The organism is Staphylococcus nepalensis (assembly GCF_002442935.1).
GTDB lineage: Bacteria > Bacillota > Bacilli > Staphylococcales > Staphylococcaceae > Staphylococcus > Staphylococcus nepalensis.
Map to the genome: position 1 here is coordinate 2,018,503 of NZ_CP017466.1, position 57,671 is coordinate 2,076,173.

Here is a 57,671-nt window from a genome sequence, read left to right on the forward strand (position 1 = left end):
TAGTCATACTCACATTTTTTATTTGATTAATTCTTATTTAATCTACTGGTTCTTTTTCAATTTCTATTAATAAATCTCCAGTTTCGATCGCTTCTCCATTTTGAACGGTTACTTTCTTAACCACACCATCAAATGGCGCTTGTATCGTTGTTTCCATTTTCATTGCTTCTGTGATTAATAAGGCTTGTCCACTTGTTACAGACTCCCCTTCTGAAATTTTAACTTCTGTTACTGATCCAGGCATTTGTGCGCCAATATGATTTGGATTTAATTTGTCAGCTTTAGGTTTAACACTTGCGTTTGCTTTTACATTTTCATCCTGTATGAAAATACGTCTCGCTTGACCATTCATATCGTAAAATATTGTACGAACCCCTTTTTCATCAGGTTCAGTAATTGTTTTAAGCGTAATAATCAATCGTTTACCAGTGTCTATCTCAATTTCTACGGTTTCATTTGCTCTCATACCGAAGAAGAATGTTGGTGTATCTAAAAGTGACACATTACCATATTGTTCTTGTGTCGTAATAAATTGTTCATAAACTTTTGGATATAATACATAACTAATAACGTCTTGTTCAGTGACTTCTTTTTGTTGTTTTTCTTCTAATTCTTTCCTTATTGCTTCAAAGTCGACTGGTTCTAAATACTCACCTGGTCTGTCAGTTAATGGCTGCTGTCCTTTCAAAATCACTTTTTGTAGTTCTTTATTAAATCCGTTTACTGGCTGACCAATTTCACCTTTAAAGAACGAAACAACCGACTCAGGAAAATCTAATTTATAACCATCTTTTATTACAGTTTGTTCATCTAAATCGTTTTGGACCATATACAACGCCATATCTCCAACTACTTTTGATGATGGTGTAACCTTAACGATATCCCCAAATAAGAAATTGACACGTTTATACATGTCTTTAACTTCATTAAATCGATTACCTAACCCTAAACTTTTGGCTTGTTGACGTAAATTAGAATATTGTCCGCCCGGCATTTCATGTTGATAAATCTCTGTATTTGGTGACTTAATATCACTTTCAAAATCACTATAATATTGACGTACTGTACTCCAATAATGAGATAACTCTTCCATGCCATCAATATCTGCACGCATACTTCTTCCAAATCCATTTAGTGCATAATATAACGAGTTGCCACTTGGTTGACTTGTTAGACCGCTCATTGATGCAATTGCTGTATCTATAACATCTACACCGGCATCTATAGCTTCTTTATAAGTTAAAAGACCGTTACCACTTGTATCATGTGTGTGTAAGTGAATTGGTAAATTAACTGCTGCTTTTAATTCACCGATTAATTCGTATGCTGCTTTAGGTTTTAATAAACCAGCCATATCTTTAATAGCAAGTATGTGGAAACCTTCAGATTCTAGCGTTTTCGCCATATTAACGTAGTAGTCTAATGTATATATATTAGAACGATTTGGATCCAAGAAATCACCCGTATAACAAATCGTTCCCTCTGAAATTTTTCCTGCTTCTTGGACTGCTTCGTTAGCAACTTTCATCTGGTCTACCCAGTTTAATGAATCAAAAATTCGGAATACATCTATACCTGCTTCAGCACTTTCTTTCACGAACTTTTTAATTACGTTATCTGGATAGTTTTTATACCCTACTGCATTAGAAGCCCGTAACAACATTTGGAATAAAACATTTGGAATAGACTTTCTTAATCTTTCTAATCTTTCCCATGGGTTTTCTTTCAAGAAATTATAAGCGACATCAAACGTGGCGCCGCCCCACATTTCTAATGAAAAACTATCTTTCATTACTTCCGATGTTTTAGAAGCAATATTCATCATATCTTTTGTTCTAACACGTGTTGCCAGTAAGGATTGATGTGCATCTCTAAATGTCGTATCTGTAATCAATACGTCTTCTTGTTCTTTCAACCATTGAGCAACTGCTGTAGGTCCCTTACTATCCAATAATTGTTTTGTACCTTCAAACTTATCCACTACTTTTTTAGGCACTTGTGGAATAGGTGATGTTTCATATACCGGTTTCGGTCGTTTTTCAACGTTTGGAAATCCATTAATCGATACATTACCGATATATTCTAATGTCTTTGTCCCTCTATCTAAAGTCGGTTCAATATCAAATAATTCTGGTGTACTTTCAATAAATTTGGTTGTATAATCGCCAGTTTTAAACTGTGCATTTCGCATAACGTTAATTAAAAATGGGACATTGGTTTTTACACCACGAATTCTCATTTCTTGCAATGAACGATCCATTTTTTCGTTTGCTTGTTTAAATGTCATACCGTGTGTAGATAATTTTACTAGTAAAGAATCATAATATGGCGTGATTTCGGCACCTTGGAATCCATCACCAGCATCCAGCCTCACACCAAAACCACCACTTGAACGATACGCAATAATTCTACCTGTGTCTGGCATGAAATCGTTAGTTGGATCTTCCGTGGTGATACGACATTGGATAGCATAGCCTAGTGTTTTAATATCTTTTTGTTGGGGCATACCAATTTCTGCATCAAATAACTTTTCACCGTCAGCTACAAGAATTTGAGTTTTAACTACATCTACGCCTGTTACCATTTCAGTAATCGTATGCTCAACTTGAACACGTGGGTTTACTTCAATGAAATAGAAATCTTCTCCAGAAACTAGAAATTCAACAGTACCAGCGTTAACATAGTTGATGTTTTCCATTAATTGAATCGCAGCATCACAAATACGCTCTCTTAAATCATCAGGTAAAGCGACAGAAGGTGCAACTTCAACAACCTTTTGATGACGTCTTTGTACAGAACAATCACGCTCGTATAAATGGACTATATTTCCGTGCTCATCACCAATCACTTGTACTTCAATGTGTTTTGGATTATCTATATATTTTTCAATATAAACTTCGCTATTACCAAATGATTTCTCTGCTTCGGATTTTGCACGGTGAAATGCATCTTCTAATTCATCTTCCGAACGGACAATACGCATGCCTTTACCGCCACCACCACTCGTTGCTTTGATCATCAACGGGTAACCAGCTTCATTGGCAAAAGCGACTGCATCCTCTTGGTTGTCAATCGGTCCATCTGTCCCTGGGATAACACTTAAATTAGCATTAATTGCCGTTGTTCTCGCTTTAACTTTATCTCCAAACATATCTAAATGTTCTACATGTGGACCAATAAATTTAATGCCTTCTTCCTGACACCGTTTAGCAAATGTTTCATTTTCACTTAAGAACCCATAACCAGGATGGATCGCGTCCACACCTGCGCGTTTAGCAACATCTAAAATACGTTCAATATCTAAGTATGATTCTGCTGGTCCTAAGTCATTTCCTACCAAGTAAGATTCATCTGCTTTATATCTATGTAAAGAGCCTTTGTCTTCGTTGGAATAAATTGCTACCGTTTTAATATTTAACTCAGTTGCTGCTCTAAAAATCCTTATTGCAATTTCCCCACGATTGGCTACTAGTAGTTTGTTTATTTGTTTCAAATCATGGTCCCCCTTAAATTTTGAATTTTCTAAAAAGTTTAATATAGATTTTATTATAGCAAAATACGAACTATGTATACAGTAAAACATTTTTGACACTTTTTTGTTTAGTAATAAAATTAATAATGTAATTTTCATTAATATACCATTAGTTTTAATATAATTATTCACCAAAAGCATAGTAGCTATCGGATTTAAAACACATTATATCATACCAATTACATAACATAAAGTTATCACTGACAATAACTAAACATTATCATTCATACTATATTCGCTAAGTTTTTCAAAATTAAAATGAGCAAATTGAAAAAAAGCAAACGTTTTCAACCATTTAAGGTTGAAATGTTTGCCTTTATAGCCATCTTTAATATCTACTTGAGATATCAAATTTTTTAGTCTGTTTGCGTTGTTGTTTTCTTTTATACGCGTCCACTTTAATTTGTTTAGCAGTGATTAATAATAATCCCATCGCGATACTCAAACTTATCATGGAAGATCCACCAAAACTAATAAAAGGTAATGGGACCCCTGTTAACGGGATTGTACCTGAAATACCACCTAAATTAACAAAAGTTTGACTTCCTATATAACTTGCGACCCCTACACAAACAAGTTTATAAAAATATGAACTTGTTTTACTTGCGAGTTCAAACGCTCTATAAACAATAAAGAATAACAAGCAGATTACGATAAGCCCGCCAACAAGTCCCAGTTCTTCACAAATTATTGAAAATATAAAATCTGTGTGTGGTTCAGGTAGGTAACCTAATTTCATAATACTATTACCTAAACCACGACCTAACAAGCCTCCATTACCAATTGCTATTAATGAATTAGAAATGTGATACCCTGTGCCTGATTCATTGCTAAATGGGTCTGTCAGTGTACTAAACCGAGCTGTTAAATAATTTGGGACGAGGCCAATGAGTAAAAATAAACCACCAATTAAGACCACACCTGTCGCTATGATTAATCCGTATTTTAATGATTTATGAACCCCAATACCCGCGTAAAATAAAATTGAAAAGAAAATAATTAGTATTAAAAGTGTTTGACCAACGTCGCGTTGTAAAAATACAAGTGCAATACAAATAGCAGCTAAAACAATCGGAGACAGCATCACTTTTGGCTCTTTAAATACCCTTGGTCTTTTCTTTTCTATCATATACGGTATATATATAATTATTGCGATTTTTAATAATTCTGAAGCCTGTAAGTTCATAAAGCCTAAATTAAGCCAACTTTTTGAACCATTAATATTACTTCCTACTAATAACGTGGCTAGTAGTAATAAAATAATGCCTAGCATCATCCATTTCTGAAACCTAATTGTTTCTAACAATTTAACATTCATCACGAAGGCCATAAAAAACACGAGAATGATACTCATGATTACGTACATCAACTGCCTAGTATAAAAATAAGTCCCTGATACTGAAACGCCACCAGTTAAAGATCCTTTTGTAGCTGCCACCATACTTGCACTATATACCATGACTAAGCCAATGAGACATAACAATAAATATGTAATTACTAATGGATAATCAATATATTTAGCATTTTTACCAATATATCGAAAAAATTTTTTTATGTTATTCATTTGACATATCATCCAATTCTATTTTTTATTCTTTACAAGCTAATAAAAATTTCTTTCAATACTTCAACTATTACAAATGGGTGTTATTTATAAATTTAATTGTACTTGAACATTATATCAAATAACACAAGCATATTTCGAACAAATGTAACGCAATATTTCATATTTTGAAATCATCATTTTAGCTCATTTAATATCAAACAAAAAAGCGGCTACGATACAATCAATAAAATATTGATATCTTAGCCACTCCAAATCATTTATGTAGTTTTATTTCACTACTTTATTTTTTATAAGGTTTTATTTACTAAAAATAAATTAAGTCTTTACTAAATATATTTATTCCAATTAAACGTTAGTGAATGCTTCATGCAATTTAGATAATTCTTTCTCTAAACGAAGCATTAAATCTTTGCCCGCTTCTCTGTCAACTAACCCAAGTTCTACAGCAAAATCTACTTCTTTTTGCAAACCAAACATTTGAGTATCCAGAACTTCTTCATATAATGGGCACTGAGGTAATGTTAGATTATCCATTTGCACTTTAATCAATTGAAGAATCCTATCCGCATCTTTATTTAATTGGTCATATGCCGCACTATTTAATTTTTGACTCTTTACCATGACATATTCCCCCTATCAATAGTAACTTTATATGTAAAAGTTTATCTTACTGATAAATAAAAAGCAAGAGAATTCAGTAATATACTAATCATAGTTATTTGTGATAAAATTATAACCAGCGATATATTTAAACCAGTTATATATTTAATTTAAAAACGAAGTACATAAAACATTGTGACATAAGCCTTTAATACAATTTTTCAACTTTTAATTTTTGATTTGTAAAAATTAAACTTAGCTGTTCATTGATTTTAAATTCACAAAAATGTCATTTTTAGGCATGTACATACTTTTTGTAGTATCGTTTATTTAAAAATATTTAAAATGCATTAGGAGTGGGATTATGATTCAAATTAAGGGTGAAGTTAAATTTCCGATCACTTTAGATAGTACGACTTGGATTTTTGACGATAGAAAAGTTCAATTAGAAGATTTAGAAAGCGGCGTATTTGATGGCACAAAACCAATCAATTTCAATGATAATCGTGAATGGAACCGCGCTATTCTCGAAGGACAAACAAATCCACCAACGCTAAATTCAGAAATAAAATACAGAAAAAGAGCTGTTTTAGAAAATTCATTTGTAATTAATATGACACCATTTTTTAAAAACGCGGGACCGTATGATAACGCAACAGCAATTCGTTTATTTAATGATAAAGATTCAATTGAAGTACCGATGGAATTATTACCGTATCTTTTTTTCCAATTTGCGCGTGATGGCAAAAGACTTTACGACGATAACTTTGTAGATAGTTTTGTTTATATTCCAGAACAAGGTTATTCATATGAGTTTAAGTATGTTACTCATATTGAGGTGATTTAAGTTGATTAAAGTTCAATGTATTATTTGTGATACCGAGGTATTTATTGATCGAAATACATTAGAAGCTAAAAGGTTAAGAAATGATCCAATGCATACATTTATGTGCGATGAATGTAAAAGTCGACTAGATACACCGAAACAAAGAAATCAAGAAACGACTTTCGATCATCGTTAAACTATACCGACGCTATGTGTTGCTTAATTTTATTATTGCCTTTTTAAAAGTAGATTAATGAAGCTGGGATATAAATCCCACAATGCAGCCCCAAAAAATGCTTGACTTAGGGATCTTTTTGGGGCTCATTTTATATTTTTATTTCGTATCGTTTTGCTCGCTTGTCTCAGAGATGTCCTAGACCTATAATCTCAACACACATGCTATCCCTATCGGCGTGTTGTTACCAATACTATGATTCAAATTATATATAATTGTCATAGATTTTTTATTGATGGTATTAAAGTAGTAGCTAACGTTAATAGATATACAATCGGAAAATTATAATTTAAAATATTTCAATTCTCAAATCAATCAAAATCTTTCAGAATTAGAAGTTAAAAATGCTTCAGTCAACGAACTAAGGATATAGAACCAGCTTTTAGAGTTAGTAGTGCTATTTGGCGTTTCACTCGAATACCAGTTCGAGAAATAAATAAGGTCCAATGAGAATACCATTTTATCTTAATAGTGCTAAATAAAAACATAGTAGTCCAACGAGCTACAAAAATTCACAACAACAAAGAAAACGTCAATTTCTATATAATTTCAGTAGAAACTGGCGTTTTACGCTTTATCCGAGATGTTTATGCTCCAGAATTGTAATACTCAAAATCAGCACGATTTAAATACAAAAAATGTCCCTTCATTTTAAAATGAAGGGACATTTTTTGTACACATATACTATATCACAAACTCTAATTAATTCTATATTATAAGAAACTTTTGAGTCGAACTGTCTCAAATATAAAAACAGGATTAGAACAAAACACTAAAATCTTTTAAGAATTATAGGTTTCTGTTCCGCTTCTGTCTTCAATATAATTATTAGTCTTCTTCTTGCATTAATTGTTTGATGCGTTTAGCTTCTTTCTCACGAGCTGATTTTTCTAATATTGTTTTTCTAATACGGATCGTTTGAGGAGTAACCTCTACTAATTCATCATCATTAATAAATTGTAACGCTTCTTCTAAAGTTAATTTTCTTGGTCGTTTCATTGTTACTGTTTGGTCTTTTGTAGCTGAACGTACGTTAGTTTGATGTTTTTCTTTTGTGATATTAACTGTTAAATCATTCTCACGGTTATGCTCACCAACAATCATACCTTCGTATACTTCAGTTCCTGGTTCCATAAAGTTTGTACCGCGATCTTCTAAGCCCATAATTGCGTATGCACTAGCTTGACCTTTATCCATAGAAACAAGCGCACCATTTCTTCTGCCGCCAATACGTCCTTTAACACGAGGTTTGAACTCTTCAAATGTATGGTTAATAATACCATAGCCATGTGTTTGTGACATAAATTCAGTTGTATAACCAATTAAGCCACGAGCTGGAACCATGAAAATAATACGCGTTAAACCATTGTCAGTCGTAACCATATCTAGCATTTCACCTTTACGTTGACCTAATGATTCGATAACTGCACCAGTGTATTCTTGTGGTACTTCGCATTGTACACGCTCAAATGGTTCACATTGGACGCCATCAATCTCTCTCAAGATAACTTGAGGTTTAGAAACTTGTAATTCATAACCTTCACGTCTCATATTTTCAATTAAAATTGATAAGTGTAATTCACCACGTCCTGCGACAATCCATCTATCTGGTGATTCAGTTTGTGTTACTTTTAATGACACGTCTGTTTCTAATTGTTCATCTAAACGTTCTTGGATTTGACGAGATGTTACAAAATCACCTTCACGCCCAGCAAATGGTGAATTATTAACTTTAAATGTCATTTCTAATGTTGGCTCATCAATTCTAAGTACTGGTAATGCTTCTTGATGATCAGAAGGCGTCACTGTTTCGCCTACGTTAATATCTTCCATGCCTGAAACAGCTATTAAATCTCCAGCATGTGCTTCTTCAATTTCTTCGCGTTTCAATCCGAAATAACCAAAGATTTTAGATACTCTGAAATTCTTCACAGAGCCGTCTAATTTTAATAAAGATACACTATCACCAACACGCATCGTTCCTCTGAACACACGTCCTACACCGATACGTCCAACATAATCATTATAATCCAACAATGCAATTTGGAATTGTAATGGTTCATCTCTGTTATCAATAGGTGCAGGTACATAGTCAATAATTGTTTCATAAAGTGATTGCATATTCTCATCTTGTTTTTCAGAATCTAAACTTGCTGTACCGTTAACAGCTGACGCATAAACAACGGGGAAATCTAATTGTTCATCATTAGCTTCTAATTCGATAAATAAATCTAATACTTCATCTACTACACCTTCTGGTCTAGCTTCTGGTTTATCAATTTTATTTACCACAACTACAGGTTTTAAATTTTGTTCAAGTGCTTTCTTCAATACGAAACGTGTTTGTGGCATTGTACCTTCATAAGCATCTACTACTAAGATTACGCCGTCAACCATTTTCATGATACGTTCCACTTCTCCACCGAAGTCAGCGTGTCCTGGTGTATCTAAAATGTTGATTCTGTTATCTTTATAATTAATTGCTGTATTTTTAGCAAGAATTGTGATGCCTCGTTCTCTTTCTATGTCGTTAGAATCCATTGCTCTTTCATCAACATGCTCGTTCTCACGGAAAATTCCTGATTGTTTTAATAATTCATCTACTAATGTTGTTTTACCATGGTCAACGTGAGCGATGATGGCTATATTGCGAACATCTTCTCTTAAATTAGTCATTTTATACTATTTCCTTTCTCGAGTAAATTCCCACTTTTCTTTGCAACTTTTTTATTATATCATATAATTGATTAAAGAAAACTATAAAGGTGTGGTCGGGATGCAACAAAAAAAATCTAAATCAATATTTTGGGTACTCGCTATAATTGCTATCGTATTTTTACTATTATTTAGCTTTAGTATCGCTGCTACAAATGTTCCAATGATGATTTTAACATTTATACTGTTCATTGCAACATTTGGTTGCGGTTTCACATTAAAAAAGAAATATCGTGAAAATAATTGGCTATAGTTGCCCAAACAAATAACGTGTTTTATAGGGAGTGGGATAGAAATTATACTTTTACGGAATGATTTCGTGGCACTATCCCGGCAAGCATGACTAGAAAAAAGTGTGCAAGCGCTAAAGTTCTTGTATCAGCACTACTAGCTATTGTTGTTCATATGATATTCGAGGCTGAAACATCAATGATGTTATCAGCCTTTTTTATTTTCATTTGTTATTTTTTAAGCGTTGTTGCAAGGCCTCTATTATTTCATTATTTTTTTGAAAATGAAATTCTAACAGTTCTGCATGTAATTGTGGATTTGCCATTACTATTGAGCTCGGTTCATAAATAGACAGTGCGTTCCCCATTAAATCAGTTCCTATACCACCAACCTCTTGCAATATAATTAACCCTCCAGCGAAATCCCAAGGTTGTAACCTGGGGGTAATATAACCACCTAACTTGCCTGTAGCGACACAAATAATTTCTAAAGCTGCAGAACCATATGCTCTCACACTTCTTGACTCCTCTACAATTGGTTTGAACATTTTTTCTAATCTTGGTTTTGTAAGCCAATTTGGGTTAAGTCCTATTACACTAGTGTTTAAAGGACTGGATTCAATACACGGTAATAAATTACCATTTTCATAAGCGCCTTCGCCTACTTTCGCGTGATATAGCACATCGTTCATCACGTCAAATACAAAACCTGCATATGGCTTCCCGTCATTAAATACACCGATAGAAATCGCAAAATTTTCCTTTTGATGCACAAAATTCAACGTCCCATCAATCGGATCAATGACCCATACAACGCCTGATTCATCTTTAAGATTATGGCCATGCCCTTCTTCACCAATTACTAGATGCTCTGGATAGGTTTGCATAACATTGTCAAAAATATATTTTTCTGTAGCTTTATCAACATTTGTTACGAGATCATTAGGATTAGACTTAGTTTCAATTTCTATATCTTGTTTCATGATTTTTTTTACATTAATGCCTGCTTCTAATATAAGGCCTTTTGCAAACTCATAAACAGTCATTGTTTCCATCTCCTTTTTAGCGAATCATTATACCTTAATATGTGGTTAAAAAGATATAGAAGTATATATTAAAATAAATAATTATATGTAATCTTATGCTAGTTCATAATACTATTTTTTTACCCTAATTCATAGGTTTGTACACGTGATACGCATTTTATATAAATATTACAATCCAAGCCAAACGCAATGTTTAACGTGCTACGTTATGCTACAATACAATCGAATAAATAAATAACAGGAGGCTAAATATGACTAAATATACATTTACAACACAAGATTTTAAAGCATTTGCAGTTGACGGCTTAAATGCAAGAATGGAAGCATTAAATGAACATATTCGACCACAGTTGAACGAACTTGGTGAATATTTTTCCCAATATTTAGAGACAGCAACAGGTGAAATATTCTATCCACACGTTGCAAAACATGCGAGAAGAAGCGTTAACCCGCCAAAAGATACTTGGGTTGCTTTTGCTACAAATAATCGTGGTTATAAAATGATCCCCCATTTTCAAATCGGTCTTTTTGAAAATCAACTTTTTGTTATGTATGGTGTGATGCATGAAGCAAAAGATAAAGCACAGCGTGTAAAAGTATTTGAAGAACAATTCGATACACTTAAAAATTTGCCTACTGATTATAGTTTGAGTTTAGACCATATGTCTCAAGAAAAAACATACATAAAAGATATGTCAGATGAGGCTATACAAAGCGCCATTAATCGTGTCAAAAAAGTTAAAAAGGGTGAATTGTTTGTTGCACGCACACTTACACCTGATGCAAGAGAATTAAAAAGCGATAAAGCCTTTTTAAACTTTCTTGAAGAAACTTTTGAACAATTATTAAAATTCTATCAATAAAACTATAATATAAAACCAGGTTGAGACCTTTATTTCTATCTCAACCTGGTTTTATACTGGAGTCATTTAAACGTATATCCTTTTGTTACCAAAGGATATTTTAGTATATATATGGATCATCCTCTTTTTTCTTTTTTAATTCATCTTCCGGGTTCATGTCACTGTTCTGACGCTGTTGAATATCTTTACCATTATTTCTCTGTTGCTCTTGATAACTTGCATGGTTATATTGTTGTTTCTTTTTATCTTTTTTGACTAATAACATAATACCCGCAATCATCCAAAGTATAAGTGCAATAAAGTTACCTGTAAAAATACTAACTAAAGCAGCAGCAACTAAAAGACATCCTGCTAAAATCCTATTGCCTTTAATTGTGAAGACACCTAAGAATCCTAGAATCGTTGCAAATAATAAAAATCCACCTTGCATTATTATTGAAGCTTTAAGCGCATCTGCAGATACTGACATGCCTTGTTGTTGATATATTTGATTTAAAGCTTCTTTAGATTCTGGGAAATTTAATAAAATTAGCCCTAAAATCATAATTACTAAAAATAATAAACTAAGACCATTTGCAATCCAAGCAAAGATTTTTTCAGCTTTCCGATTCATACTTTTCCTCCTAATATTTCATTAATACCATCATAGCAAATTTTTTAAAATTTAAAAATTACAAAGTATCATCCCTTAATTACCAAAATATTAATTTTTGAATATAAAGTTAAAAACAGTAAAATTTGGGACAAAAAACCTTTTATTTTAGGTTGACCTAATAAAAAATTCGGAGTAACCTATAAAATATTAATTGTGAATATAGGAGGTGTCTTTTAATGTCTAAAAATATTAAAATGCACAATAAAAGTTTAGAAGAAATCAACAATACGGTTTCTATCAATACTAATGGCAAATTTAGCCAAAAATTATTATCTTATTTAGGTCCAGGTCTATTAGTGGCTGTTGGGTATATGGATCCAGGAAATTGGATTACTTCAATGCAAGGCGGTGCTCAATTTGGATACATTTTGCTATTCGTAATTTTACTCTCTAGCCTATCAGCCATGTTACTTCAAAGTATGACAGTAAGATTAGGAATAGCAACAGGTATGGACTTAGCACAAGCAACAAAATACTACTTGAATAAACCACTATCTTTTGTATTTTGGATTATTGCTGAGCTAGCAATTATTGCAACCGATATTGCTGAAGTTATTGGTAGTGCGATAGCGTTAGATTTATTATTTGGAATCCCTTTACTCGTTGGTGCACTCATCACTGTACTAGATGTATTTTTATTACTCTTTATTATGCGTTTTGGTTTCAGAAAAATTGAAGCTATTGTCGGTACTTTAATTTTCACTGTATTAGTTATATTTATATTTGAAGTATTTATTGCTTCTCCTCATGTAAGTGAAGCTTTAAACGGTTTTTTACCAAGTAAAACAATCATTACTGATAACGGCGCTTTATTTATTGCGCTTGGTATTATTGGAGCTACAATCATGCCACATAATTTATATCTACATTCTTCAATTGTGCAGTCAAGAATGTATGATAGAAATAATTTGAAATCTAAGGCTCATGCAATTAAATACGCTACAATGGATTCAAACATTCAACTTTCAATAGCATTTGTTATTAATTGTTTATTATTAGTTTTAGGCGCAGCTTTATTTTATGGTGTTAACAGTGATCAATTAGGTGGTTTTTATGATTTGTATCAAGCCTTGCAAAATCAACCTATATTAGGGGCTTCTATGGGCGCAATTATGAGCACGTTATTTGCAGTTGCATTACTTGCTTCTGGTCAAAATTCTACAATTACTGGAACAATGGCAGGACAAATTGTAATGGAAGGGTTTTTACACTTAAAAATTCCAAACTGGTTGCGTCGACTTGTAACACGTCTAATTGCAATTTTACCAATCATATTCTGTATCGTTATTTTCAAGAGTGACGAAGGTAAAATAGAGCAATTGCTTATATTCTCACAAGTATTTTTAAGTTTAGCTTTACCCTTCTCTTTAATACCATTACAGTTAGCTACAAATAATCGCTATCTAATGGGACAGTTTAAAAATAAAATGTGGATTAACACAATTTCTTGGTTATTAATTATTATTTTAAGTATTTTAAATATTTATTTAATAATTGAAACTTTCCAAGAATTAGGATAAAAAAGGCCGAGTGCACAATATAATTTGCACTCGGTCGTTTTTGTTACTTTTCATTTTCTGAATTTGTTTCTTCAGATTGCTCATTTTTATCTGACGACTTATTTTGATCATTTATATCTTTTTCTTCAGATTGTTGAGTTGTGATTTTTTTTCGCTCTTCAAAATTCATTCTTCGTTGATTCACCGCACTCGGTTGTTGCTTACGTCTTTCCTTTTCACGCTGTTTACGTTCTTTCTTTTCTTGTTTGATTCTAGCTTTTTCCTCTGCCTTCTCTTGTTTCAATCTAGCAGCTTCTTCTGCTTGTTCTTGTTTAAGACGTTGTTGTTCTTCATATGCTTCTTGTTTGCGCTGTTGTTCTTTTTCGAATGCTTCTTGTCTATATCTAGCTTCTTCTTCAGATTGTTGGTTAGCAAAATCTTGCGCCTCATTATCGTCTTGAGCATTTTCCTCTATATTATTTGGTTGTTTTTTAGATTTATAATTATATTTCGCTTGTCTTGATAATACTTGAGGTTCTTCATCTGTTGCATTTACATCCGCATTTACTTTATCTGCAACTTCAGAACTGTACCCACCTCTTCTTAATTGATGTTCATCATCTGATGGTCGTTCTACGTCAGAAGTTTCTTGTTGTACATTGTATTGTGGATTTGGTTGAGATTTTGGTTGTGGTTCTGGATCTGGTTGTGGTTCTTGCTCATATCTTTGGTCATTATAACCGCCTTGGAAACCACCAGTATAATACGTTGGTATGGTTTCTACTTTCTCTTTACGTGCAAACATCATGATTGCTACTATTAAAAAGAGAATTGGTATAATTAATGGCACGAACAATAGTACTAAAGGCAATGTTACAATCATAGCTATTAAAAATAAGAAACCAGATAAAATTCTGATATTCATTGAAATTAACGCTAAAAATGATATTAATAAGCAAACAATAAAGTATACAATAACAGCCCATATCCCATTTTGTAACCAAATGACAAATTGAATTGTATTTAATCCATTATTCGTTAATATTTGTTGAATAAAATCATTACCATTTAATGATGTTTCTAAATTTTGAATAGAGCTTTCACTACTAAAAGAGACTAATGCAATAAACATTGTTACTATAGTTAATAAAAGTAGGAATATCCAGCTCAACCAACCCAATACTTTTTCTGCTAGTCGACTCACTGGACGCCTAACTTGAGTATATTGTTCTCCTGACATTTCTATACAACTCCTTATACTACTTATCAAACTATTATATCGAATAAACGATAAAATAACTACTATACTACGTTTTAATTTAACGACATTTTAAAATTTAAAAACCGCTCATTATACTCACTTAATGTATCTTTACCCAAATTTTTATAAATTTCTAAATGGCTTTGTACAGATTTTGAGGGATAAAATCGTTCATCATTTTTTATATAGTTTGGCAATTGATCTCTTGATGATTTATTTGGCGTGGCGTAGGCTACCCATTCTGTATTTTGTTTACTATTTTGTGTATTAAGTATAAAATTAATGAATTGATGTGCGCCTGCTTTGTTTTGTGCAGTTTTAGGGATAACCATGTTATCAAACCATAAATTGGGCCCTTCTTTTGGAACAATATAGTCAAAATCACTATTATTTTGTATGATAGATGCTGCTACACCGCTCCATACCACTGCTATATTTGCCTCGTGCTGTTCAAGCATCATCGAAATTTCATCGCCTACAACACCTCTCACATTAGGGCTTAAAACCTTCAAGTCATTCTCTGCCTTTTTTAAATGTTGGGTTTGTGTATCATTTAAACTGTAACCTAATTTATTTAAACTTAAACCAATAATTTCTCTAGCACCATCAATTAACAATATGTCATTTTTATATTTTGTATGATACAAACTTTTCCATGAACTAAAATCGTCATCGGGGTAAACATCTTTATTATACAAAATGCCGACCGTTCCAAAAAAGTATGGAATTGAATAACGATTACCTTTGTCAAATGGCATATTCATATAATCTTTATCTAAATTTTTTATATTGGGTATTTTCTCATGATTTAACGGTAATAACAAATTTTCATTTTTTGTACTGTATATTCGCTGGGAAAAGCAACATCATAGTGGGTACCACCATTACGAATTTTTGCTTCCATCGCTTCATTAGAATCAAAAGTCTCATATACCACTTTTATCCCTGTTTCTTTTTGAAAATTTTTAATTAATTTAGGATCAATGTACTCTCCCCAGTTATATACATAAATTTTTTCACCTGTACCCGATTGGTTTTTGGCAGTAAATTTTTGGCTTAAAAAAAGACACAATAATCCAATAGCAACGGATAATATGATTAATTGTAAAAACCGTTTCATTGCTACATCACCTGTTTCAATTGCTTATTGCGTTTAAATAATTTTCTCATTATAAAGTAGCCTAATATACCTGATATAATTGTTATAAAGAGCATCGTGGATATCGCATTGATTTCCATACTTATACCTTTCCGAGCCATAGCATAAACGTCTACTGACAATACGCTAAATCCATTTCCTGTAACAAAAAAATTACTGTAAAATCATCTATTGAATAAGTTAATGCCATGAAAAAACCGCCAATTATTGAAGGAAATAAATATGGTAACATCACTTTATTTAAAACTTGGAAATCACTTGCTCCAAGATCTCGTTCTGCATCTAATATATAAACATTCATTTCATGTAATTTAGGTAATACAATAATAACCACAATAGGAATACAAAAAGCAATATGAGATACTAACACCGTTATAAAGCCTAGCCCCAACCCTGTAAAATGACCTATTGCTGTAAACATAATTAAAAAAGAAGCGCCAATAACAACATCTGAAGATACCATTAATACATTATTTAAAGTTAACAATGATATTTTTAATTTTTTGTTACGTAAATGGTACAACGCAATAGCACCCATTGTTCCAATCATAGTGGCAACTGAAGCTGCTAATAATGCAACTGCTACCGTATTAAATATAACTGCCATGAGTCTTTCATTTTTAAATAGAGACTGGTAATGTGCTAATGTAAATTGATCAAAATGGATCATATCGCCTGCTGAATTAAATGAATAAATCATTAAAATAATATTGGAATATACAACACTGTGATTAACATACCGATATATAATTTGCCATACCATTTCATATGATTCATCCTTTTACAATTGTATTTTTTGTATTAGTTATAATTAAGACAAATGCCATAAAGAGAATCAGAAACAATGCTATCGTTGACCCCATGCCATAATTTTGAATAACTATGAATTGTTCCTCAATAGCTGTACCCATATTAATCACTTTATTACCTGCAATTAATCTTGTAATCATAAATAGTGAAAGCGCAGGGATAAAAGTAACTTGGACACCCGTTAATACACCTCGTTTTGTCAAAGGAGCAATCACTTTTCTAAATATTATTAACCGACTAGCACCGAGATCACTTGAAGCTTGTAACAAGTTGTTAGGAATGTCTTTCATACTATTAAAGATAGGTAGAATCATAAATGGAATGTAAATATAACTGGCAACGATTAAAAAAGCAGGCACAGTAAATAATAGTTCCAATTTAGGCAAGTGCAAACCATATAATATTCGGTTGATAATACCATCATGACTGAACAAACCAATAAATGCATAGGTCTTCAGTAGTAAATTAATCCAAGTAGGTATAATTAGGATAAGCAACCAAAGACTTTGATATTTAGATATTCGAATGAAATAAGCTGCTGGATAACTAATGCATAAAGTCATTATTGTGATCGCCGTAGCATACATGATAGAATCCCAAATCATTCTAAAATATTTTGTGGTCATGATTTGTTTATAATTATCTAAATTGAAATGACCATGAATATCAATCATTGAAAAGTAGATAAGCAGAATCACAGGAATAACAACAAAAAGAAGCATCCACAATATATATGGTATAAATAAATAACCATTAATTTTGCGCATTGTTACCATCCTCATAACTTTCAATTCGTTTATCAAATGCTTCTTCAGTCTCACCAGGCACCATGATATGAATGGCTTCAGGTTCGAAGTATAAACTTACTTTACTGCCAACCTCAGCTTTTTTAGTAGAATGAATCAGCCATTCATAGCCTTTTTTATCAACACAATTCATCTCATAGTGGACGCCCCTAAATAACATAGAATCGACAGTGACTTCAAATAACCCATGATTAGGCGGTTCCAAAGATATGTCTTCTGGACGAATGATGACATCGACTTGTTGTTGTGTAGGGATGCCTTTATCAATACAATTGAATACTTGTCCGTAAATATCTACCACAAAATCTTCAACCATTGTTCCTTTTACGATATTAGATTCTCCAATAAAGTCAGCAACAAATCGATTCACTGGTTCATCGTAAATATCTATAGGCGATCCAAATTGTTGTATTTTTCCATCTTTCATTACAAAAATATAATCACTCAATGCTAATGCTTCTTCTTGATCATGTGTGACAAATATAAAAGTAATACCTAACCTTGATTGTATATCCCTTAATTCATATTGCATCTCAGTTCTTAACTTTAAATCTAATGCAGACAACGATTCATCTAGAAGTAAAATCTCAGGCTCATTCACTATAGCCCGGGCGATTGCAATACGTTGTTTTGTCCACCACTCATGCCGTCAACCATTCTATTTTCAAACCCAGTTAATTTCACTAATTTTAAAGCTTCTTGCACTTTAGCCTTAATTACTTGTTTGCTTAGCTTTTTAATTTTTAAACCAAATGCGATATTATCAAAAACATTTAAGTGTGGGAATAACGCGTAATCTTGAAAAACAGTATTTACTTTTCTCTTGTTAGCAGGAATGTGATTAATCGTTTTACCTTGGTATATGATTTCACCACTATCAACTTGTTCAAAGCCTGCGATAAGTTTAAGTATTGTAGTTTTCCCGCAACCAGAAGGCCCTAATAATGTGTAAAAATGACCAGAGTCGATATTCAAATCTATATCATTTAAAACTTGGGATTCTTCATAGGATTTACTAACGGATTGGAATGTTAATAAGGGGTTCATACTTTATCCTCCTATAAATATAATACTGTTGTAATAGCTGTCGTTTTTACGTACCTTGACACCATATTTTTTAATCTATGTATTTAGTTTGGCTTGATTTAAATTATAATAAGTCTCTTTCTTCAGCATATGGATTATCACGCTTACCCAATAAAAATAACGCTTTGCCTTAGAGACAAAAATTCAATGTATCAGAATCAGAGGTACCAAAATTTTATATAAAGTATTAGGTTTCAAAGTAACTAATAGCGCCTCTGTTTAAAACCATTTGGTTGTGCGGCTTCAATTTAATTGATCATCTCTTCTCAAGTTTTTCATAATGAATTTTATACCTCTTTTATGTCTCACTTTTTAAACACTAGGTTTTTAAAATTTTAGTATGTATTGTACTAAAACTTATAATATATTAAAAAATCTTTCCATATTGGTAGTGCACATTCACTTTCAATACTGAAAAACGTTTGATAAATTAAATTTTCTACGATTTTTTCTTGAACACACTGTTTTACCCTTCTTAGACTTTTAAGTTTTCCCTTATATTCTTAATGACAAATCAATTAATTTATTCATATTTATTATCGTTTACAATCTATTTTGACACACACACTTTAAATTACTTCAAAAAAGGCTATACTTTATTTACTTTTATTAAACGTTTTTTAGCGCTTAATAAAAATATCAAAGTATAGCCTGTATGACAACACTTATTTTTCTTTTGAACTGAAATATTTTTGGTTAGGCGATGTTTGAACGGACTTTACTGCTTGATAACTATTATAACCACTTTGTTTTTCAAATGTTTTAAAAATTTGTTTTTCTTCAGCCTTGCTTGGGACAATATTTTTAAATTGCTGATAACGATTTAAAAGGTCTTCGCCTTCAACTTGCGATTCGTAATACTTCTCTATTGCATTAAAAAAAGCCACCACCTGCAACATTTCTTCATTAGACCAATCAAGGTCTAAGGGGTATGAATACTCCATATACTAACCCACCTTTATGTTACCTATTATATGCCGAATTTTTAAGATTTAATTTAAAAAAGGACGGAACAGAAACCAAATTTAAGAAATTGATTTCATATGCCCGCCCCTACAAAGATGCTATATTGCTTAAAAGTGCACATTAAATTATTTAAAATAAATCATCTACTATGATATGCCGATTTCTAAATAAGTTGAAATGGAAACAATTAATCACTAGCACTTTGTCTTTTATATAAAAATTGCTTTAATTACATAGTATGAACTGGTAATCCTAAAGCTTTCTCAGCAGCTTCCATAGACATTTCACCTAATGTTGGGTGCGCATGTACAGTTAATGCTAAGTCTTCTGCGTTCATACCAGCTTCAATTGCTAAACCTAACTCAGAGATAATATCAGAAGCGCCAGTACCAACTACTTGAGCACCTACTAATGTATTATCTTCTTTAAGTGTTATTAATTTAACAAAACCGGTTGTGTCATCTAATGATAATGCACGGCCGTTAGCTGCATAAGGGAATTTAGAAGCAGTAACTTCTAATCCTTCTTCTTTAGCTTGTGCTTCAGTATAACCTACTTGTGCAAGTTCTGGTTCAGTGAAACATACAGCTGGCATACCGATGTAATCAACTTCAGATGCTTCACCGGAAATAACTTCAGCAGCTACTTTCGCTTCATAACTAGCTTTATGTGCTAATGGTAATCCAGGAACGATATCACCAATTGCAAAGATATTTTCAGCAGAAGTACGGCTTTGTTTATCTACTTCTAATAATCCACGATCAGCAAATTTAAGACCAATTTCTTCTAAACCTAACTCATCAGTGTTTGGACGACGACCAACAGTTACCAGTACATAGTCTGCATCGATTGTTTGTTCTTCGCCTTTAACTTCATATGTTACTTTAACGCCATCGTCAGTTTCTTCAGCAGATTTTGCCATCGCTTCAGTTACAATTTCAACGCCTTTTTCTTTCATACCTTTTTTAACAGGTTGCGTCATTTGTTTTTCAAAGCCACCTAGTATGTCTTTTGCACCTTCTAAAATCGTAACTTCTGAACCAAAGTTAGCAAAAGCAGTACCTAATTCAGAACCAATATAACCGCCACCAACGACAACTAATTTACCAGGAACTTCTTGTAAATTTAAAGCGCCAGTTGAATCGATTACGCGGTTACCGAATTTGAAGTTAGGGATTTCAATTGGTCTAGAACCAGTTGCAATAATCGCGTTTTTAAAGTTATAAGTTTGAGCACTTTTTTCGTCCATAACGCGTAAGCTGTTATTATCTACAAAATAAGCTTCACCTTTAACGATTTCTACTTTATTACCTTTTAATAGTCCTTCAACACCACCAGTTAATTTTTTAACAACTGATTGCTTGAATTCTTGAACTTTATCAAATTTAAGTGAAACACTTTCAGCAATAACACCTAAATCTTCAGAGTTTTGAGTTTCATTATAACGGTGAGATGCATGTAATAATGCTTTTGATGGGATACAACCAACGTTAAGACATACGCCACCTAATTCGCCTTTTTCAACGATTGTTACTTTCTGACCTAATTGAGCTGCGCGAATTGCTGCAACATATCCTCCAGGTCCGGCTCCGATTACAATAGTATCTGTTTCAATTGGGAAATCTCCAACTACCATGTTTTACCCCTCCATTAATAATAATTCTGGATTATTTAATAAACGTTTGATATGGTTCATAGCATTTTGTCCAGTTGCACCATCAATTTGTCTATGGTCAAAGCTTAATGATAATGATAATACTGGAGCAGCTATAATTTCTCCGTCTTTAACAATAGGTTTTTGGGCAATACGACCAATACCTAAGATAGCAACTTCTGGGTGATTTATAACAGGAGTGAACCATTGACCACCAGCTGAACCAATATTACTAATTGTACAAGTCGCATCTTTCATTTCATCTGAAGTCAATTTACCATCACGTGCTTTCACAGCTAATTCATTAATTTCATCTGAAATTTGGAACATAGATTTACGGTCAGCATGTTTAACAACAGGTACTAATAAGCCTCTGTCAGTATCAGCTGCAATACCGATATTCCAATAATGTTTTTGTACAATTTCGCCAGCTTCTTCATTGAATTCTGTGTTAAGTGCTGGGTATTTTTTAAGTGCAGAAACAAGTGCTTTCACTACATATGGTAAGAAAGTTAATTTAGTACCTTGCTCAGCCGCAACTTCTTTGAATTTTTTACGGTGATCCCATAATTCTTGAACATCGATTTCATCCATTAAAGTCACGTGAGGCGCAGTGTGTTTAGAATTAACCATTGCTTTAGCAATTGCTTTACGCATTGCAGGAATTTTTTCAGTTGTTTCTGGGAATTCTCCTTCAGTAGCAACTGGTGCTGATTGTGCAGAACTAGCTGTAGTTTCTTCAGTAGCTTCTGATGTACTTTCAGCTGAAGCTGTACTTGTCTCTCCATTTAAGTACGCATCAATGTCTTCTTTAGTTGTGCGACCATTTTTACCAGAAGCTACAACTGCTTTAATATTAACACCATTTTCACGTGCATATTTACGTACTGAAGGCATTGCTTTAACGCGTTTATTTTCATCTACATCTTCATCATTTGATGATTGAGCAGGTGCTTCAGTTTTTTCTTCTTTTTCAGATTCTGATTCTGCTTCGCTTGCAGATTCATCACTGTCGCTACCTTTAAATTCCATATCTTCTGCATCAGGCGCGTCGATTTTAACGATTGTGTCACCCACAACTGCTACAGTACCTTCATCTACTAGTACTTCTTCAATTGTTCCTGAAACAGGTGATGGGATTTCTACTACTGATTTGTCATTTTGTACTTCAGCTAAAACATCATCTTCTTCGATGTTATCTCCAGCTTTAACAAACCATTTTACAATTTCACCTTCGTGGATACCTTCACCAATATCGGGTAGTTTAAATTCAAATGCCACGTTATTATCCTCCTAAAAAGTTCATATTTAGTCACAAATGATAAAATGAGAGTTGAATTTATTATTCACTATCTCATGCTTTCTTTTAATAAAAACAAATGAAGTTGGGATAACATTGTGACAGATATCCCAAACTTTTTTATTTATAAATTAGAATTCTAATGTTGCTTTTGCTTTTTCAATGATATCATTTTTGTTTGGTAACCAAACGTTTTCAGCTTGAGTAAACGGATAAACCGTATCAGCAGCTGCTACACGCGCAATTGGTGCCTCTAATGAAAGAATAGCACGTTCAGCTAATTCTGAAGCAACTGTTGCACCAACACCAGCTTGACGTTGCGCTTCTTGAACAACAACTGCGCGACCAGTTTTCTCAACTGAAGCAACAAGCGTTTCTATATCAATAGGTTGCACCGTACGTAAATCGATAACTTCTACTGAATAGCCTTCTTTTTCTAATTCTTCTGCAGCTTTTAATGATTCTTGTACCATTGCACCATAAGCGATTAAAGTAAGATCATTACCTTCTTGTTTAACGTTAGCTTTGCCGATTTCAACTGTATATTCTTCCTCTGGGACTTCTTCACGGAATGAACGATATAATTTCATATGTTCTAAATATACAACTGGATCGTTACTTCTAATTGCAGAAATTAATAAACCTTTAGCGTCATAAGGGTTAGATGGAATAACTACATTTAAACCTGGTGATTGAGCTAAAATACCTTCTAAATTATCTGCGTGTAATTCTGGTGTATGCACGCCGCCACCAAATGGCGCACGAATTGTTACTGGTGCTTGTTTTGAGTTACCAGAACGGAAACGTGTACGTGCGATTTGACCTGCAACAGAGTCAAATGCTTCAAATACGAATCCTAAGAATTGGATTTCCATAACTGGACGATAGCCTTGTGTAGTTAAACCTAAAGCTAAACCACCGATTCCAGATTCTGCTAACGGTGTATCAAACACACGGTCTTCACCGAATTCTTTTTGTAACCCTTCAGTTACACGGAATACACCACCGTTAACGCCGACGTCTTCACCGAAAAGTAAGACATTTTCATCATTTTGTAATTCGGTTTTAAGCGCGTTATTAATCGCTTGAACCATTGTCATTTGTGCCATCGGTTACTTCGACTCCTTCTCTTTATAGATTTCATATTGTTCTGCTAAATGTTGAGGCATTGCTTCATACATATTTTCCATCAAGTCTGTAACTTTTTGTTTTTCTGTATTGTCCGCTTCTTTAATAGCAGTTTTAATTTCAGCTTTCGCACGATCGATTACTTCGTTTTCTTTCTCTTCAGTCCATAGACCTTTACCTTCAAGATATTTTCTGAAACGAACTAATGGATCTTTTTTCTCCCATTCAGAATCTTCATCTGAAGTTCTATATTTCGTTGGGTCGTCACCAGCCATTGTATGCGGGCCATAACGATAAGTGATTGTTTCAATTAGCGTTGGTCCCTCACCGTTCACAGCACGGTCACGCGCTTCTTTAGTTGCTTGATACACTGCTAATGCATCCATACCGTCCACTTGGAGTCCTGGAATACCAACTGAAATCGCTTTTTGTGCTAAAGTTTCAGCAGCTGTTTGTTTACTACGTGGTGTAGAAATCGCATAGTTATTGTTTTGGATTACAAAGATTGCAGGCGCTTTGTAAGCAGAAGCAAAGTTGATACCTTCATAGAAATCACCTTGTGACGAACCACCATCACCAGTGTATGTGATTGCTACAGCTTGCTTGCCGCGTTTTTTAAGTCCTAGTGCAACACCAGCCGTTTGTACATATTGAGCACCGATAATAATTTGTGGGCTTAATGCATTAACACCTTCAGGCATTCTATTCCCTTTAAAGTGACCTCTAGAGAATAGGAACGCTTCAGTTAATGGTAAACCTTGCCAAATTAATTGTGGTACATCACGATAACCTGGTAAGATAAAGTCTTCTTGTTCTAAAGCATATTGAGAAGCTAATTGAGAAGCTTCTTGTCCAGCTGTAGGAGCATAGAAACCTAATCTACCTTGTCTATTTAGTGAAATAGAACGTTGGTCAAGGATACGTGTCCAAACCATTCTTTCCATTAATTCTACTAATTGCTCGTCTGATAAATCTGGTACTAGATCTTTATTAACGACATTACCGTCTTCATCCAAAATTTGGATCATTTCAAATTGAGATTCAGTATCTTTCAATACTTTCTCTGCATCGAATTGGGCTTTCAATTTCGGAGCCATTCAATTCACCATACCTTTCCCGTATAATAGAAATTCATTTTATCCTTTCATATTGTACCACAAAACTATTCCGCTGTTAAACAAATAAGAAAAGTTCTGTAGTACTATAAACCGGTACAGTTTTTAATCTGTACTACTAATTTTCGTCATGCTGTACTACCTGTATTTTTGAAATATGGGTTGTAATATCCCTTAAAAATGTAAGCGCCCTCATTTATTATGCTATAGTTAAATAAGCAAAATTTCAAATTTATAGCACTATAGATTTAATTTAAATTATCTACGTCCTGTTTTTCTTTATTTACTTTTTCCATTGCGTCTTTGTATTTATTAAATGATTTATCCATATCTTTATATGATTTGGATACTGCTTCCGTTTTTTGATTCATTTCTTCTTGATTTGCTTGGTCTCCAGCCCCATATTCAAATAAATCTTTTTCTTTGCTCATAATGTTTTTATATGACTTAGCATAATCGTCGTGTGCTTTATATTTATCCTTTAATGCATCATTTAATTCTTTCACTTCTTTTTTCTTATCTTTATCACTGATATTATCTAAATGCTTTTGTGCCTTTTTAAATTCTTTTTCTGAATTATCTAAAGCTTGTTCTTCTTTTTCAAATGCTTCTTGTCTATCTTTAACGTTACCTACAATTTTTTGAGAAGTTTCTTTCGCCTCTTGTTGATCTTTTCCATTTATTTCTTCAACTAATTTTTGTTTTTCTTGTTCAAGATCGTTAAGTTTTTTTCCTACAGAAGAAACTGGTTTTTCTTTATCAAAAGCTTGTTGTATTTTTTCGTTGTAATCTTTTATTTCGTCTTTATCAGTTGTACATCCAGCTACAAGTACTGTTGAAGCAAGTAATGCACCTATACCGAGTTTTAATTTCATTTTTGAGTAATCCTCCTTTTCCGTGTGTTATATTATATAATAAATTTTAATAAATCAAATTTATCACTGTATTTCAACTAGTAATCTTTGGTATATTTTATATTAAGGAAGGTGTATGAACAAATGTTAACAATGAAAGATATTATTCGCGATGGTCACCCTACACTTCGTGAAAAAGCTAAAGAAGTCGAAGTTCCTTTATCAAATGAAGATAAAGAAACCTTAAAATCTATGAGAGAATTTCTAATCAATAGTCAAGATGAAGAAACAGCTAATAAATATGGTTTACGTTCTGGCGTCGGGTTAGCAGCACCACAAATTAATGTATCTAAAAAAATGATTGCTGTGTATTTACCTGATGACGGAGAAGGTAAAAGTTATGACTTAATGTTAGTAAACCCTAAAATCATGAGCCACAGTATTCAAGAAGCATACTTACCAACTGGAGAAGGTTGCTTAAGTGTAGATGAAAACATCCCCGGGCTCGTTCATCGTAAATTTAGAATCACAGTTAAAGCTAAAGATATAGACGGCAATGATATAAAATTACGTTTAAAAGGCTATCCAGCTGTTGTCGTACAACACGAAATTGACCATATTAATGGTATCATGTTTTATGATCATATTGACCCCAATCATCCGCTGCAACCACATGAAGATGCAGTAGAAGTATAAAAAAGAACTGTTAGTAAATGTGTTAATCCACATGCTTACTAACAGTTTTTTTACATAAAGTCGTCTCTTCTCTCATGAAATGAAATATTTAATGCTGTTAATTCTTTTTTCAATGTATTCAGTTCTTGAATATCAATGAATTCAGGGTCATGGTTATGTTTTAGATAATTTTGGTCTTCATTTACTGTATCGATAATTTCATTATAATTAAAAAACATAATAACTTGTTCTGCACGCACTTCAAATGTAATATCTTGAAATACTTTGTCAGTTCGTTGTTTCTCATTCTTGATATCTTCTAAAATACGTTTTACTTTGTCCATAGCAATCACCTTCACCTAATATCTATGTTTCTTTCTATATTAAACACTTTGCAATTATGTATCACCCTTTCATCATAATTAATTTTCACCATTGACTCAAGCTTTATGATAGATAGCTTTTAAATTTAAATACATCTAATTAAAACGACTTTCTTGGGCTTTGTATTAACTTAATTACTTTATGTAATATAATAAGTACCCTTAAAATAAAACTGCTTTATTTATTCGACTACATCATGTAAAATGAGAAATAACTGAAAACATACAAAATAGTGAAATTTGTATTTTTCTAATCGAACGAATTTAAAATGACCCTAGAAACATACTGGGCGTATGCTCGTATGTTCTCTTTATATATATGAACGTAGTTTCAATTCACTGTTTTGAGTGACTTTATTTTTATTTAATATTAAGAAACTCACAAAAAATATACAATTCAGGGTTTATATAAATAATTTAAACAAAAACTTAGGAGGAAATAGATATAATGGCAGTATATAAAGTATTTTTTCAACATAACAAAGATGAAGTAGTTGTAAGAGAACACACACAAACGATTTATGTTGAAGCACAATCAGAAGAACAAGTAAGAAGATATTTGAAAGATCGTAATTACAATATCGAGTTTATCACTAAACTTGAGGGCGCACATTTAGAATACGAAAAACAATCAGATCACTTTAATGTGGAGCAAGCAGAATAATGAAACAAATTCACAAAAATGAAGTTGCGGTTTATGCTCTCGGTGGCTTGGGTGAAATAGGTAAAAACACTTACGCTGTAGAGTATCAGGATGAAATCGTAATCATTGATGCAGGTATTAAATTCCCTGATGATAACTTATTAGGTATTGATTATGTTATCCCTGATATTACTTATTTAGAACAAAACCAAGATAAAATTGTCGGACTGTTTATCACTCATGGCCACGAAGACCATATAGGTGGTGTGCCCTACCTATTAAAACAAATTAATGTACCTATATATGGTGGACCATTAGCTTTAGGCTTAATTAGAAATAAACTGGAAGAACATCATTTGTTAAGAACCACTGAACTTATTGAAATTGAAGAGAGCAGTGTTATTAAATCTAAACATTTTGAAGTTTCTTTCTATCTAACAACGCATAGTATCCCGGAATCGTATGGTGTGATTGTTAACACACCAGAAGGTAATATCGTTCATACTGGTGACTTCAAATTTGATTTTACTCCCGTTGGAGAGCCTGCTAATATGGCGAAAATGGCAAAACTTGGAGAAGAAGGTGTGCTTTGCTTACTTTCAGATTCCACAAATTCACTCGTTCCAGATTTCACATTAAGTGAACGTGAAGTTGGTCAGAACGTTGAAAAAATATTCCGTAATTGTAGTGGTAGAATCATATTTGCTACTTTTGCGTCAAATATTTATCGTGTTCAACAAGCCGTCGAAGCTGCTATTAAATACAATCGTAAAATTGTGACATTTGGGCGTTCAATGGAAAATAATATCAAAATTGGTATGGAGTTAGGCTATATCAAAGCGCCACCTGAAACATTTATCGAACCTAATAAAATTAATAGTGTACCTAAACACGAGCTACTCATTCTATGTACAGGTTCACAAGGTGAACCAATGGCTGCGTTATCAAGAATTGCTAATGGAACACATAAGCAAATTAAAATTATTCCTGAAGATACAGTGGTGTTTAGTTCTTCACCTATTCCAGGTAATACCAAAAGTATCAACCGCACGATAAACGCATTGTATCGTGCTGGTGCTGAAGTTATTCATAATAAGGTATCAAACATTCACACATCTGGTCACGGATCTAAAGGCGATCAACAACTTATGTTACGTTTATTACGTCCAAAATTCTTCCTTCCTATTCATGGTGAGTACCGTATGTTAAAAGCGCATGGTCAATCAGGTATAGAATGTGGCGTTGACCCAGACAATGTGTTTATCTTTGATATTGGAGATGTATTAGCTTTAACGCACAACTCTGCTAGGAAAGCTGGAAGAATCCCTTCTGGAAATGTCTTAGTGGATGGTAGTGGTATTGGAGATATCGGAAATGTGGTTATCCGCGATCGTAAATTATTGTCTGAAGAAGGTTTAGTCATCGTAGTTGTTAGCATAGACTTTAAGACAAATAAACTTTTATCTGGTCCGGATATTATCTCTCGTGGTTTTGTTTATATGCGCGAATCTGGACAATTAATTTATGATGCGCAACGAAAAATAAAAACAGATGTCATTACTAAATTAAACCAAAATCCAGAAATTCAGTGGCATCAAATTAAGTCATCTATTATAGAGACATTACAACCGTATTTATTTGAAAAAACGGCTCGTAAACCTATGATTCTACCCGTAATCATGAAGGTAAACGAAGGTAATTCACCCTCTTCAACTAAAAAAACACAAAATAAACCTAACAATAAAAAGGATAAATCAAAAAAGAACAACACGAAACCTCAAAATAAACATACAAATCCTAAACCGAACAACAAAGATAATAAAAAGCCAAATCAGAAATCAAAATCAAAAAAAGATGATAACAAAGCCAATCAATCAACTGAGTCAAATTAAAATAAAAGCACACGGTTAAGTATAACTTAACCGTGTGCTTTTATTTTGTTTACTATAATGTTATGAAAATAGGCTGAGACGTATTTAAGTCTCAACCTTTAATATACTTAGGTGCATTTATTATCTAACGACCTTCTTCTCAAAACGATTTAAATCATTATCATGGCCAATCATAATTAAAATATCGCCAATTTCAATATTGATATGGGGATCTGGTGAAACAATAATTTCTCTTCCTCTTTTCACAGCTATGATACTTATCCCATATTGCGCTCGAATATCTAATTCAATAATCGTTTGACCTGCCATTTTTTCACTGACTTTAATTTCAACAATAGAATGTTCATCTGCTAACTCTAAATAATCTAAAACGCTCGCACTTGCTACATTATGCGCAATTCTTCTTCCCATATCTCTTTCTGGATGAACGACTGTATCTGCACCTATTTTATTTAAAATTTTAGCATGATAATCATTTTGAGCTTTAGCAGTCACTTTTTTAACACCTAATTCTTTTAAAATTAAAGTGGTTAACGTGCTTGACTGGATATTTTCACCAATAGCTACAATAACATGGTCAAAATTTCTAATACCTAAACTTTTCATTACTGCTTCATCTGTTGTGTCAGCAATTACAGCGTGTGTAGCAATATCACTATATTCATTCACGCGTGCTTCATTCATATCAATTGCCATAACATCCATATCTAAAGCATTCAATTCTCTGACAATACTGCCGCCAAAACGGCCTAAACCTATAACCACATATTCTTTGTCCATATGCGTCCTCCAAACAGTAAGATAATTGAAATGTATCAAATCTAAATAATTTAAACAATTATCATTACAGCACTTTAATATATGAGTTTATTTTTTACCTTTGACATATTCTTTATCAAAAACAAACAATCTCAATAATAATATTAGCGATGGAATAAGTAAAAGTAAACCTAAAATAAATGCAATAATCAAAGCAATTGCCATACTACTATTAACCACGTGTTCATCTATACGTATATAAGGATATAAGATATATGGTAATTTACTTACACCATATCCAAAGAACGCAAAGCCCATTTGTAAAATAACTAATATAAATGCGATACCATGCCATTTTTTCATTAAAGTAAGCAACATGGCACCTGCAAAACAAATGAAGCTAAGTGCAAACATCCACCAATAATCAAATACTGCCGTATAGAAATGGGTCTCGTTTTGTATTCTTAATGATAGAAAGACAAATAATGAAATGGCTATCATAGGAGGCCCCCAGAATAAGAACCAATATCTCAACAAACTATATGCTGGTTTATCATTTGCTTTCGAAGCGTAGTATGTTAAAAATCCAGACGAAATATAGAGCACTGATATAATTGCTAAAAATACTACTGACCATGAATATGGACTTAAGAGTAACTCAAACCAATTTAAATCTAAATTGTTGTTTGATCCAGTGATATATCCCCCTTCTGAAATTGTTAACGTAGTAGCTAAAGCAGCCGGTATAAATAACCCAGCTAGACCATACATTGCTAACCAAGGTAATTTTGTATCTGGCCCATAATTTTCAAAAGCATAGAATCCGCCTCTAATTGACAATAATACAAGTGCAATTGAAGCAGGTACTAACAATACTGTACCGAAATATTTAGCTGAGTCTGGAAAAAATCCAACCATACCTACGAAAAAGAAAACAAAGAAAACGTTAGTTACTTCCCAAACAGGGTTAAGGTAACGTGCAATTAAATGATTAATTTTTTTATCTTGCTTTGTTATTTTCGCATGTAATGTAAAGAAACCAGCACCAAAATCAATTGAGGCAACAATAATATAACAAAATAAGAATATCCATAAAACTGCGATCCCTATATATGCGAATACCATTATGCATCACCTCTTTCTGATGAATGTTCTTCAAACTCTTTATAGGCTGGTTTATTCTTAAACATTCTTAATAATACATACGAAGAAGTTACAATCAATATGAGATATAATATACCAAATAATACTGTCACGAGTGTTATGCCGCCTGCTTGTGTTGCAGCGTCAGCTACTTTTAGATAACCACGCACAATCCATGGTTGACGTCCTTGTTCTGTCAGGAACCAGCCAAACTCTATAGCAAGCATAGCTGCTGGCCCAGTTAGTAAGGCACCATATAACATTGGTTTGGAATAAGTGAATCTCCGTAATTTTTTAAAGCATAGCGTTAATATAAATGCTGCCGAAATAATTAAACAGAAGACACCCATAGAAACCATTAAATCAAAGTAGTAGTGTACGATCATTGGCGGATGTAATTCTTCTGGAAAATCATTTAATCCTTTAACTTCAGTATTTACGTTATTATCTGCTAAGAAACTGAGTATACTTGGTAACTTAATTGCACCGGAAACTTCTTGAGTTTCTTCGTCTAAAGTTCCAAAAAGCACTAAATTAGCATTTGATTCTGTATCAAAATGCCATTCATATGCAGCTAACTTCTCTGGTTGTTCTTGATGTAAAAACTTAGCTGATAAATCACCGGCTAGCATAGAACCTAAAGTAAAGACGATTCCAAGAATCATTGTTAGTTTTAATGCTTTTTTATGATATTCGGCGTCTTTTTTAAATTTATTTTTCATTAACTTAAATGCGGCAATCGCAGCTAATACAAATGCCATTGTCATAAATGCGGTAGCTACAACGTGAAATGATCTTACAAAAAATGAATCATTAAACATTGCTACCCAAGGTTCAACATTAATCATTTTTCCCTTACTCATTTCAAAACCAGCTGGCGTATTCATAAATGAATTGACTGCAGTAATAAAGAATGCCGAGAAAGAACCTCCAATAATAACTGGTATGCTAATTAAAAAATGTGTCCATTTACTTTTAAATCTATCCCAAGTATATAAATAAATACTTAAGAAAATTGCTTCAAAGAAGAATGCAAATGTTTCCATAAATAATGGCAACGCGATTACATGACCGCCCATTTGCATAAATGTTGGCCATAATAGGGATAACTGTAATCCTATGATTGTACCAGTCACAACCCCTACAGCAACTGTAATCGTATAACCTTTAGACCATCTTTTAGCTAATGTTATATAGTGAGGATCATTCTTCTTAATCCCCAAAAATTCAGCAATAGCAAACATTAATGGCACGCCTACACCAATTGTTGCAAATATGATATGAACTGCAAGTGTCATTGCAGTTAGAAAACGCGCTAATTCAACTGAATCCATAATATCACCTTTTTTAATTATTTGTGACAAAAATCACAACGTCTATTCATTATAACTAGAATATCTATGATTTAAAATTAGTTAAACTCAAATTTAAGTGACAAATTAATGACCAATTGCATGTAATTTTAATAACTTGAATTATTATTAAAAGTAATTTATATTAAAGTAACTTAATTATCGAAAGGATTGATGATCAATGAACGATGTTATTATTTACACACAGAATGATTGCCCACCTTGTACTTTTATCAAAAACTATTTATCAGATAAAGGCATTACTTACACAGAGAAAAATATTGCTCATTCACAATTTCGAAATGAAATGATAGATTACGATGCATTTGCAACACCATTTATTTTATTAAATAATGAACCAATGTATCAAATTGATATGGATAAAATTAACCACTCATTAAATATAGAGGTATAATATCAGGATTTTAACTGATTGAAAGCAAAACAAAGCCAAGTGCCCCATTGACGTTACACACTATATCAATATGTGATTAATCGAACCAGGAACCAGCAAAAGCAAATCTTATTGCTAACCAATGACATTATTTTAGTTTAATGTATATATTCAATCTAACACTAAAACAAATAAATAAACATTTTTTTACTCAAAAGATGTTTATTTACTATGAATTAAAAAAGTTTAAGACACCCATACTGTTTTGACTTCTACTAGCATATCAGCAATAACTAACTCTCATGAGAACATGAACTCCCTTTTTAAGCATAGTTTCTTAACTCATTGATTTAATAGTACTTACGCATGGGCTTTAGTCATGTAAGCCATTCAATCCTCTTTGACAAAAAGCCTAAAAAAAGAGACCCATTTGGGTCTCTCATAGCCTTTAAAAATGACTTCTTAATTGCTATTTATCTATTTATGAAGACAAACCATTTTAGCCAGAGCGAGATTACGAAAACATTTTAAGAAACGTAGTTTCTCTCCCGCTTTTTTTATTATTTAGTATACTCGCTTACCAATGCTTGTACTTCTTCAGAAGTAGCACAGTTAATTGCGCTTTGTGCTAGTTCTTCCATTTCATTTTTGCTCAAACCTTTAATTTGACGACGTGCTTTAAGAATCGATGTAGCACTCATAGAGAATTCATCTAAACCTAAACCTAGTAATAATGGGATAGCAGTTTCGTCTCCAGCCATTTCTCCACACATACCAGTCCATTTACCTTCTTTATGAGAAGCTTCAATAACTTGTTGCACTAAACGTAATATTGCAGGGTTGTATGGTTGGTACAAGTATGATACGCGTTCTGACATACGGTCAGCTGCCATTGTATATTGAATTAAATCATTAGTTCCAATGCTGAAGAAATCTACTTCTTTAGCAAAAACATCTGCCAATGCAGCAGTTGAAGGAATTTCTACCATGATACCAACTTCGATATCATCTGAAACCTCAATACCTTCATTTGTTAAATTTTCTTTTTCTTCTAATAATAATGCTTTAGCATCCCGGAATTCTTTAATCGTAGCAACCATTGGGAACATAATACTTAATTTACCGTAAGTTGATGCACGTAATAATGCACGTAGTTGCGGTCTAAATATTTCGGGTTGATCTAGGCACAAACGTATTGCCCGGTAACCTAAGAACGGATTCATTTCTTCAGGTAAGCTTAGATATGGTAACTCTTTATCGCCCCCGATATCTAAAGTACGCACAACAACGCTTTTATCTTTCATAGTTTCTAGAACTTTTTTATAAGCTTCAAATTGTTCATCTTCAGTTGGCATTTCATCTCTGCCCATGTATAAGAATTCAGTACGGTATAGTCCGACACCTTCAGCGCCATTCTCAATAACACCTTTTAAATCATTTGGTGTACCAATGTTGGCAGCTAATTCAGCATGTTCTCCATCCACTGTTGTTGTTTCTTCATCACGTAATTTCTGAAGTTCTTTTTTATCTTCAAAGAAACGTTCCCGTTTATTTTGGTATGCAATCACTTCATCTTCTGTAGGGTCTATAATTACCTCGCCAGTCAAACCGTCAACAATAATCATATCACCTTGTTTAACTTCTTGTGTAATTGATTTTGTACCTACTACTGCAGCAATTTCAAGTGAGCGGCTCATAATCGCTGAGTGAGAAGTTCTTCCACCAATATTTGTAACAAAGCCTTGTACAAACGCCTTGTTTAATTGAGCCGTATCTGAAGGTGTTAAATCGTTTCCAATTATAACAACGCTTTCATCAATCATACTCGGATTGGGCAATTCCACACCTAAAATGTGCGCTAATACACGCTTAGATACATCACGAATATCTGCAGCGCGTTCTTTCATGTATTCATTATCCATCGATTCAAAGATGGTAATGAATTGTCCAGTTACATCCGAAAGTGCAGTTGGTGCGTTAACTTGTTCATTTTTTATTTTTTCTTCAATCGGTTGAATTAACTCAGGATCATCTAAAACTAATAAATGCGCATCGAAAATAGCTGCTTTATCAGCACCAAGATTTTCCTCAGCGTTATTTCTAATTTTTGTTAATTCAACTTTAGATGTTTCAATAGCTTTTTGAAACTTAGCAATTTCTGCGTCGACATCTTTGACCTTTTCGCTGTTATATGAAAGGTCGGGTTCAACTAATAAATATGCTTTAGCAATAGCTACACCATCTGATGCAGCAATACCATTAATGTAGTTAGACATATTATTTAGTTAATCCTTCTTTAGATAAGATATCTGTAATAGCTTCCATTGCGTCTGCTTCATCGCTACCATCAGCATAGATTGTGATTTCAGCATCTTTACCTACGCCTAAACTCATAACACCCATGATTGATTTCAAGTTAACTTTTTTACCGTTATATTCTAATTGAATATCTGAATCAAATTTTGATGCAGTTTGAACAAGCATTGTAGCTGGACGTGCATGAATCCCTGTTTCGTCAATAATTACATATGATTTTTGTTCCATAATATAATGTCTCCTTCGTATAGTTAGAATCGTTAGTTTATTATAAAACCTAGCATAGTTTTATATAATAACATTACCAAATTATATATATAAATTCAATTCGTTGCACCCATGACATGACAATAATCCGTGAATATTGTCTCTTTTTTGAAAACGCTACACTATCACATTAAAGATTTAGCAACTTTTTCACATTTCTCAATATGATCGTCCCCTATTTTTTTCATAAAATAATAACTAATAGAGGCAGAAATAGCCTGTCCAACAAGCGGAAACCATTTCGTTTGTTTAGCAGCCATACGCTTTGCAACATCTTTTATAACAACCTTTAAGATTGCATTAGATACTTTTCTACCAATGAATTGGCTGCCTTGAATGGCTGCCGATGCAAAAATGCGCTCTTTTACATCTTCTCTCATTGAATTAACTTGTTTATGATCTAAACCATAGATTTTATTAACGTCTTCAATTATATCTCTCATCAGCTTAATATCTACACCGAAATTCAAACCTGGTATGGGTACAACACTAACACTCGATGATAATACTGATTTTTTTCTAACAATTGCTTGAGCGCGTTCGCGGCGCTCTTCAAGTTCAATATGTGTAGTGGGTAAATTATTTTTATTTTTCACATCTTCAATGTTTAACACTTTATTTCCAACTTTTTGGGTCACACTATTTGTAATTTTATTTTTAATACTCATGATATTCACTCCTTGTAAATGCTAGTATATTAAAAACATTACCCTATTTTTAGTGATCTATTGTACATTTACAAAAATAGCTTTTAAATATTTTGATGGTTTGTAGTGAGGATGTGTTTTAAAATCTTTTGGTAAGCCCATTACTTCTGAAAATTCAAAATCAACTTCTGCACGGTTTAAAGTATCTTTAATAACTTTTTTAAAGGCTTTTAATGAAAATGTGCTGTTATTCGTACATAATAATAGCGTCCCGCCTGGCGAAAGTATTTCTAAGGCGCCTAATATTAATTTATCGTAATCTTTTAACACTGAAAAAGTTTTCTTTTTATTTCTAGCAAAGCTAGGTGGATCAATAACAATCGTGTCATAAATTAAATCATGACGTCGTGCGTAGTTAAAGTAATCAAATGTGTCCATAACAAAAATGTACTGTGTTTTTGGATCAATTGCATTCAATCCAAAATTTTCTTCTGTTAAAGATCGAGAACGGTTAGCTAAATCTACACTAGTAGTCACTTTTGCTTTTTCTGCTGAAACAACTGAAAAAGCACCTGTATAACTAAACATATTGAGTAAGTATCTATTATCTGCAAATTGATCTCTTAATTTCTTTCGTACTTCTTTTTGATCTAAGAATATACCTGTCATAGGTCCATCGTTTAAATCTACGTTATAAAAAGTATGGTTCTCTTCGATTACAATTGGAAATTCAGGTACTTCTCCATCAACAAAACCGCCCTCTATATGAGCGTCTTTAAAACGCATTTTTTCAAAAAGTGAAGTATATTTAAAAACATTCTTTAATGCATTTAAAATTTGGTAGCGATACTTATAAATGCCCTTAGAATACCACTGAATTAAAAAGTGACCGTTATAATTATCTATAGTTAGCCCTCCAACGCCGTCACCTTCACCATTAAAAACTCTAAAAGCGTTAGTTCCTTCAATATTATAAAAATATGACCTTTCCTCTTTAGCTGTCTCAAAAAGACTTTCAAAAAAGCGGATATTAATTTCTTCGTCTTTATCATAACTTAATACCCAGCCAAGCCCTTTATGCTGTCTTCCTACATATGCAGTTGCAATAAATTGGTGTTTATCATTTACTAATAAGAACAAATCTCCTTCTTTTAAATGATCATGAGCAAAAACATCCTCATCATCAATCAGCGGGTAACCATTTAAATATTTCATTTCTTTACCTTTATTTAATGTGGCAGTTTTCATAAATATATGTCAGCCTTTCTAATGTTTTGTAATTAATGCTTTCTTATTCTATCATCTCAATAATTATAGTAACATCATTTATATTTAAATAAATATTAACTATATGCAATGCTTAATATAATGTATTACATGTAAACTCACCTCATTAGTTATTTAAAAATAATAAAAGTAAGACAAAAAATCGCGTTTTCACTCTATTTCTCTAGAAATTCCTTTGCTTCAGACTTGTAAAGATGGCTGAAAAGGCATGCAGAATTCAGGATGCTTGCATAGATGACTTGTTATAATCACAATTTTAATTCAATTCTTCACTATGCATACCGTAGAAGAACCTGAGATATTGATCAATATCTCAGGTTCCTTATTTAAAGTTATATTTTGTTTGTTAATCTCTTGAAGGTTCACGTAATTTAATAATGAATGATACTGTTACTGCAATTAACATAATTAATAATATTGGTGTAATGAAAATTGATAGTAATAGACCATGAACCATAATATTCATAAATTCTGTTACTAATTTGAAAAATAATAGACTTATCATAAATAACTGTAGATAATAGAATTTATTTCTCAAGAAGTTCGTTATAGTAGTTAATATATAGGCAATGATAATAAACATCAACAATAATAAAGTAATCCATTCGATTACATACTGTGTTTGAGAAATTTCCCAATTACCTGATACAAATAATGCGTTTCTATTATTAAATTCTATAATTGTAAAGAACAATAATACAACACCACAAAATATTTCTACATACGCCGATTTAACCCATTTTGGTATTTTCATCCAATTTGGAATATCATCTTCTTGAATATCAATAATATTCTTCCATTTTTCGATAAATTTATCTTTTTTATCTCTTAATTTTTGAATATCGACACTTCTACGGGTTTTGCGTGTGAACTCAGTTGTCTTATCTTGTAAATTTTTCAAATGTTCTTTTGTTTGGTTTGTAACTGTATCTTTGCTCGCTCTAGATAATTCAGGTTCTTCTTCACCTAATTCTTGTTTTGTCAACGGTAATGATCTTCTTAAAAATAAGAAGTTCCAAATTGACATTTGCCCTAGTAACCACATTAATATAAAGAATGTGTTTACACTTAATATATCTATTGGAATAATTTCATCACTGTCAATTCTTCCATATAACACAATTTGTGTAATTAAATAACTCATGCCGTAACTGAAAATAATAAGTAAATAGTGATATTTTCTGTGTTTTGGATTTAATTCATCTTTATACACGATATACCCAATGTGAATAACAAACGGGATGATAAAAATGATAGCAAAAAAGCTATAAACTTGTGTCATTAGAATTAACGTTATAATAAAAAAAAGAATACCTATAACTAAAAAGAAGATTGAAACATCATAATCATATTTCGTTGTTCTTAAAAGGGCAAACCCAATTAATATAACTGCAACACCAAATAAAATAATTAATATCGCACTTATAACAGGAAAATTCCCTATATAATTACTCATAACTCTTATGATTTCTGCAAAAAATGCATTTATAAAATCCCAAACATTATGAATATGTAATTCTATTTTACCCTTATCCTTTAAATCATGGATCATGGGTAAATTTATTAAAATGATGAGACCTGTGAAAAGCGAAACGATGCCTATTATATAACTATATAATATCTCAGCGTGTTTCTTAAAAAAAGACATACCATTCACCTCAAAGTTATTATATATTAACATTTTGTTCTTGTCTTTAATAAATCCATAAATAAGTCTATAGTATGATAGAAAAAAGTGGTATAGTCAACTTTCCACTAAATTTAAATTACTAAACAAATATTTTACAATCAAAGAATTAAAGTTTCATCTATACTTATTGTTTACGTTTCATTTCATGTGGTAAATAATAACTGTAAGTCATGTTTACTGTGAAGGAGTGTTAAATTATGAGTAAAGAAGAAGCAAATAAAAAAGCAGCTGAAAAAGCAAAAGAAGCTGAAGATAAATTAAAAGATAAAAAAGAAACTGCTGAAAATAATACTGAAGAAACAAAGAAAAACGTTCAGGACAGTTTAGATTAAAATTCGGTATAACGCTTTAAAAAATGTGTTGATTCAAAGATACAGAGGTTATATCGTTACTAAAGGTCGGACTTTCAATATAGACTTCTATTGAGACACTATATATGGCTAGGTTGTTGACTTCTTTCTACGATGAGGATTAGCAACCTAGTTTTTTTATGTATTTTGTTTACCTATGGCTCAACTACTTCTATTAACTTTTGTAAAGAAATAAGAAACATATTTATACATATATAATTAGTGTGTATCAGTAGATAATTAAAACTAAAGTATAAAGTTTCGCTTCTTAATTCTGTTGAGTTAGTGATGCTTAGACATGAACATGAGCATACACTCACACGATGGTTTTACCCTTATCGTTCTTGTATATTTTCTAGTCATCTTTACCAGAGTTGAACAATGAAATCATTTTTGAAAATCTGGTTTCTGTTTTCCTCTTTATGATGAGCCTTATATGATATAATGCTTTTTATAAACAATATGAGTTCTATCCGGTTTAGGATAATGCAATACTTTCGAAATCGCAACGTCTATTTTGCACCTAATGACTTTAACATTCGTGAATCTTTAGTTTATTCTCGATACGTCTTGACATAAGTGGTGAAAAATCATACATTATAGTTAAATTTAAAATTAATATTCGCACTAGGGGTGTTTAGTGACTGAGATGAGGTATACCCTCAAACCCTTTGAACCTGATCTAGATTAAGCTAGCGTAGGAAAGTGTATTGCGATACAATATTTTCTGTATCCATATGCCTATGTTTAGCGCGCAACTTCTAGAAGGTTGTGCGTTTTTTTTGGAGGAGAATTTATGTCAAAGGGTTTAAAGCTATCAGAAATTTTAGTAACTGTACTTATAGCAGTTGTCTTTGCGCTTATTTATAATATATGGACTTTAGTTTATAAAGCTGTGCAGGTTTCAGGTCTTCATCTTGAAGAGCTCACATATGGCGCCTGGTTTATGGCAGCTATTGTGGCTTATTTAATTATACCGAAAGCTGGGATTGCTTTATTAGCTGAATTTGCTGCAGGCGCTGGAGAGACGATTGTTATGGGTAGATTTGATATTCCCACAATAGTATATGCGTTGCTTCAAGGATTAGCATGTGAAGTTATTTTTGCTGTTTTTAGATATAAATCACGTTCTGCTATGGTAGCAATATTAGCAGGCCTTTTAGCCTCTATCTCTACACTTCCACTTGATTTTGCATATGGATATTTAGGAGAAATTGTTGGGTGGAATTTAACACTATATATCGCCTTTCGTTTAATTAGTGGTATTGTAGTTGCTGGATTATTATCTTATTATATCGTAAAAATATTAGATCAAACCGGTGTAACTAAATTATTTAGACCTGCAACCCAAAAAGATTATGACAATTTATAAGGAGCATGAAAGTTGATAGGAATTGAAAATCTACGATTAAAATACCCAAATGGGATTAAGAAAATATTCGACCATTTTTCACTAAATATACAAGATAAAGAAAAGCTACTTATACTTGGTCCATCTGGTTCAGGCAAAAGCACCCTACTTAATGTTTTAAGTGGTATTGTGCCGAATCTAATCGACTTACCCATGAAATACGATAAATTAGAAATTGATAGTAATTGCGGAGTTATTTTTCAAGACCCTGATAGTCAGTTTTGTATGCCAAAAGTATATGAAGAACTCGCTTTTGTTCTAGAAAACTTGCAAACACCTCGTCAAGAAATGGATGCGCTGATCGAATCAGCACTTGACTCTGTTGGTCTGAGTGTCAACAAAAATCAATATATCAACAATTTAAGTGGTGGCATGAAACAAAAGTTAGCTATTGCAGAAACATTACTTCAACAAGCAGATACACTCTTTTTAGATGAGCCTACTGCAATGTTAGATGTAGAAGCAACTGTTGAGTTATGGGATAAAATTAAATCATTGTGGCAAAACCAAACAGTTATCATAGTAGAACATAAAGTAGAACATATATGGCAACACATAGATCGTGTCATATTATTAAATTATGATGGAGACATCATAGCTGACGCGATGCCAGCTGAAATACTTAACAACTACGAACATCTATTATCTGAGTATGGCGTGTGGCATCCTAAGGCATGGAGTAGAGCACCCAAACCAATCGAGCTCGATCACAACCCAGAAACAAATAATAAGATATTCACTTTTGAAAAAGGCATCATTAAAAGAAGAAAACGATCACTTATCAATATTCCTAAGCTTGAGATTACGCAAGGAGAATGGGTTACCATCACTGGTCCAAATGGTACAGGTAAAACATCACTATTAGAATCAATGATGCAACTAATTAGATATGATGGTAATATGTTTTTCAATCACAAAAAGCTCACTAAAATTAAAGACGCTTCCAAAAATATGTACTTAGTATATCAAAATCCAGAGCAACAATTTATTACACATTCAGTTTTTCAAGAAATTTTAATTCAAAACAAATCAAATTATCGTTCAAAAGCAGAGGCTGACGAAAAAACCAACACATTGCTCCGTTTGTTAAATTTAGAAGCTGTTAAAACGCAACATCCTTATGAATTATCTATTGGCCAAAAAAGAAGGCTAAGCGTAGCAATTGCTTTAAGTTCTTCATCCGATTTTATTTTATTGGATGAGCCTACTTTTGGTTTGGATAGTCACAATACCTTTAACCTAATCAAATTATTCCAACAACGTGTGAAAAATGGTCAATCTATTATAATGGTGACACACGATTCAGAAATTATTTCACGCTACCCTTCACGAAGATTATATGTGGAAAATAAGCGAATACTTGAAATCGAAGGTGATAAACATGTTTGAAATGTGGAAAAAACATTATTCCTTCATAGATGACGTGAATATCATTACTAAATTAACATTAGCCATTATTTTGTTTTTTTATATTATTTTTGTACATCAATTTGATTATATGGTTTACATTTGTTTATTAATGTTTATATTTTTATTACTTTTCAATGGTATAAAATTCAAAATTACATTAGCGTTTATTTTATTTACGATTATCTTTAGTTTAATTTCAGCACTATTTATGATTTTTTATGGCGACGGCACCCACATTCTATTTAAATTCGGATTTATTCAGATTAGTGTAGAAAGTTTAGTTAGAGGGCTTCATTTAGCATTACGTACAACAACCATATCATTCTTTGGTATTTTAATAGCATTTACATCAGAAATTGTTATGGTTTTTTATAGTCTCATGCAACATTTAAAAGTTAAACCAAAAGTTGCGTATGCTTTTATGGCTGCTATTCGAATGGTGCCATTAATGATTAGTTCTCTCGTACAACTTAGAAAATCCCTAAAAATGAGATATCAAATCATATCTAAACAAAATTATAATTTTTTAAATCGCATGAAACATCTTATTATCCCACTTTTAAGCCAAAATATTAGAAAAGCACATCAATTAGCTGTAGCAATGGAAAAAAAAGGGTTTAAAGATGGACCACGTACGTATTATTATTACGCGCCTTTCTCGTATAAAGATATTCTATTAATTATAATTGTCATCATTATTTTAATTGTTGCTTATTTTTTAGCACAACAATTACCTATTACAGGTATAAACGATGTCAGAATAACAAATATTTATTAACCATTACCTTTACTAGATCCAAAATTCGTTATTATCCAATTTTTAAAGCTAAGACAAAACTTAAACCACTTTGTCTTAGCTTTTTTCAATCTAACTACTTGGGTTAAATAATACATTTTTAATAAATTGCTATTCAGCCCTTTATATATTATATGTATTCATTTTAAAATAAATTGTCCAATCATAGCCATTGTAAAACAACATTTAACGTTTTAATAAAATCAAAACGAGACTACTCATCTCCTTTAGAATATAGGAAATCAGTAGCCTAGCTTATACTCTAATTTAATAAAGATATCAAAGCGTTCTAGTCGATAAATAGACTTGAATATACTGCGATATTATCAATAGATAACTGGTGTAAAAATGTGCTTATACTAAACCTTGAAGTTAATTTAGATTTCAGTATACGTCTATTTTAATGTGATAACATCAGCTTATTTAATTGCTTTATTACTAATGTCTTTGCGATAAAATAACGCTTCACTTTTTATTTTTTCTACAGCCTTATATGCATTTGCTTTCGCACTAACGATATCATGGCCCTCTCCGAGCGCTAATATAACACGGCCACCACTTGTAACGAAGTTATCTTTATCTTTTTTTAGACCACTAACAAAATAATTTCCATCTAAATTAAACCCAGACACTATTTTACCTTTTTCGTATTTACCTGGGTAGCCCTTTGAAGCAAGCATTACACCTACGATAGACGCATCTTTCCATTTAAATGTAATTTCTCTTTTAGCTTCTAAATCTAAAATATGTTGCATTAAATCGCTTTCCATTCGGGTTAGCAATACTTGCGCTTCTGGATCACCAAACCTCGCATTAAATTCGATTACTTTTGGGCCTTCATTTGTTAAAATCACGCCAATATAAAGTACACCGAAGAACATGTACCCTTCTTTATACATTGCTTGTGCGATAGGTTGAGCAATCTCTTGATTTGTACGTTCAAGTATCTTCTGATCGATATGTGGTACTGGGCAATACGCGCCCATTCCACCAGTATTTGGCCCTTTATCTTCATCAAATGCGCGTTTATGGTCTTGTGCAATACAATCGAATGGCACGACATAATCGCCGTTTACAAACGTCATTAATGAAAATTCTTCGCCTTCTAGGAATTGTTCAAAGACCACTGTACCTAACTCTTGTGAGTACAATAAATGAACCGCTTCAACCGCTTCCTCGTAATTTTCTGCAATAATAACACCCTTGCCTGCTGCTAAACCATCTTTCTTTAATACAACTGGGTATTCGCATGTTTCAATATATTGTAATGCATCAAACTTATTCGTGATTTCTTTATATTCTGCAGTAGGAATATTATATTTTTCCATTAACTGCTTTGCGAATAATTTTGAACCTTCAATCTGTGCTGCTGCTTTATTTGGACCAAACACTTTGATTTGTTTTGCCTGTAATTTGTCAGCTAAGCCATCCGTTAAAGGTTGTTCTGGTCCTATAATAACCCATGAAATGTTGTTTTCGTTAGCAAATTCGACAATTCGGTCATGTTCTGTTTCTGCTATTTCACTATGAACCTCTGCAATGTCTGACATTGCATCATTACCTGGAATTGCAAAAATTTTATTTACTAGTGAAGATTGGTTTAACTTATGCACTAAGATATGTTCTCTTCCACCTGTGCCAATAACTAGTACTTTCATAAATGGTTTTGCCTCCAATGTATTTAGTGTTTAAAATGCCTAACGCCAGTAGTTACCATTGCTATACCATGTTTATTTGCCATATCAATTGAATCTTGATCTTTAATAGACCCGCCCGGTTGTATGATTGCTTTAATACCATGTTGTGCTGCAAGTTCAACTGTATCATCCATTGGGAAAAATCCATCTGATACCATAACGACTTTGTCATTTATCTCAATCGCACGCTCAATAGCGATTTTAGCTGAACCTACACGATTCATTTGACCAGCGCCAATACCAACTGTTTGTTTATTGTTACATAAAATAATTGCATTACTTTTAACAGATGCGATGACTTTCCATCCAAGTAACATCGCATCCCATTGTGCCTCAGTAGGAGTGGCTTCAGTAACAACAGTCAAATCATTACGATGAACCACGACATTATCTTTATCTTGTACTAAATAACCACCAGAAACAGAAACAATCTCTTCTTCATTATTGTCAATTGTCATGTTAATTTCTAATAGCCTTATATTTTTCTTCTTACTTAAAATTTCTAACGCTTCTTGTGTGAAATGAGGTGCAATAATCACTTCTAGGAATATGCTGTGTAACGTTTCTGCCAATTTAGTATCAACACTTCTATTTAAAGCTACAATACCGCCAAAAATAGATTGGCTATCTGCTTCAAAAGCATATTGATATGCTTCAAATATTGTTTCACCAACGCCTACGCCGCAAGGATTCATATGTTTAACTGCTACGGCTGCTGGCGTTTCAAATTGCTTAACAAGTGAAAGCGCTGCATCAGCATCTTTGATATTATTGTAACTCAATTGTTTGCCATGTAATTGCTTAGCGCCACCTAGTGTGTGATTAGCTTCAGACGTGCGAACAAAAGATGCTTTTTGTTGTGGGTTTTCACCATATCTTAAACTTTCTTTATTATTTTTAAAGAAGTCAACTATTGCAGTATCATATTGATTTGTATGTTCAAACACCTTAATCATTAATGATTTTCTATAAGACTCATCTAATTGATTTACTTTCAATTTTTCGATAACTTCATTATAGTCTGCTGGATGTACAACAGTAGTTACATGTTTATAGTTTTTAGCTGCCGCACGCAACATAGTAGGACCACCAATATCTATATTTTCGATTGCCTCTTCTTCTGTAACATCTGGTTTAGCAACCGTTTCTTTAAATGGATATAAGTTAACTACAACGATATCTATCAAATCAATGTGCTGTTCTCTGAGTTGTTCTAAATGTTCTGGTTTATCACGATCTGCTAAGATACCACCATGAACAGCCGGGTGTAGTGTTTTTACTCGACCATCCATAATTTCATCGAAATGCGTTAATTCAGAAATAGATTTGACTGTAATATTCGCTTCAACTAAAGTGCGCATTGTACCACCAGTTGAATATAACTCATATCCTAATTGTTGTAATGATTGAGCAAATGCGACAATGCCCGTTTTATTAGATACACTTAAAATTGCCTTTTTCATTTTTATTGGCACCTCTTATTGAATAATTTTCGAAATAACTTCTGGATATAATGTATGTTCTAATGCTTTAATTCTTGTTTCTAATTGCTCTTTTGTGTCGCCCGGTTTAATATCACATGTACGTTGTTCAATAATTTCTCCTGTATCCATCCCACTGTCTACATAATGTACTGTCGTACCTGTAATACTTTCTCCACTATTTAAAGCTTGCCCAACCGCATCTTTGCCACGATATTTGGGCAATAGTGAAGGATGGATGTTAATAATACGTTTTGGATACGCGTTTAAGATGTTTGCGCCGATTAATTTCATATATCCCGCTAAAACGATCCATTCTACCTTTTCAGCAGTTAACCATTCTATTATTTTACGTTCATAATCTGCTTTAGAATCAAAATTTTTAAGTTCGTTAATATGTACATCTAAATTGTACTTTCTTGCACGCTCTATACAATAAGCATCCACTCTATCTGTATATAAAGCAGTCACTTCAATTTGAGGTAATTTGCCTGCTACAACTTGCGACATGATACTTTCAAAATTACTTCCTGATCCTGAAGCAAAAATGGCTATGTTAGTCACTTTTATACCCCCATTAAGCGAATTGGCTCTTCGCCTTTAACTATTTCTCCGATTTTATAAGCATTTATCTGTTCGGCTTTTAATGCATCCAACACTTTAGATTCATCCTGAGCATCTACAATTAATGTAAAACCGATACCCATATTAAACACGTTATACATTTCTTCTTTTGTTATATCACCCTGGTTTTGTAGCCATTCGAATATTTTCGGCGTCGGGAACTGCGTTACGTCAATCATAGCAGTTACACCGTTTGGCAATGCTCTAGGTATATTCTCAATAAATCCGCCACCAGTGATGTGTGTCATGGCATGTATTTGTATTTGTTTTTTTACTGTTAATACAGGTTTGACATACAAGCGTGTAGGCTCTAGAAAAACATCTAAATACGTGCGATCTACATCAAATTTATCTTGTAAATTAACACCAGATTTTTTAATGATATTTCTAACTAAACTGTAACCATTTGAATGTATCCCACTCGATTCAAGTCCAATAATCACATGACCTGGTTTTACCGTAGAACCATCTATATAAGCCTCTTTTTCAACTGCACCTACTGCAAAGCCAGCTAAATCATATTCACCTTCGTGATACATTTCTCCCATTTCTGCAGTTTCACCGCCGATAAGCGCTGTATTCGTTTCTTCACAACCGTCGCTAACCCCTTTGACGATTTGTTCTATCACTTCTGGAATTACTTTGTTTGTAGCAATATAATCTAAAAAATATAAAGGTTCTGCACCAGTCGTTAAAATATCGTTAACGCACATCGCAACTGCATCGATACCAATCGTATCGTGTTTGTCATTATCAATTGCTAACTTTAATTTAGTACCAACGCCATCGGTACCTGAAACGAGTAACGGCGCTTTCATATTTAATTGAGATAAATCAAACGTAGCACCAAAACCGCCTAATCCACCTAATACTTCTTTTCGCATTGTTCTTTGAACGTGACTTGACATACGTTCAACTGCTTCATATCCTGCGTTAATATCAACACCTGCTTGTTGGTATGCTTTAGACATTTAAATTACCCTCTCTATCAAAGTATTGTTTATGATTTGCTAAATATTCTTTTTGGCGTTCGCTTAAATTTTCAAGATAATCCTTTTCATAATCATAAAGACCAGCAGGGTAATCACCAGTAAAGCTTTCCACACATAGCCCCTTGTATGGCGCGTCTACTTCAAGGCCGATAGAATCGATTAAGCCATCTACTGTTAAATAAGCTAAAGAGTCAGACCCAATGTGATTACTAATTTCTTCTGGTGATTTGTTCGCTGATATAAGTTCAGCTGTTGTTGAGACATCTATGCCATAAAAACTTGGAAACATAAACTCAGGAGAAGCTATACGTACATGCACTTCATTTGCGCCAGAATCTTTAAGCATCTGAACGATGCGTTTACTTGTAGTACCTCTTACAATTGAATCATCTACCAGTACAATATTTTTGCCTTGCACAATATCTTTTACAGCTGATAATTTAACTCTCACGCCTTGTTCGCGTAACTCTTGTGTCGGTTGAATAAACGTGCGTGCTACATATTGATTTTTCACTAAGCCCATTTCATAAGGTAAACCACTCTGCTCAGCATAACCTGAGGCTGCTGAAAGCGAGGAATTGGGGACGCCAATAACCATGTCTGCATTTTCAACTGGGCTTTCTAAAGCTAATTGCTTACCTGATTGTTTTCGGATTGCATGAACATTTTTTCCTGCGATGGTAGAATCTGGTCTAGCAAAATAAATATATTCCATAGCTGATATTGCTGTATTTGTATGTCTCGTATATGATTCCACGCGAATACCTTCGTCGTCGATAACAACATATTCACCAGCATGAATATCTCTCACAAACTCTGCACCTAAAACATCAATAGCGCATGTCTCACTTGCAAGGATATATGAGCCTGTTTTCATCTTGCCTACTACTAATGGTCTGATAGCATTTGGATCAACAGCACCATATAAAGCATCTTTTGTTAACAATGCAAATGTAAAACCACCTTTGATTTTACGTAAACTCTCTTGTAATGCCGCTTCAAATGTAGGCGCTTTACTTCTACGAATTAAATGCATAATTACTTCTGTATCTGATGAAGAATGGAAAATAGAACCTTGATGTTCAAGCGATCTTCTTAAACTTTGTGCGTTAATTAAGTTTCCGTTATGACAAACTGCAACGCTCATATCGTAAAAATGATATAAAAATGGTTGAATATTTTCTATACCTTTATTACCTGATGTTGCATATCGTACATGGCCAATCGCATGTTGATAGGATTTAAATGATTCTAATTGTGTGTCTGAAATAGCCTCAGTCAAAAGACCAAGTCCTCTTTCTCCAATAAGTGTCTCTCCATTTGAACACACCATTCCTGCGCCCTCTTGACCTCTATGTTGTAAACTATGTAGCCCCATATAAGTCAGTTGTGCTGCTTCATGGTGATTCCAGATGCCAAAAACACCACACTCTTCGTTTAATCCGTTGTAGTCATACATTTAGGAATAGCTCCTTCCCATAGTTCATTCAATTCATTAACATCACGTGTTACTTTAGTATTTTTGTTAGAAACTACAAATTTTCCATCTTGTGTAAATGACCCAACCTTGATTGCGCAATCAAGATCTAATGATTGGTTCTCTTTTACGGAAACAATATAACGCCCTTGCGTTTCGCTGAACAGTTGTTCATTCGTAAGCGCTAGTTCTACTTCTAGCCCTAATTGATAATGCGCACTTAAACGAGCAAACGTCATTAATAATCCGCCTTTTCCAACTGTTTGAACATGAGAAGCTACACCGTTACGAATTGCAGTTTTAATTGCTTCACCTTTACGTACCTCACCTGATAAATCTATCGCTTCAAATTCATGATTTACTTTACTATATAGCAATTTCTCAATTTGACTGCCACCAAAATCATCATTTGTATCACCCACGATATAAAGTGTGTCGCCTGCTTTTGGTGAGAAATCAGTTAAATAATCAATGTCTTCAATTAATCCAACCATACCAACTACTGGTGTTGGGAATATTGACGTTTCTTTTGTTTCATTATAAAGTGAAACATTTCCAGACACTACTGGCGTACTCAATATTTCACAAGCTTCTGACATACCTTTTGTAGAATCAGCTAATTGTTGATAAATTTCCTTTTTCTCTGGCGAACCGTAATTTAGGCAATCAGTCATAGCTAAAGGCGTAGCACCAACAGAAATTAAATTGCGATACGCTTCTGCAACAACCATTTTCCCCCCTTCATAAGGGTTGTTGAACACATAACGCGCTTCACCGTCAATCGTAGATGCGATTGCTTTATTAGTGCCTTCTACTCGAACTACAGATGATTGTAATCCTGGTTTCACAATTGTATTAGCACCGACTTGTTGATCATATTGTTCATATAAATATCGCTTTGAAGCAATCGTTGGATGTTGTAATAAACGTTCAAATACATCTTCTACATCAATATGACTGTAATCATTCTTACTAGCATTATATTGTGGCGCTACTCCTTCTAAGACATAAACAGGCGCTTCATCAGATAAAGGTTGAACAGGTATATCAGCGAAAACGTCGCCTTTATATGTAAGTACAAAACGATCTGTATCTGTCACCTCTCCAATTACAGCGCTATCTAATTCATGTTTATCAAAAAGGTCTAAGAATTTGTCTTCCGTACCTTTTTCTACTACTAAAAGCATGCGTTCTTGTGTTTCTGATAACATCATTTCATACGGAGAAATACCTTGTTCTCTCGTTGGCACCTTCTCTAGTTGTAAATGTAAACCGCTACCACCTTTTGCTGCCATTTCTGAAGAAGATGACGTCAAACCGGCTGCTCCCATGTCTTGGATACCTACCAATTCTTCGAAAGTTATCGCTTCTAAAGTTGCTTCCATTAATTTTTTACCAACAAATGGATCACCAATTTGTACTGAAGGTCGCTTACTTTCACTATCTTCACTTAATTCTTCAGATGCAAAAGTTGCCCCGTGAATACCATCACGTCCTGTTTTTAATCCAACATAGATAACTGAATTTCCGTTACCTTTAGCGGTGCCTTTTTGAATTTTATCGTGGTCAATAATACCTACACACATAGCATTTACCAATGGATTACCATCATATCTGTCGTCAAACTCTATTTCACCAGCTGTTGTTGGTATGCCAATACAGTTACCATAACCACCAATGCCAGCTACCACACCACGTAATAAGCGACGATTTTGCTTTTCTGTTAATTCGCCAAAACGTAAGCTATTTAACAAATTAATTGGTCTAGCGCCGATTGAAACAATATCTCTGATAATACCCCCAACACCAGTGGCAGCACCTTGATACGGTTCTACAGCTGATGGATGGTTATGAGATTCAACTTTGAAAACTACCGCTTGATTATCCCCGATATCAACGACACCAGCACCTTCACCAGGCCCCATTAATACATGTTCCCCTGATGTTGGGAATTGAGTTAAAAACGGCTTGGAATGTTTATACGAACAATGTTCACTCCACATTACAGAAAAAATACCAATTTCAGTAAAATTTGGCTCACGTCCTAAAATTTCACAAACTTTGTCGTATTCTGCCTCTGACAAGCCCATATCTTTGTATAATTTTTCTAATTTAATTTCTTCAACACTCGGTTCGATAAACTTAGACATTTTGTTCCCTCCAACTATTCACCATTGCTTCAAATAATCTTACGCCACTGTCTGTTCCTAATATAGTTTCAATTGCACGTTCAGGATGAGGCATCATACCACAAACATTACCTTTTTCATTTACAATTCCTGCAATATCATTATACGAACCATTTGGATTATCCATATATTTTAAAATAATTTGATTATTCGCTTCTAATTTGTCATACATTTCAGATGTGCAGTAGTAATGTCCTTCGCCATGTGCTACTGGATAAACAACAACCTCATTCTCACTATATAAATTTGTATATGGCGTTTGGTTATTAACCACTTTCAAAGACTCATTTCGGCTTACAAATAAATGTGAATCATTGTGCAATAAAGCGCCAGGGAGTAAACCAATTTCAGTAAGTATTTGGAAACCATTGCAAACACCTAATACTGGTTTACCTTCTTCTGCAAAACGTTTCACTTCTTCAGTAATAGGAGCAACACTTGCCATGGCACCTGATCGTAAGTAGTCACCAAATGAAAAGCCTCCAGGAATAAGCACACCATCATACCCCTCTAACGATATATTCCTATAATCTACATACTCCGCTTGGACTCCTGATTTTACTGCTGCATTATACATATCTCTATCACAATTGGAACCTGGAAATTTTAGCACTGCAAATTTCATTATGCTTTCTCTCCTTCTTCCAATACTTTATAGCTATATTCTTCAATTACTGTATTTGCAAATAGTTTTTCACTTAAAGTAGTAACAACGTTATGTACCGCAGCATCTGTCGCTTCATCTACTGTCATATATAGTACTTTACCAACACGAATATCATTCACTTGTGTGTAGCCTAAATCATGTACTGCACGATTTAACGCTTGTCCTTGTGTATCTAAAACCTGTGGTTGTAATGTGATATGCAATTCAATTGTCTTCATTTTTAAAGTTCCTCCAATTTATTAAGAAAAGTTTGATAAGTTTCTATGATTGAGCCAGTATCCTCACGATAAACATCTTTATCGAAGTTAGTATCACTGTATTTATCCCAAATACGGCATGTGTCTGGTGAAATTTCATCTGCTAAAATAATTTGACCACTTTTATTTCGACCAAATTCTATTTTGAAATCGACCAATCTCAATTCCATTTCATCCATTAATTGAACTAACACAGCGTTTATTGCTTTTGCTGCATTTTTTAATAATTCAATATCTTCTTCACTTGCTAAATGTAATAATTGGATATGATCTTCTGTAATTAAAGGATCATTTAAGTTGTCATTCTTATAGAAGAATTCCACAAGCGGGCTTTCAAATTCATGTCCTTTTTCAAACCCTAAACGCTTAGTGATAGAACCTGCAGCGATATTTCTCACTACTACTTCCAAAGGGATAATATCAACTGATTTTACAAGTTGCTCCGTTTCTGATGTCTGCTCGATAAAATGACTCTCTATACCACGTGCTTTAATAAAATTGAAGATTCTAGAAGTAATTTGATTATTCAAGCGTCCTTTACCTTCTATATAATCTTTTTTTGCACCATTACCTGCTGTCACTTCATCTTTATATTCGACACGAAGTACACCAGGTTGCTCTGTTGAAAAGATTCGTTTAGCTTTCCCTTCATATAATAAAGACATTATTTATGTCTCCCTTCAAAATGATTTAACAAAGCCTGTTCAGTTTGATCTACATCATTCGTTAGCATCGTGAGATGTCCCATTTTTCTATCAGGCTTACGGTTTATTTTTCCATATATGTGTACATGCCATTCAGGATGGTCCCCAAACTCATTTTCTAGTAAATCTAAGTCTCTACCTAATAAGTTCATCATTACGCTAGGTTTTAATAAATTAATCTTTTCTGGTAGGCGTTGACCTGTAACCGCCAATATATGTGTATCAAACTGCGAATAATCACACGCTTCTATGGAATAATGTCCAGAATTATGCGGTCGTGGTGCAATCTCGTTTACAAATAAATGATTGTTTGAATCTATGAAAAATTCCACCGTAAATGTCCCAATAAAGTGTACATGTTCAATTATTTTTTCAACTTCATTTCGCGCCTCTTGTTCTTTTTGGACATCGACACGTGCAGGAACAATCGTCTTAAATAATATTTGATTTTGATGTTCATTCTCTTGTAGAGGAAAATAAGTAATTTGGTTATTATTACCAATTGTTACTGTAAGCGAAACTTCCTTTTGCAAATCTAAAAATTGTTCAGCAACACATTCTTGCTTTTCAACTAATACTTTTGCTTTATTCAAATCTGATTCATTAGTAATAAGTGCTTGACCTTTGCCATCATAACCACCAAATCTTGTTTTTATGATAAATGGAAAACCAATTTCTTCTATAGCACGAGTTAAATCATTTGGGTCTGATAACTTTATAAATGGCGCTATTTGCGTTTGAGCATTTTGCAACGTTTGTTTTTCAACTAATCTATCTTGTAATAATTGAATCGCTTGGTAACCTTGAGGAATATTATATTTAGAGACTAGCGTTTGTAATTGACTAGCCGAGATATTTTCAAATTCATAAGTGATCACGTCAGACAATTCACCTAATTGCGCAAGTGATTGTTCGTCATCATAGTTGGCATTTATAAATTGATGTGCTACATATTGACACGGACAATTTTCATCAGGATCTAGCACAATGACTTTATAACCCATCTTCTGTGCTGATTGTGCCATCATTTTCCCTAATTGTCCTCCACCGATAATGCCAATCGTTGATCCAAATGGTAATTTACTGAAGTTCATGTTGCATTTCACTCACTTTCTCAATCAGTGATTTTTCGTAATTTTCCAAATTCTTTTGGATATCTTTATTACCAATACTGAGCATTCTGGCAGCTAAAACACCTGCATTTTTAGCTCCTGCTTTACCTATAGCTGTTGTCGCAACTGGAATACCGCCTGGCATTTGTACAATAGACAAGAGAGAATCCAAACCTTTTAAACTTTTAGATTCAATTGGCACGCCTATGACTGGTAATGTTGTCATTGATGCAACCATACCTGGTAAATGTGCTGCACCACCTGCTCCAGCAATAATGACGTCGTAACCATTATCTCTGGCTCCTTTAGAAAACTCATACATTAATTGAGGCGTACGATGTGCTGAAACTACTTTCTTTTCGTACGGTATTTCTAGTTGTTCTAACATTTGGCAACTTTCTTTCATAGTCTCCCAATCGGAAGAACTACCCATTATGACTACCACTTTCAAAATGAACACCCTTTCAGAAATTTGAAATGTTATGACTATTAGATGTATATTACAGATATAGCATAACAACTAAAAAACGCTTTTTCAATCAAAAATCGAACTTTAAATTTAAAAAAACATTAAATTTACGTCTTTTGGTTGAAAAACGTGGTGTTATTTATGTTAAAGTTAAGTAAAGTTCATACATTGGAGGAGGATTTTTTCATGGTCGCAAAAGTTTTAGACGGGAAACAAATCGCAAAGGATTACAGACAAGGTCTAAAAGACCAAGTCGAAGCTTTACAAGCGAAGGGTTATACACCAAAATTATCAGTTATTCTTGTAGGTAATGATGGCGCAAGTCAAAGTTATGTGAATTCTAAAAAGAAAGCAGCAGAAAAGATCGGTATGATTTCAGAAATTGTACATTTAGATGAATCTGCTTCAGAAGAAAAAGTTTTAAGCGAACTTAAACGCTTAAATGAAGATGACAGTGTAAGTGGTATTTTAGTTCAAGTACCACTACCAGAACAAGTAAGTGAACAAAAAGTTTTAGAATCAATTAATCCAGCTAAGGATGTTGACGGGTTCCACCCTGAAAATATTGGTAAACTTTATATCGACCAACAGACTTTCGTTCCTTGTACCCCTCTAGGTATTATGGAATTACTAAACCATGCTGATATTGATTTAGAAGGAAAAGATGCAGTCGTCATTGGTCGTAGCCACATTGTTGGTCAGCCAGTATCGAAATTATTATTACAAAAAAATGCTTCAGTTACGATTCTTCATTCAAGAACTAAAGACATGCATCAACATTTAAAAAATGCTGATGTTATCGTTAGTGCTGTAGGTCGTCCAGGGCTTGTAACTAAAGATGATGTAAAAGAAGGCGCAGTTGTTATCGACGTAGGAAACACACCGGATGAAAATGGCAAATTAAAAGGTGATATTGCATACGATGAAGTTAAAGAAATAGCAGGTGCTATTACACCAGTTCCAGGTGGTGTTGGCCCTATGACGATTACAATGGTATTAAATAATACACTTATTGCAGAAAAAATGCGTAGAGGTATCGAATAATACGCTTTTTATTTGAATAAAAATAAATGGGCCCGGGTCATAAATAATGCTTGGGCTCGTTTATTATATAGACAATAGATAACATACAAAGTGTCACTTCTAAATAACACTTTTAAAACATTAATTCTCTAAAGTGCGTTTTCTTTCATATCATTTTAAATTCTTATATGTTTGGATAACAGAAGTATTACAAATAAAAAATGTCAATTAACATATAATAAATTGATAATGAATATAACAAAATGGCTTATAATTATAGCAAGCGCAACTTTATATAAATTCACAGTAACGCATCTTGAAATGTCTTTTTATAATAAATTCACTTCTATCTACTGAAAACTTACTAACATTACAACACAGTTTTATAAACAAAATAATTATTTTCTTCTTATTAGATTCATATATGAACGTTTGCCAATTTCTATCACTATATGCGAATTATTACATTTAATTGAATTTTTTCTGAAAATTATAACTGAATTTACACTTCTACGTTATATTAGGACTATAGTACGATGTTTTATCATCTAAAATAAAATATAGTGTAATTAAGATAAAATTAAATGACGCTCATACGGAGGTTTACGTTATGAACAAATTACTACAGTCATTATCAGCATTAGGTGTCTCTGCCACACTCGTTTCACCTAACCTTAGCGCAGAAGCTACAGAAAATTCTATACCTGAGTTAAAAGGAACGAACGATATAGTAATAGATAAAGGGAATAACTACAATCTATTAAATGGTGTACGTGCGTATGATAAAGAAGATGGTGACTTAACGCATAAAATCATAGTAGATGGTCAAATTAATACAGATAAAAAAGGAAAATATAAAGTTGAATACAAAGTAGAAGATTCAGAAGGCGCTACAAATAAATCTGTAAGATATATCGAAGTAAAATAAACGAAATTATTCATACATATCTGATTATAATATTGAGTGCTAATCAGTAAGCAAATAGTGTGAAATTATCCTATCGCCTTAAATATGACACTTTTCACAAAATGTACACATAATTTTAACAAATCTTTAAAAGCCCGTCAGACGTTGAGTTTGTTGGGTTTCTTTTAATTTTACAATATTTTTTTTTACACAAACACTTGTAAATATTGCGTAATATCTTAAAATTGATGGTAAGCCCTACAATTGTAGTATTAGGAGGTCAAAAAAGTGTCAAAATTTAAGTCTTTGCTTCTACTCTTTGGCTCACTAATTGTACTTAGTGGCTGTTCCAATGTAGAAGTTTTAAACCCAAAAGGGCCGGTAGCAAGTGACTCGAAGTTCTTGATTATTTACTCAATCATCTTCATGCTTGTTATTATTGCCGCCGTGCTTATCATGTTTGCTCTGTTTCTATATAAATATAGATTACACAAAACAGACGAATCTGGTAAGATGCACCACAATTCTTTAATTGAAACAATTTGGTTTGTTATCCCGGTAATCATTGTTATCGCTTTAGCTATTCCTACAGTAAAATCACTTTACATGTATGAAGAAACGCCGGAAAAACAAGACGATCCCCTTGTTGTCTATGCAACAAGCGCTGGTTATAAGTGGTTCTTCAGTTATCCTGAAGAAAAAGTTGAAACTGTTAACCACTTAACCATACCTAAAGATCGACCTGTTGTC

The 57,671-nt window shown here is 33.1% G+C and carries 50 protein-coding genes, 3 pseudogenes and 1 riboswitch (1 of these 54 running past the window's edge); of the genes and pseudogenes, 16 read left to right on the plus strand and 37 right to left on the minus strand.

Annotation, left to right across the window (positions count from 1 at the left end; genetic code table 11):
* Positions 1–37: 37 nt before the first annotated feature.
* From BJG89_RS09605 to BJG89_RS09615, 3 genes are all read right to left on the minus strand, one after another.
* A complete protein-coding gene (locus BJG89_RS09605) occupies positions 38–3,493 on the minus strand; it encodes a pyruvate carboxylase (RefSeq protein ID WP_096810383.1) in 3,456 nt (1,151 codons plus the stop codon).
* A gap of 367 nt (positions 3,494–3,860) precedes the next feature.
* On the minus strand, positions 3,861–5,096 hold the full coding sequence (gene ftsW, locus BJG89_RS09610) for a cell division peptidoglycan polymerase FtsW (RefSeq protein ID WP_096810384.1): 1,236 nt from the start codon (positions 5,094–5,096) through the stop codon (positions 3,861–3,863).
* Positions 5,097–5,444: 348 nt separating this feature from the next.
* Positions 5,445–5,720 (minus strand): Fpa/YlaN family protein, encoded by a 276-nt coding sequence (locus BJG89_RS09615; protein ID WP_096810385.1) that lies wholly within the window; start codon positions 5,718–5,720, stop codon positions 5,445–5,447.
* Between the two features lie 343 nt (positions 5,721–6,063).
* Here BJG89_RS09615 and BJG89_RS09620 point away from each other — a divergent pair, with 343 nt between their 5' ends.
* Both BJG89_RS09620 and BJG89_RS09625 read left to right on the plus strand, forming a co-directional pair.
* Positions 6,064–6,546 carry a hypothetical protein gene (locus BJG89_RS09620; protein ID WP_096810386.1) on the plus strand — a complete coding sequence of 161 codons (483 nt, stop codon included), beginning with the start codon at positions 6,064–6,066 and terminating at the stop codon, positions 6,544–6,546.
* Position 6,547: 1 nt separating this feature from the next.
* Positions 6,548–6,721: a DUF2197 domain-containing protein gene (locus BJG89_RS09625; protein WP_096810387.1), complete on the plus strand. Its 174-nt coding sequence runs from the start codon at positions 6,548–6,550 to the stop codon at positions 6,719–6,721.
* Between the two features lie 867 nt (positions 6,722–7,588).
* Here BJG89_RS09625 and typA read toward each other — a convergent pair.
* Entirely contained in the window at positions 7,589–9,436 is a 1,848-nt protein-coding gene (typA, locus tag BJG89_RS09630; RefSeq protein ID WP_096810388.1) for a translational GTPase TypA, read from the minus strand.
* 100 nt (positions 9,437–9,536) lie between these two features.
* Here typA and BJG89_RS09635 point away from each other — a divergent pair, with 100 nt between their 5' ends.
* The gene (locus BJG89_RS09635) at positions 9,537–9,728 is read left to right on the plus strand and encodes a DUF5325 family protein (RefSeq protein WP_096810389.1); all 192 of its coding nucleotides are present in this window, start codon (positions 9,537–9,539) and stop codon (positions 9,726–9,728) included.
* A 201-nt stretch (positions 9,729–9,929) separates the two neighbouring features.
* On the opposite strand, the gene BJG89_RS09640 is transcribed toward BJG89_RS09635, so the two are convergent.
* Positions 9,930–10,751 (minus strand): inositol monophosphatase family protein, encoded by an 822-nt coding sequence (locus BJG89_RS09640; RefSeq protein ID WP_096810390.1) that lies wholly within the window; start codon positions 10,749–10,751, stop codon positions 9,930–9,932.
* Positions 10,752–11,002: 251 nt separating this feature from the next.
* Here BJG89_RS09640 and BJG89_RS09645 point away from each other — a divergent pair, with 251 nt between their 5' ends.
* A complete protein-coding gene (locus BJG89_RS09645; protein ID WP_096810391.1) occupies positions 11,003–11,614 on the plus strand; it encodes a YktB family protein in 612 nt (203 codons plus the stop codon).
* 100 nt (positions 11,615–11,714) lie between these two features.
* Here the strand turns inward: BJG89_RS09645 and BJG89_RS09650 are convergent, their stop codons facing one another.
* A complete protein-coding gene (locus tag BJG89_RS09650; RefSeq protein WP_096810392.1) occupies positions 11,715–12,227 on the minus strand; it encodes a DUF4064 domain-containing protein in 513 nt (170 codons plus the stop codon).
* A gap of 218 nt (positions 12,228–12,445) precedes the next feature.
* Between BJG89_RS09650 and BJG89_RS09655 the strand changes: the two genes are divergently transcribed.
* On the plus strand, positions 12,446–13,789 hold the full coding sequence (locus BJG89_RS09655) for an Nramp family divalent metal transporter (protein WP_096810393.1): 1,344 nt from the start codon (positions 12,446–12,448) through the stop codon (positions 13,787–13,789).
* Between the two features lie 43 nt (positions 13,790–13,832).
* Here BJG89_RS09655 and auxB read toward each other — a convergent pair whose 3' ends face one another.
* The 11 genes and pseudogenes from auxB to BJG89_RS09710 all read right to left on the minus strand — a co-directional run bounded on the left by auxB (position 13,833) and on the right by BJG89_RS09710 (position 25,928).
* The gene (gene auxB / locus BJG89_RS09660) at positions 13,833–15,008 is read right to left on the minus strand and encodes a lipoteichoic acid stability factor AuxB (protein ID WP_096810394.1); all 1,176 of its coding nucleotides are present in this window, start codon (positions 15,006–15,008) and stop codon (positions 13,833–13,835) included.
* 74 nt (positions 15,009–15,082) lie between these two features.
* A pseudogene (locus BJG89_RS09665) lies at positions 15,083–16,149 on the minus strand (ABC transporter substrate-binding protein).
* A 2-nt stretch (positions 16,150–16,151) separates the two neighbouring features.
* Positions 16,152–16,956: pseudogene (locus tag BJG89_RS09670) on the minus strand (ABC transporter permease).
* A gap of 5 nt (positions 16,957–16,961) precedes the next feature.
* Positions 16,962–17,765, minus strand: a complete 804-nt coding sequence (locus BJG89_RS09675) for an ABC transporter permease (RefSeq protein ID WP_096810395.1) — start codon at positions 17,763–17,765, stop codon at positions 16,962–16,964.
* Positions 17,752–18,851, minus strand: a pseudogene (locus tag BJG89_RS09680) (ABC transporter ATP-binding protein). The gene BJG89_RS09675 and the pseudogene BJG89_RS09680 overlap by 14 nt, the downstream one beginning before the upstream one ends.
* A gap of 704 nt (positions 18,852–19,555) precedes the next feature.
* Positions 19,556–19,834 (minus strand): UPF0223 family protein, encoded by a 279-nt coding sequence (locus BJG89_RS09685; RefSeq protein WP_096810396.1) that lies wholly within the window; start codon positions 19,832–19,834, stop codon positions 19,556–19,558.
* A gap of 251 nt (positions 19,835–20,085) precedes the next feature.
* Positions 20,086–21,492, minus strand: a complete 1,407-nt coding sequence (lpdA, locus tag BJG89_RS09690; protein ID WP_096810397.1) for a dihydrolipoyl dehydrogenase — start codon at positions 21,490–21,492, stop codon at positions 20,086–20,088.
* Between the two features lie 3 nt (positions 21,493–21,495).
* Positions 21,496–22,791, minus strand: a complete 1,296-nt coding sequence (locus BJG89_RS09695; protein ID WP_096810398.1) for a dihydrolipoamide acetyltransferase family protein — start codon at positions 22,789–22,791, stop codon at positions 21,496–21,498.
* 150 nt (positions 22,792–22,941) lie between these two features.
* A complete protein-coding gene (locus BJG89_RS09700; RefSeq protein WP_096810399.1) occupies positions 22,942–23,919 on the minus strand; it encodes an alpha-ketoacid dehydrogenase subunit beta in 978 nt (325 codons plus the stop codon).
* 3 nt (positions 23,920–23,922) lie between these two features.
* Positions 23,923–25,035 carry a pyruvate dehydrogenase (acetyl-transferring) E1 component subunit alpha gene (gene pdhA, locus BJG89_RS09705; protein WP_096810400.1) on the minus strand — a complete coding sequence of 371 codons (1,113 nt, stop codon included), beginning with the start codon at positions 25,033–25,035 and terminating at the stop codon, positions 23,923–23,925.
* A 266-nt stretch (positions 25,036–25,301) separates the two neighbouring features.
* Positions 25,302–25,928: a YkyA family protein gene (locus BJG89_RS09710; RefSeq protein WP_096810401.1), complete on the minus strand. Its 627-nt coding sequence runs from the start codon at positions 25,926–25,928 to the stop codon at positions 25,302–25,304.
* Between the two features lie 123 nt (positions 25,929–26,051).
* On the opposite strand from BJG89_RS09710, the gene def reads away from it, so the two are divergent.
* Complete coding sequence (gene def / locus BJG89_RS09715; RefSeq protein WP_096810402.1) at positions 26,052–26,603, plus strand: peptide deformylase; 552 nt, start codon at positions 26,052–26,054, stop codon at positions 26,601–26,603.
* 50 nt (positions 26,604–26,653) lie between these two features.
* Here def and BJG89_RS09720 read toward each other — a convergent pair whose 3' ends face one another.
* On the minus strand, positions 26,654–26,926 hold the full coding sequence (locus BJG89_RS09720; RefSeq protein ID WP_096810403.1) for a hypothetical protein: 273 nt from the start codon (positions 26,924–26,926) through the stop codon (positions 26,654–26,656).
* A gap of 487 nt (positions 26,927–27,413) precedes the next feature.
* Between BJG89_RS09720 and BJG89_RS09725 the strand changes: the two genes are divergently transcribed.
* Together BJG89_RS09725 and rnjA are read left to right on the plus strand one after the other, a co-directional pair.
* Positions 27,414–27,629 carry a DNA-dependent RNA polymerase subunit epsilon gene (locus BJG89_RS09725; protein WP_096810404.1) on the plus strand — a complete coding sequence of 72 codons (216 nt, stop codon included), beginning with the start codon at positions 27,414–27,416 and terminating at the stop codon, positions 27,627–27,629.
* Entirely contained in the window at positions 27,629–29,500 is a 1,872-nt protein-coding gene (rnjA, locus tag BJG89_RS09730) for a ribonuclease J1 (RefSeq protein ID WP_096810405.1), read from the plus strand. The genes BJG89_RS09725 and rnjA overlap by 1 nt, the downstream gene beginning before the upstream one ends.
* 120 nt (positions 29,501–29,620) lie before the next feature.
* Here the strand turns inward: rnjA and BJG89_RS09735 are convergent, their stop codons facing one another.
* The 3 genes from BJG89_RS09735 to BJG89_RS09745 all read right to left on the minus strand — a co-directional run bounded on the left by BJG89_RS09735 (position 29,621) and on the right by BJG89_RS09745 (position 32,736).
* Positions 29,621–30,280: a potassium channel family protein gene (locus tag BJG89_RS09735; RefSeq protein ID WP_096810406.1), complete on the minus strand. Its 660-nt coding sequence runs from the start codon at positions 30,278–30,280 to the stop codon at positions 29,621–29,623.
* Between the two features lie 87 nt (positions 30,281–30,367).
* The gene (locus tag BJG89_RS09740) at positions 30,368–31,384 is read right to left on the minus strand and encodes a cytochrome d ubiquinol oxidase subunit II (RefSeq protein ID WP_096810407.1); all 1,017 of its coding nucleotides are present in this window, start codon (positions 31,382–31,384) and stop codon (positions 30,368–30,370) included.
* Positions 31,384–32,736 (minus strand): cytochrome ubiquinol oxidase subunit I, encoded by a 1,353-nt coding sequence (locus tag BJG89_RS09745; RefSeq protein ID WP_096810408.1) that lies wholly within the window; start codon positions 32,734–32,736, stop codon positions 31,384–31,386. Before BJG89_RS09745 ends, BJG89_RS09740 begins: the two co-directional genes overlap by 1 nt.
* A 199-nt stretch (positions 32,737–32,935) precedes the next feature.
* On the opposite strand from BJG89_RS09745, the gene BJG89_RS09750 reads away from it, so the two are divergent.
* Positions 32,936–33,169 (plus strand): glutaredoxin family protein, encoded by a 234-nt coding sequence (locus BJG89_RS09750; RefSeq protein ID WP_096810409.1) that lies wholly within the window; start codon positions 32,936–32,938, stop codon positions 33,167–33,169.
* Positions 33,170–33,708: 539 nt separating this feature from the next.
* On the opposite strand, the gene ptsP is transcribed toward BJG89_RS09750, so the two are convergent.
* The 5 genes from ptsP to auxA form a co-directional block, all read right to left on the minus strand.
* Positions 33,709–35,424, minus strand: a complete 1,716-nt coding sequence (gene ptsP / locus BJG89_RS09755) for a phosphoenolpyruvate--protein phosphotransferase (protein ID WP_096810410.1) — start codon at positions 35,422–35,424, stop codon at positions 33,709–33,711.
* Position 35,425: 1 nt separating this feature from the next.
* Positions 35,426–35,692, minus strand: a complete 267-nt coding sequence (locus tag BJG89_RS09760) for a phosphocarrier protein HPr (protein ID WP_096810411.1) — start codon at positions 35,690–35,692, stop codon at positions 35,426–35,428.
* A 164-nt stretch (positions 35,693–35,856) separates the two neighbouring features.
* The gene (locus BJG89_RS09765; RefSeq protein ID WP_096810412.1) at positions 35,857–36,399 is read right to left on the minus strand and encodes a DUF697 domain-containing protein; all 543 of its coding nucleotides are present in this window, start codon (positions 36,397–36,399) and stop codon (positions 35,857–35,859) included.
* A 57-nt stretch (positions 36,400–36,456) separates the two neighbouring features.
* Complete coding sequence (locus tag BJG89_RS09770; protein ID WP_096810413.1) at positions 36,457–37,626, minus strand: class I SAM-dependent rRNA methyltransferase; 1,170 nt, start codon at positions 37,624–37,626, stop codon at positions 36,457–36,459.
* 385 nt (positions 37,627–38,011) lie between these two features.
* Positions 38,012–39,313, minus strand: a complete 1,302-nt coding sequence (auxA, locus tag BJG89_RS09775) for a lipoteichoic acid stability factor AuxA (RefSeq protein ID WP_096810414.1) — start codon at positions 39,311–39,313, stop codon at positions 38,012–38,014.
* A 239-nt stretch (positions 39,314–39,552) separates the two neighbouring features.
* Here auxA and graF point away from each other — a divergent pair, with 239 nt between their 5' ends.
* From graF to BJG89_RS09790, 4 genes are all read left to right on the plus strand, one after another.
* A complete protein-coding gene (graF, locus tag BJG89_RS14595; RefSeq protein WP_194445642.1) occupies positions 39,553–39,687 on the plus strand; it encodes a glycopeptide resistance-associated protein GraF in 135 nt (44 codons plus the stop codon).
* Positions 39,688–40,324: 637 nt separating this feature from the next.
* A riboswitch (TPP riboswitch) is annotated at positions 40,325–40,426 on the plus strand.
* A gap of 75 nt (positions 40,427–40,501) precedes the next feature.
* On the plus strand, positions 40,502–41,077 hold the full coding sequence (locus BJG89_RS09780; RefSeq protein ID WP_096810415.1) for an ECF transporter S component: 576 nt from the start codon (positions 40,502–40,504) through the stop codon (positions 41,075–41,077).
* 12 nt (positions 41,078–41,089) lie between these two features.
* Positions 41,090–42,505 (plus strand): ABC transporter ATP-binding protein, encoded by a 1,416-nt coding sequence (locus BJG89_RS09785; protein ID WP_096810416.1) that lies wholly within the window; start codon positions 41,090–41,092, stop codon positions 42,503–42,505.
* The gene (locus BJG89_RS09790; protein WP_096810417.1) at positions 42,498–43,304 is read left to right on the plus strand and encodes an energy-coupling factor transporter transmembrane component T family protein; all 807 of its coding nucleotides are present in this window, start codon (positions 42,498–42,500) and stop codon (positions 43,302–43,304) included. The genes BJG89_RS09785 and BJG89_RS09790 overlap by 8 nt, the downstream gene beginning before the upstream one ends.
* Before the next feature lie 437 nt (positions 43,305–43,741).
* Here BJG89_RS09790 and purD read toward each other — a convergent pair whose 3' ends face one another.
* Genes purD through purE form a run of 11 tightly spaced genes read right to left on the minus strand, consistent with a single transcriptional unit; the run spans position 43,742 to position 54,973 of the window.
* Complete coding sequence (gene purD / locus BJG89_RS09795) at positions 43,742–44,980, minus strand: phosphoribosylamine--glycine ligase (RefSeq protein WP_096810418.1); 1,239 nt, start codon at positions 44,978–44,980, stop codon at positions 43,742–43,744.
* 23 nt (positions 44,981–45,003) lie between these two features.
* Positions 45,004–46,482 carry a bifunctional phosphoribosylaminoimidazolecarboxamide formyltransferase/IMP cyclohydrolase gene (gene purH, locus BJG89_RS09800; RefSeq protein ID WP_096810419.1) on the minus strand — a complete coding sequence of 493 codons (1,479 nt, stop codon included), beginning with the start codon at positions 46,480–46,482 and terminating at the stop codon, positions 45,004–45,006.
* A 15-nt stretch (positions 46,483–46,497) separates the two neighbouring features.
* Positions 46,498–47,064, minus strand: a complete 567-nt coding sequence (gene purN, locus BJG89_RS09805) for a phosphoribosylglycinamide formyltransferase (protein WP_096810420.1) — start codon at positions 47,062–47,064, stop codon at positions 46,498–46,500.
* Positions 47,065–47,066: 2 nt separating this feature from the next.
* Positions 47,067–48,095, minus strand: a complete 1,029-nt coding sequence (purM, locus tag BJG89_RS09810; protein WP_096810421.1) for a phosphoribosylformylglycinamidine cyclo-ligase — start codon at positions 48,093–48,095, stop codon at positions 47,067–47,069.
* Positions 48,088–49,575 carry an amidophosphoribosyltransferase gene (gene purF, locus BJG89_RS09815; protein WP_096810422.1) on the minus strand — a complete coding sequence of 496 codons (1,488 nt, stop codon included), beginning with the start codon at positions 49,573–49,575 and terminating at the stop codon, positions 48,088–48,090. Before purF ends, purM begins: the two co-directional genes overlap by 8 nt.
* Positions 49,554–51,743, minus strand: a complete 2,190-nt coding sequence (purL, locus tag BJG89_RS09820; RefSeq protein ID WP_096810423.1) for a phosphoribosylformylglycinamidine synthase subunit PurL — start codon at positions 51,741–51,743, stop codon at positions 49,554–49,556. The genes purF and purL overlap by 22 nt, the downstream gene beginning before the upstream one ends.
* Positions 51,736–52,407 carry a phosphoribosylformylglycinamidine synthase I gene (purQ, locus tag BJG89_RS09825; protein ID WP_096810424.1) on the minus strand — a complete coding sequence of 224 codons (672 nt, stop codon included), beginning with the start codon at positions 52,405–52,407 and terminating at the stop codon, positions 51,736–51,738. The genes purL and purQ overlap by 8 nt, the downstream gene beginning before the upstream one ends.
* A complete protein-coding gene (gene purS / locus BJG89_RS09830) occupies positions 52,407–52,667 on the minus strand; it encodes a phosphoribosylformylglycinamidine synthase subunit PurS (protein WP_096810425.1) in 261 nt (86 codons plus the stop codon). The genes purQ and purS overlap by 1 nt, the downstream gene beginning before the upstream one ends.
* A 2-nt stretch (positions 52,668–52,669) precedes the next feature.
* Entirely contained in the window at positions 52,670–53,371 is a 702-nt protein-coding gene (gene purC, locus BJG89_RS09835) for a phosphoribosylaminoimidazolesuccinocarboxamide synthase (protein ID WP_096810426.1), read from the minus strand.
* Positions 53,371–54,504, minus strand: a complete 1,134-nt coding sequence (gene purK / locus BJG89_RS09840) for a 5-(carboxyamino)imidazole ribonucleotide synthase (RefSeq protein WP_096810427.1) — start codon at positions 54,502–54,504, stop codon at positions 53,371–53,373. The genes purC and purK overlap by 1 nt, the downstream gene beginning before the upstream one ends.
* Positions 54,491–54,973 (minus strand): 5-(carboxyamino)imidazole ribonucleotide mutase, encoded by a 483-nt coding sequence (purE, locus tag BJG89_RS09845; protein ID WP_096810428.1) that lies wholly within the window; start codon positions 54,971–54,973, stop codon positions 54,491–54,493. The genes purK and purE overlap by 14 nt, the downstream gene beginning before the upstream one ends.
* 204 nt (positions 54,974–55,177) lie before the next feature.
* Between purE and folD the strand changes: the two genes are divergently transcribed.
* The 3 genes from folD to qoxA form a co-directional block, all read left to right on the plus strand.
* Positions 55,178–56,035: a bifunctional methylenetetrahydrofolate dehydrogenase/methenyltetrahydrofolate cyclohydrolase FolD gene (gene folD / locus BJG89_RS09850; RefSeq protein WP_096810429.1), complete on the plus strand. Its 858-nt coding sequence runs from the start codon at positions 55,178–55,180 to the stop codon at positions 56,033–56,035.
* Between the two features lie 589 nt (positions 56,036–56,624).
* A complete protein-coding gene (locus BJG89_RS09855) occupies positions 56,625–56,942 on the plus strand; it encodes an immunoglobulin-like domain-containing protein (RefSeq protein WP_096810430.1) in 318 nt (105 codons plus the stop codon).
* 267 nt (positions 56,943–57,209) lie between these two features.
* A protein-coding gene (gene qoxA / locus BJG89_RS09860) for a cytochrome aa3 quinol oxidase subunit II (RefSeq protein ID WP_096810431.1) crosses the window boundary here: on the plus strand, positions 57,210–57,671 show its beginning. The gene runs 660 nt beyond the window's last position; only the first 462 of its 1,122 coding nucleotides appear in the window; the start codon lies at positions 57,210–57,212; its stop codon lies off the right edge, out of view.

Excerpts from the sequence above, each read along its gene's own strand:
- BJG89_RS09760 (WP_096810411.1), bottom strand. The coding sequence starts at position 35,692 with ATGGAACAAAAATCATATGTAATTATTGACGAAACAGGGATTCATGCA.
- purD (WP_096810418.1), bottom strand. The coding sequence starts at position 44,980 with ATGAAAGTACTAGTTATTGGCACAGGTGGAAGAGAACATATCTTAGTG.
- purF (WP_096810422.1), bottom strand. The coding sequence starts at position 49,575 with ATGTATGACTACAACGGATTAAACGAAGAGTGTGGTGTTTTTGGCATC.
- BJG89_RS09685 (WP_096810396.1), bottom strand. The coding sequence starts at position 19,834 with ATGGAGTATTCATACCCCTTAGACCTTGATTGGTCTAATGAAGAAATG.
- purK (WP_096810427.1), bottom strand. The coding sequence starts at position 54,504 with ATGAACTTCAGTAAATTACCATTTGGATCAACGATTGGCATTATCGGT.
- pdhA (WP_096810400.1), bottom strand. The coding sequence starts at position 25,035 with ATGGCTCCGAAATTGAAAGCCCAATTCGATGCAGAGAAAGTATTGAAA.
- purH (WP_096810419.1), bottom strand. The coding sequence starts at position 46,482 with ATGAAAAAGGCAATTTTAAGTGTATCTAATAAAACGGGCATTGTCGCA.
- BJG89_RS09710 (WP_096810401.1), bottom strand. The coding sequence starts at position 25,928 with ATGAAATTAAAACTCGGTATAGGTGCATTACTTGCTTCAACAGTACTT.
- ftsW (WP_096810384.1), bottom strand. The coding sequence starts at position 5,096 with ATGAATAACATAAAAAAATTTTTTCGATATATTGGTAAAAATGCTAAA.
- BJG89_RS09765 (WP_096810412.1), bottom strand. The coding sequence starts at position 36,399 with ATGAGTATTAAAAATAAAATTACAAATAGTGTGACCCAAAAAGTTGGA.
- rnjA (WP_096810405.1), top strand. The coding sequence starts at position 27,629 with ATGAAACAAATTCACAAAAATGAAGTTGCGGTTTATGCTCTCGGTGGC.
- BJG89_RS09635 (WP_096810389.1), top strand. The coding sequence starts at position 9,537 with ATGCAACAAAAAAAATCTAAATCAATATTTTGGGTACTCGCTATAATT.
- lpdA (WP_096810397.1), bottom strand. The coding sequence starts at position 21,492 with ATGGTAGTTGGAGATTTCCCAATTGAAACAGATACTATTGTAATCGGA.
- BJG89_RS09725 (WP_096810404.1), top strand. The coding sequence starts at position 27,414 with ATGGCAGTATATAAAGTATTTTTTCAACATAACAAAGATGAAGTAGTT.
- BJG89_RS09790 (WP_096810417.1), top strand. The coding sequence starts at position 42,498 with ATGTTTGAAATGTGGAAAAAACATTATTCCTTCATAGATGACGTGAAT.
- auxA (WP_096810414.1), bottom strand. The coding sequence starts at position 39,313 with ATGTCTTTTTTTAAGAAACACGCTGAGATATTATATAGTTATATAATA.
- BJG89_RS09735 (WP_096810406.1), bottom strand. The coding sequence starts at position 30,280 with ATGGACAAAGAATATGTGGTTATAGGTTTAGGCCGTTTTGGCGGCAGT.
- purL (WP_096810423.1), bottom strand. The coding sequence starts at position 51,743 with ATGTCTAAGTTTATCGAACCGAGTGTTGAAGAAATTAAATTAGAAAAA.
- BJG89_RS09855 (WP_096810430.1), top strand. The coding sequence starts at position 56,625 with ATGAACAAATTACTACAGTCATTATCAGCATTAGGTGTCTCTGCCACA.
- folD (WP_096810429.1), top strand. The coding sequence starts at position 55,178 with ATGGTCGCAAAAGTTTTAGACGGGAAACAAATCGCAAAGGATTACAGA.
- auxB (WP_096810394.1), bottom strand. The coding sequence starts at position 15,008 with ATGTCAGGAGAACAATATACTCAAGTTAGGCGTCCAGTGAGTCGACTA.
- BJG89_RS09740 (WP_096810407.1), bottom strand. The coding sequence starts at position 31,384 with ATGGTATTCGCATATATAGGGATCGCAGTTTTATGGATATTCTTATTT.
- typA (WP_096810388.1), bottom strand. The coding sequence starts at position 9,436 with ATGACTAATTTAAGAGAAGATGTTCGCAATATAGCCATCATCGCTCAC.
- def (WP_096810402.1), top strand. The coding sequence starts at position 26,052 with ATGTTAACAATGAAAGATATTATTCGCGATGGTCACCCTACACTTCGT.
- BJG89_RS09675 (WP_096810395.1), bottom strand. The coding sequence starts at position 17,765 with ATGCGCAAAATTAATGGTTATTTATTTATACCATATATATTGTGGATG.
- BJG89_RS09640 (WP_096810390.1), bottom strand. The coding sequence starts at position 10,751 with ATGACTGTTTATGAGTTTGCAAAAGGCCTTATATTAGAAGCAGGCATT.
- BJG89_RS09645 (WP_096810391.1), top strand. The coding sequence starts at position 11,003 with ATGACTAAATATACATTTACAACACAAGATTTTAAAGCATTTGCAGTT.
- purS (WP_096810425.1), bottom strand. The coding sequence starts at position 52,667 with ATGAAGACAATTGAATTGCATATCACATTACAACCACAGGTTTTAGAT.
- BJG89_RS09655 (WP_096810393.1), top strand. The coding sequence starts at position 12,446 with ATGTCTAAAAATATTAAAATGCACAATAAAAGTTTAGAAGAAATCAAC.
- BJG89_RS09615 (WP_096810385.1), bottom strand. The coding sequence starts at position 5,720 with ATGGTAAAGAGTCAAAAATTAAATAGTGCGGCATATGACCAATTAAAT.
- BJG89_RS09720 (WP_096810403.1), bottom strand. The coding sequence starts at position 26,926 with ATGGACAAAGTAAAACGTATTTTAGAAGATATCAAGAATGAGAAACAA.
- BJG89_RS09620 (WP_096810386.1), top strand. The coding sequence starts at position 6,064 with ATGATTCAAATTAAGGGTGAAGTTAAATTTCCGATCACTTTAGATAGT.
- BJG89_RS09750 (WP_096810409.1), top strand. The coding sequence starts at position 32,936 with ATGAACGATGTTATTATTTACACACAGAATGATTGCCCACCTTGTACT.
- BJG89_RS09770 (WP_096810413.1), bottom strand. The coding sequence starts at position 37,626 with ATGAAAACTGCCACATTAAATAAAGGTAAAGAAATGAAATATTTAAAT.
- BJG89_RS09745 (WP_096810408.1), bottom strand. The coding sequence starts at position 32,736 with ATGGATTCAGTTGAATTAGCGCGTTTTCTAACTGCAATGACACTTGCA.
- purC (WP_096810426.1), bottom strand. The coding sequence starts at position 53,371 with ATGTCTTTATTATATGAAGGGAAAGCTAAACGAATCTTTTCAACAGAG.
- ptsP (WP_096810410.1), bottom strand. The coding sequence starts at position 35,424 with ATGTCTAACTACATTAATGGTATTGCTGCATCAGATGGTGTAGCTATT.
- purM (WP_096810421.1), bottom strand. The coding sequence starts at position 48,095 with ATGTCTAAAGCATACCAACAAGCAGGTGTTGATATTAACGCAGGATAT.
- BJG89_RS09650 (WP_096810392.1), bottom strand. The coding sequence starts at position 12,227 with ATGAATCGGAAAGCTGAAAAAATCTTTGCTTGGATTGCAAATGGTCTT.
- BJG89_RS09780 (WP_096810415.1), top strand. The coding sequence starts at position 40,502 with ATGTCAAAGGGTTTAAAGCTATCAGAAATTTTAGTAACTGTACTTATA.
- graF (WP_194445642.1), top strand. The coding sequence starts at position 39,553 with ATGAGTAAAGAAGAAGCAAATAAAAAAGCAGCTGAAAAAGCAAAAGAA.
- BJG89_RS09700 (WP_096810399.1), bottom strand. The coding sequence starts at position 23,919 with ATGGCACAAATGACAATGGTTCAAGCGATTAATAACGCGCTTAAAACC.
- purQ (WP_096810424.1), bottom strand. The coding sequence starts at position 52,407 with ATGAAATTTGCAGTGCTAAAATTTCCAGGTTCCAATTGTGATAGAGAT.